The sequence below is a fragment of the Pseudidiomarina marina genome (assembly GCF_044807045.1).
In the GTDB taxonomy this organism is placed as follows: domain Bacteria; phylum Pseudomonadota; class Gammaproteobacteria; order Enterobacterales; family Alteromonadaceae; genus Pseudidiomarina; species Pseudidiomarina marina.
The window spans coordinates 2072646-2130316 of the sequence record NZ_CP085233.1 but is presented as its reverse complement, the minus strand read 5'-3'; the positions used below and the strand labels follow the sequence as shown (position 1 = coordinate 2130316).

The following is a 57671-nucleotide window of genomic DNA, read 5'->3' as shown; positions in this document are numbered from 1 at the left end:
GGTCTAAACGTTCATTTTTACGACCCGCCATTATTGCAAGCTGGCATGCACCCAACTGAAGCCGATGTACATGCTGATTGGCAGCGAGTGCTAGCGAGCAAAGTCATTAGCTGCCATGTACCGTTGACGAAAAACGGTGAGTATCCGACCTATCATTTATTTTCTGATAAAAGTATCGCTACACTTACTGATGATTGCATTTTAATTAATGCGAGTCGCGGTGCCGTTGTTGCTGAGCAGGCATTACGATCAGCAAAACAGCGTAACCAACGGTTGCATGTTGTGCTGGATGTGTGGGAAAACGAACCTCAAATAGCGGCTGATTTATTGCCTTGGCTTCGCTATGCCACTGCGCATATTGCAGGCCATAGTGTTGCTGGTAAAGTGGGTGGTACATTGCGCTTGTTTGCGGAGTTAGCGGGCTTTCTCAAACAGCCTGATTTAGCATTACAACTGCCATCATTGCGGCGTTTATTAAAGCCTTGGCCAGAAGCCGTTCGGGAATATCGCTGGCAGACAGACGCAAGGCCAACATGGCAAATGCTAGCATCTTGGGTGCGTGACATTTATGATATACGCATCGACGATAATTTATTGCGTCAGGCGACCCCAGAACCGGCCGCGTTTGATGCTCTACGGCGTCATTATTCGGCGCGAGCAGAGTTATCACAGGGCATCGTAGTTGGTGGGCGTTGGCTAGCGCAACGTGAGTGGCAGAATCGTTTACAGCAGCTCACATTTTCACACATACAAAAGCAGGAGCAGTAATGTCACGAGCATTTAACGTAGCTGTACTTGGCGCGACCGGATTGGTTGGCCAGCATATGATTGAAATTCTTGAAGCGCGGGATTTTCCGGTCGCCCAATTGTTTCCATTAGCAAGTAGCCGCTCTGCCGGCTCAACGGTTACGTTCCGTGGCGAAGAAATCACGGTAGAAGATGCCGATACGTTTGACTGGAGCCAAGTCGAGCTTGGGTTCTTCTCTGCCGGTGGCAATATTTCGCGTATCTACGCGCCAAAAGCGGCCGATGCAGGCTGTGTGGTTATCGATAATACCTCCGAGTTTCGTTACGAACCGGATATCCCGCTAGTTGTGCCAGAAGTCAACGCGCATGCGTTAGCGGATTTCCGCAATCGCAATATCATCGCTAATCCGAATTGTTCAACGATTCAAATGTTAGTTGCATTGAAGCCAATTCACGATGCGGTTGGTATTGATCGCATCAACGTTGCGACCTATCAGTCGACCTCAGGAGCAGGCAAAGAAGCGATGGATGAGTTGGCGCAACAAACCGCCGCGCTATTGAATGGACGCCCAGTTGAAGTTGAGCGATTTAGTCGTCAAATCGCCTTCAACTGTATTCCACAGATTGATGTGTTTTTAGATAATGACTACACCAAAGAAGAAATGAAAATGGTGTGGGAAACACAAAAGATCTTTGGCGATGAGAGCATTCGGGTGAATGCAACGGCTGTGCGTGTGCCAGTATTTTTTGGTCATGCAGAGGCGATACATATTGAAACGCTACAACCGATTGATGCAGTGCAGGCAAAGGAATTGCTGCGTCACGCACCAGGTGTTGTCTTGTTTGACAATAACGATGATTTTCCGACACAAATAGGTAACGCTGCCGGACACGATGAAGTTTTTGTAGGACGCGTGCGCAACGATATCTCTCATCCACAAGGATTAAACTTGTGGGTTGTAGCTGATAATGTGCGTAAAGGCGCCGCGACAAACAGTATTCAGATTGCAGAACACTTAATTCGCGACTATATGTAAAACTATCCATCTTTCAATGCGGTACCGATAATTACAACGATTACAAAAGAGGGAACCAGCTCAATGAAACGGAATAGCTTGGCACTGGCGGCCGGTATAGCACTGGCACTCGGCTCGTCGGCAGTGGTTACTGCTGACGCGAGCTTTGTGAATACAAGTGCAGCGGCGATGCTGCAAGGTCAGGCCACGTCTCGATGGCAGCCTGATCGGTTCGGTCCAATTGTTTCGTCTGACACGTTGTGGTCAATCGCCATGTATTATGGCGATAAGACTGATCTGTCAGTCTATGAAATGATGGATTTATTCATTGAACTCAACCCTGAAGCGTTTATCAACGGTCGTGCTGACCGAATGATGGATGGCTATTATCTGAAGATTCCCGAAATAGCACAGCGTGCTCGCGCAGCAGACATCGAAAGTAGCGCCGCAGCAGCGACAACGGAATCGCCGAAGGTCACGACAAGTGATATTCCTGAAACGGATCCGAACGATACAACAGATGTTGTTGACGCCGACAAATCTGAGGCAGATACGGATAGCCCAGTTGTAACGGAGACAGCATCTGGTAGCTCCGATCGCTCTCCTGGTCGAGATGCTGCAGACGGTTCGAGTGTCGAATTTGATGTTGCTGAGCTGACGCAGTTGCGTACTCAACTGGCTGAATCGATTTCATTGATTGAACAATTAAATGCTGAAAATAGTGCGTTACAACAACGTCTTGATTCGGTGAATGCAGAGTTAGAACAGCTTCGTCTCAGGGTTGATGCTGAGCAAGTTGCTGAAGATGAATTGCAAGAGCAAATTGCAGCAGAGATTGTTGCGACGAAAATTGAGGCCGGTGAAACAGCTGAGGTATCGCCACAAACGCAACAGCCAGAAGAACCTTCAGCCTCCGCCGAGCAATCAGCGGCAACTGAAGAAAGTTCATCTGAGCCTGAGGCGGCAAGCGCAGATCGTTCGACCGCGCAACAGCCAACGCAATCACAAGCAACAGAAACACAAGCCAGCGAACCGAACAAAGCCGAACCAAAAGCAGCTCAACCAAAGCCTGTTAAACGTAAACAGCAATCTGAGTACGAAGAGTTCTTGGATTGGTTGATGCAGCCGTTCCAATTAACACTGGCAATTCTCATTCCATTGCTACTCGCAGCCATCATTTGGTATGTGCTGTACGTGCGTCGCTTAAACCGCGAAACACTGGGCCCGTATAACGGCGCTATGCAAGCCGCTGAACAAGAACAGCAAGAGCAGGGTGGCAAGGAAGAAAAACTAAGTGCCTATGAAGAAGCTGAGCAGGCCGCTTTGGCTGAAGAAGCTGCTGATATGCCTGAGTTTGAGCGTATCGATGATGCAGAAGACGACGTTGTCGCTCAAGAAGCTGCAGCCGAGGATAGTCTTGAGGATGATTTATCAGCGCTTGATAGCAATGAAGATGAATTTGAACGCATAGACGAAACCGTTGATGATGAAGCTGATTTGGATACCTTATTGGCCTCTAGTTTCGATACGGAAGAAACAGCAACCACAACGGATGAGGATTTAGACACTGCAGACGTTGAGGTTGAACCAACCGCTGAAGTAGAGGTTGAGCGTGAAGTTGAGTCAGTAGAACAGTCGCAGCCGGAGTTAGACGAAGATGATTTGTCGCTAGAGTTTGATACAGAAATCGAACCAAAAGACGAGCCTAAAGTTGAAGCTAAACCGGTGGAATCAGAAAGTTCTGACGATGACGAAATGAGTTTAGATTTTCACATCGATGATGCAGAATCTGCAGCAGACGAACCAGTAGCTCCAGCTGTCGACGAAGCACCGGTGACTGACTTAGAGGTTGAGCTTGAGCAGTTTGAAGATGTTGATTTAAACGATATCGACCTCGAAGCTTTGACGACGGAAGAGGCCACCAAACCAGACGCTGAAGACGACGCTTCGGATGATACCGCATTCTTGGAGATTGATGCTCTGCTTGAAGAAGCAGAATCAGCAGATTCTGATTTTGATAGCCCACGGTTTGAGCGTGAATCGGGTCAAGTCGATGATAACGAGGAAACGCCATCGGGTATGATCGATCTTGCTCGCGCTTATTTAGAAATGGATGAGTATGAGTTGGCGCGAACAGAACTTGAAAAAGTGGCGCAGACTGATGACGAAGATGCAAAACGCGAAGCGGCAATGTTATTACAGAAAATTGAAGAACAGGGTCATTAATGAGTAGTACGCGCATTGCGCTTGGTATTGAATACGACGGGAGTCGGTATTTTGGGTGGCAACGACAGCGAGAAGTTGTCTGTGTTCAAGAAGTCTTAGAGCGCGCTTTAAGCAAAGTTGCCAACCATCCGGTAGAAGTTACCTGCGCAGGGCGCACCGATGCCGGTGTTCATGCAACGGGGCAGGTGGTGCACTTCGATTGTCAGTTTGAGCGGGCGATGCCTGCTTGGACCATGGGCGTGAATAGCAACCTCCCCGATTCTGTAGCGGTGCGTTGGGCGCGCGAGGTACCTGAATCGTTTAATGCGCGTTTCAGCGCGACCGGTCGACGCTACCGATACATTATTGCGAATCAAAAAATGCGTCCGGGTATCCTCGGTCGAGGCTTAAGTCATTATCATCAGCCACTTGACGCTGAACGTATGCACGAAGCGGCACAACACCTTATCGGTGAGCATGATTTTAGTGCGTTTCGAGCCGCTCAGTGCCAGTCGCACTCGCCAAATCGCTGCGTGACACGAATTGATGTGCGTCGCTATGGTGATTTCATTGTGGTTGATATTGCTGCCAATGCGTTCTTGCATCATATGGTACGCAACATTGTTGGTAGTTTGCTTGAGGTTGGCAAAGGCGAGCAGCCATCGTCTTGGCTTGCAACCTTATTGGCAGGGCGTGATAGAACACAAGCTGCAGCAACTGCGAAAGCCGAGGGATTATATTTGGTACAAGTGGACTATCCGCAAGAGTTTGATCTTCCGCAATTACCACCCGGTCCGCTTTGGTTACCTGACTTATAAGACCACTTTTTGCTAAACTGATTTCATAGAATATGCTTTAATAGAGCGTATTTACTGGCAATTACGCCACCTGACTGAACAAGTTAACAACGGAATATTATGAGCTGGATAGAGCGAATTCTTGCAAAACCGAAAAGCAACAAACGCCGCAACATTCCGGAAGGAGTGTGGGCGAAGTGTACGAGTTGCGATGCTATTCTCTATAGTGCTGATTTAGAGCGCAGCTTGAACGTCTGTCCAAAGTGTGACCATCACATGCGCGTATCTGCGCGAGTGCGTTTGGCGAACTTTTTAGATGACGGCAAGGGCGAAGAGATCGGTGCAGAACTCGAGCCAAAAGACGTGCTCAAATTCCGTGATTCGAAAAAATATAAAGATCGTATCGCGGCGGCTCAGAAAGCAACCGGTGAGAAAGATGCGCTAGTGGCACAAAAAGGCCGCTTAAAGGGTATGCCGGTTGTTGCCGTGGCTTTTGAATTTGAGTTTATGGGCGGTTCGATGGCATCCGTTGTTGGTGCGCGTTTTGTTAAAGCGGCAGAAGTTTGCCTGCGTGAGCGTATTCCACTGATTTGTTTTTCAGCATCAGGCGGTGCTCGCATGCAAGAGGCGTTGTTGTCTTTGATGCAAATGGCAAAGACATCGGCGGCATTAGCACGTATGAGCGAAGAAGGTCTCCCGTTCATCTCAGTTCTTACCGACCCAACAATGGGTGGTGTATCAGCAAGTTTGGCTATGTTGGGCGATATCAATATCGCTGAACCGAAAGCTTTGATTGGTTTTGCTGGCCCGCGAGTGATTGAGCAGACCGTACGTGAAACTCTTCCTGAAGGTTTCCAGCGCGCCGAATTCCTTGTTGATCATGGCGCTGTAGATATGATTGTGGATCGCCGTCAGATGCGTAATCGAATTGCTGCCTTATTGGCAAAATTTCAGCACCTACCGGCCGTTGCTGACGAATATTAAGCGATGACTACCCCAGTTAAACCTTCCTCTTCAGCCGGGCTTAATGCCTGGCTGAGTTATTTAGAGCAACTGCATCCAAGTGCTATTGATATGGGACTTGAGCGTGTCAAAGCGGTTGCTGAACGGCTTGATCTCACCTCAACGAATGCGCAGGTATTTACTGTTGCCGGTACAAACGGCAAGGGCTCAACAGTTCGTTATCTAGAAACTATTCTGCGTTGTGCTGGCTACAGTACAGGTGTCTATATTTCGCCGCACCTACACCACTATGCTGAACGTGTACGTATTAATGCCGAGCAACTTGCTGAAAACGAACATGTTGCAGCTTTCGCAGCAATCGACGAAGCGCGCGGAGACATATCACTCACCTATTTTGAATTCGGCACTTTAGCCGCACTGTGGTTAATGAAACAGCGCGAGTTAGATGCTTGGATTCTTGAGGTTGGGCTAGGCGGACGGTTAGATGCGGTTAACATTATCGACGCCGATGTTGCGCTGTTAACGAGTGTCGGTATTGATCACATTGGTTTTCTTGGTGATGACCGCACCGGCATTGCTCGCGAGAAGGCCGGTATATTTCGACCGCAACGTCCGGCAATTGTTGGCGAACCTGATTTTCCTGAAGTGGTCGCGAATGCAGCGTTAGCACAAGCGGTTGATCTTCGACGCGTCGGTAAAGATTTTCACTATCGCATGACTGGTGTTTCAACGTGGCAATTCCGCGATGACAATAATTTCTTGCAAGAGCTGCCATTGCCGCAATTACCGCTACCGAATGCCGCAACAACTATTGCTGCGCTCGCTGCCAGTAAATTACCGGTATCTGACAAAGCCATTCGTGAAGGTTTAAGCCAAGCTCGCGAGCCGGGGCGATTGCAGTTTTTAGCTGGTGATGGCAAAAGCAGAGTCGATACGCTACTCGATGTGGCACATAATCCACATGCCGCGAATTATTTAGTGCAAGCGTTACTGAGTCGATATCCGCAGCGTGAGGTTGTTGCTGTGGTGGGCATGCTTCATGATAAAGATATTGCTGGTACATTAGCCGCTTTGCAGCCGGCTGTATCACGCTGGTACTTTGCTAGTTTGTCGGAACCTCGCGGTGCAACCGCAGCGCAACTATTAGAGCAGGCACCAAGTGATGCGACCAACACCGAATGTTTTGATAGTGTTTTGGCGGCTTACGAAAAAGCGCATCACGATGCTTTATCCAAGCAATCGTCACAACCGCTGGTATTGGTATGCGGCTCGTTTTACACTGTAGGGAAAATTCCAACAACGGAGTAGTTCATGGCCTCGCAGTTGCAAAATAGAATTGTCGGAAGCGTTATTCTGATTGCCCTCGCGGTAATTATTTTACCAGAACTGTTTGATGGTAAACCGCAGCAACAACAAGAGTCATTTGAGGCGATTCCGCTGCAACCAGAGGTTGAGGTTGCCGAGGTACCAGCAAAATCGGTTCCGCAACAAGAAGAACTTCCAGACTCGCTTGAAAAAATTGAAACCCTCGAAATTGACGCCGATGATGCGCCTGCTATTAAAACGGCACAGAAGAGCACGCCAGATGCACCTAGTAACGCTGAACTACAGCAGCCGGGTTGGATTATTCAGTTAGGTGTATTTCGTAATCAGGCTTCTGTTGATCGCTTAGTAAAAGAGCTTCGCGCCGCCGGTTACCCAGCATACCGTGAAGTGGTTCAAACCGCCGATGGTCCGCGTAACAAACTATTGGTTGGCCCAGGCCTAGTAAAAGAAGAACTGGAAGCAGATCTACCAAAGTTAAGAGAATTAACTGATCTCAATGGTCGAGTTTTTCGCTACGAGCCATAATAATTTTGCGCAAAATGTCAGCCTTTCTGATACAATTCGCGCGAAATTTTAATCCGCTAGGGAATGCTAACAATGGTCTGGATTGATATCGCGATTTTAGTGGTAATAGGTCTTTCGACGTTAATCAGCTTAACCCGAGGCTTCGTCAAAGAAGCTCTATCATTAGCCATTTGGGTGGCTGCCTTTTTTATCGCAAAATTTTTCTATCTCGACCTCGCTACGCTGTTTACCGGTATTCAGGATGAAATGCTCCGTAACGCAGCTGCCGTCGCGGCATTATTTGTTGCAACGTTAATTGTTGGCTCCGTAGTGAATTATCTAATTGGCCGTCTTGTGGAGAGTACTGGTTTAACCGGCACCGATAGACTACTAGGCGGCTTATTTGGAGCGTTACGCGGTGTACTCATTGTCGCCGCGTTGCTATTTTTCATGGATTCTTTCACCGGTTTATCCGATGAACCATGGTGGCAGGCTTCAGAGTTAATTCCGCATTTCGGTGTGGTCATTCAGTGGTTTTTTGAATACTTGGAAAATACATCAAGTTTCTTACCCCAAAATGTTTAATGAGGTTGTTGTTGCATGTGTGGCATTGTTGGAATTGTAGGTAAAGACCCAGTCAATCAAGCGTTGTATGACGGTTTAACGATGCTACAGCATCGTGGCCAAGATGCCGCCGGTATCATGACCGTTGATAACGGCACACTGCGTTTACGTAAAGCCAATGGCTTGGTGCGCGATGTCTTTCATACGCGGCATATGCATCGTCTACAAGGTCGTATTGGTATTGGTCATGTTCGCTATCCTACTGCAGGTAGTTCGAGTTCCGCTGAAGCCCAACCATTTTATGTCAACTCGCCATTTGGTATCGCTATGGCGCATAACGGGAACCTGACGAACGCACATGAGTTGCAAGAGCAGTTGTTTGCGAAGGCTCGCCGTCACATCAACACCACTTCTGATTCTGAAATTCTTCTTAACGTATTCGCCCACGAACTGTATCAACAAGAAAGCTTGCGCTTAACACCGGAAGACGTGTTCGCAACCGTTGCTCGTGTGCATCGTCAAATTCGTGGCGCCTATGCCGTGGTTGCCATGATTATCGGTCACGGTATTGTCGCATTTCGCGACCCGTGGGGTATTCGCCCATTAGTATTGGGTATGCGCGAGACTGCGAATGGCAATGAATATATTGTTGCCTCTGAAAGCGTTGCCGTTGATGGTACGGGTTTTAAATATGTGCGCGATGTTGAGCCTGGCGAAGCGATTTATATTACTGAAGATGGTGAATTGTTCTCGCGCCAGTGTGCTGATAATCCGCAGCACTGCCCGTGTATTTTTGAGTATGTTTACTTTGCTCGCCCAGATTCATTTATCGATAAAGTGTCGGTGTATGCATCGCGCGTCAACATGGGCCGCAAGCTTGGCGAGAAGATTAAACGCGACTACGCCGATTTAGATATTGATGTGGTCATCCCAATTCCAGAAACGAGCTGTGATATCGCATTGGAAATGGCGAACATTTTAGATTTGCCGTATCGCCAAGGTTTTGTGAAAAACCGCTATATTGGCCGTACATTCATCATGCCTGGGCAAACTCAGCGCCGTAAATCGGTACGTCGTAAACTGAATGCGATTAGCGCCGAATTCCGTGGTAAGAATGTTTTGTTGGTGGATGACTCCATTGTGCGCGGTACAACCTCTGAGCAGATTATTGAGATGGCACGTGAAGCGGGCGCGAAGAAAGTCTATTTCGCTTCAGCAGCACCAGAAATCCGTTTCCCGAACGTTTATGGCATTGATATGCCAAGTGCCAATGAATTGATTGGTCACGGTCGTGAGGCCTCAGAAATAAATGACTTGATAAAAGCCGATGGCCTGATTTATCAAGAACTCGACGACTTAATTGCCGCGGTTCAACAAGAGAACAAAGATATCACTCGTTTTGAAACCTCGGTATTCAATGGCGAGTATATTACTGGTGATATCAATCAGAGCTATCTAGATCGCTTAGATGCAGCCCGTAATGACGTTGCCCGCCATGGTAACGATCAAAGTGAAGATGCTAATCTCGAGCTTCACAACGAAGACGAATAAAGCGAATCAGCAATAAAAAAACGGACGCCTTGGCGTCCGTTTTTTGTTTCCACATAAATTAGAGCTGGAACGGATAGACCGAGCCGATTTTGAGAATTTGAGTTAATTCATCTAGTGCCGTACGCGATTCCATTAACAACTGTGGGTCACGTAAATCGGCCACACTTAGCTCATCGCGGTAGTGTTTATCCACCCATTGGTTCAATCGAGCGAACAGCTCTTCGTTCATGATGACCGCTGGGTTCACTGCCGCTAACTCAGTGTCGTTAAGCGCAACACGTAAACGTAGACATGCAGGACCACCGCCGTTACGCATGCTTTGCTTCACATCAAAGTAGTGAACTTGGCGAATTGGTGTATTGCGGGTCACCAAGTCAGCTAAGTAAGCTGCAACACGAGTATTTTCCTGACACTCAGTTGGCGCAATGATAGCCATGGTGCCATCTTGCATGGTCAGAAGCTGTGTATTGAACAAGTAGGTTTGTACCGCATCTTCAACCGACACTTCTGAGGTTTTAACTTCAATGAAGTGAACCGGTTCGTCGCCAAACTTGCGCTGAATTTCGGCGAATTTCGCTTCCGTATCTAAAAACGCTTGCTCGTGATAGAACATGACGTTTTGGTTACCCACGGCAATCACGTCATTGTGAAATACGCCTTGATCAATCACGTCAGGATTTTGCTGAATATAGACGGTGTTCTCGTCGCTCAAACCGTGTAAACGTGCAATGGCTTGTGACGCTTCGTAGGTTTGGCGTGCAGGGAACTTACGTGGTGCCGGCTTGCTACTGTCAAAGGCATAACGTCCAAACGTAAAAATCTCGACACCGGCATGACCATAATTACTGCATAAACGGGTATGGTTTGCGGCACCTTCATCACCAAAGTGTTCGTTATCCGGTAAATGCGTATGGTGCGCAAAGTAACGGTTATTATTAAACATCGCCTGTAAAATACGACCACTGGTAGTTGGTTCAAGCGAGCGATGGAACTTATTGGTTAAGTTAGCTGGTGTAAAATGTACTTTACCGTCAGCCGTATCTGCGCCCGGCGATACCGTAGCGGCGTTTGCGGTCCACATGCTTGAGGCAGAGCACACCGCTTGGAAAATTTCTGGCGCTTGTTGTGCAGCTTTGCTGAGTACTTCGGCATCTGATCCGCTGAAGCCTAAGCGGCGTAACGTTGCAATATCAGGGCGTTCTTGTGGTGCGAGTACACCTTGAACCATGCCCATATCGTGCAGCGCCTTCATTTTCGCAAGACCTTGCTTAGCCGCAGATTTTGGACTAGAGGTAGATTTAGCATTGCTTAATGAAGCAACGTTTCCGAACGACAGCCCGGCATAATTGTGGGTTGGGCCAACGAGGCCATCGAAATTAACTTCATAGTGGTGCATGCTCAAACAAAACCTCCATTGCAGTTGCAAGCGTTGAATTGTTGGCTATTATACCCGCAAGTTGGTCTTGGCGTAAGGGCTGAACACCTTGATTTTATTGGTCTGATGCGCGTGTAAGTCAATTGGTGCATAGATATAAAGCAAAAACGTATTTTTATGATTTTTGTTCAGGGTGGTTGTGCATCAGCCGCAGAACAGATATATCTAAAAAAAGAATCCCACAAGCTTACGGATAAAAGAGAGTCGCATGGCAAAAGCGTTAGTTATTGTCGAGTCGCCAGCAAAAGCGAAGACAATTAATAAATATTTAGGGAATGATTTTGTGGTGAAGTCGAGCGTAGGTCACGTTCGCGACTTACCGACAAAATCAACCGCGACCGTCAAAACCAAGCCGCCGGCTGAAGTGCGTAAAATGACACCGGAGCAAAAAGAAGCGTATCGGCAAGAGCGTGAGTTCCAGAAATTAGTCGCTCGTATGGGCATTGACCCGCAGCATGGCTGGGAAGCGCACTATGAAGTGTTGCCCGGCAAAGAAAAGGTTGTGGCTGAACTGAAAAAGCTCGCAGCAAAAGCTGATGCTATTTACCTCGCAACGGATTTGGACCGCGAAGGGGAAGCCATTGCTTGGCACTTACGCGAACTGATTGGCGGCGATGACAGCCGGTTCCAGCGCGTGGTGTTTAACGAAATTACCAAAAAAGCCATTCAAGATGCGTTCTCTCATCCAGCTGCTCTGAATATTGACCGTGTGAATGCACAGCAAACGCGTCGATTCCTCGACCGTGTTGTTGGCTTCATGGTGTCGCCGCTGTTGTGGAAAAAAATTGCGCGTGGTCTCTCAGCGGGACGAGTGCAATCGGTGGCGGTGCGCTTAGTGGTTGAGCGCGAGCGCGAAATTAAAGCCTTTGTGCCAGAAGAATATTGGGATATTTACGCCGATTTAGCGACGCAAAACCGTGATGAATTGCGCATGCAGGTGCAAAAGCATCTCGGCAAGACCTTTAAAGCGAACGATAAGGCCGCTGCCGACGCCGCTGTGGCTGCATTGAAGGGTGCCCAATACAAAGTCATAGACCGCGAAGATAAACCGACTAGCAGCCGTCCCTCGGCGCCGTTCATTACGTCAACCCTGCAACAAGCCGCGAGTACGCGGTTAGGCTTTGGGGTGAAAAAGACCATGATGTTGGCACAGCGTTTGTACGAAGCGGGTCATATTACCTACATGCGTACCGACTCAACCAACTTAAGCCAAGAAGCGGTTGCCAACTGTCGTGATTACATTGGTAAAAACTTTGGTGGCGACTATTTACCCGCCAAACCAAACGTTTATGGCTCGAAACAAAATGCACAAGAAGCGCACGAAGCCATTCGTCCGTCAAGCGTTGGCGTAAAGTCAGAAAATTTGCGGGATATGGAGCGTGATGCGCAACGTTTGTATGAGCTCATTTGGCGCCAATTTGTGGCGTGCCAAATGACGCCAGCGCAATACGATGCAACCACCATTTCCGTGCAAGCCGGTGATTATGAGCTGCGTGCCCGTGGGCGAGTGTTGCGCTTCCCAGGTTGGACCAAAGTGCAGCCGCCAGCAGGCTCGAAAAATAATGAAGATGCGACGTTGCCAGATGTGAAGAAAGGCGAGGAGCTAGCACTGCAGCAACTTGACCCGCAGCAACACTTTACCAAGCCGCCAGCACGCTTTAGCGAAGCCTCGTTGGTGAAAGAGCTTGAGAAACGCGGTATCGGACGGCCATCAACCTATGCATCGATTATTTCTACCATTCAAGACCGCGGTTATGTACGGGTAGAAAACCGTCGTTTCTACGCGGAGAAAATGGGCGAGATAGTGAATGACCGTTTGGTTGATAACTTCCCGCGCCTATTGAACTACAGCTTTACTGCTGAAATGGAGCAGGCGCTGGATGAAATAGCCGAAGGAAAACGGAATTGGAAAGCAACGCTAGATAAATTCTACGAAGATTTCAGTGCGAAATTACAACAAGCTGAAATGACACCAGAAGAGGGCGGCATGCGCCCGAATCAGATGGTGCTAACCGACATTAAATGTCCGAAGTGCGGTCGCCCGATGGGCATTCGCACCGCGTCAACCGGCGTGTTCTTAGGATGTTCTGGCTATGAACTACCGCCGAAAGAGCGTTGCACCCAAACCATGAACCTGTTGCCAGGTGAAGAAGCTGTACGCGTGAAAGACGATGACGACGAAGCGGAAACCATGGCGCTACGGGCGAAAAAACGGTGCCCGAAATGTGGCACCGCCATGGACAGCTACCTAATTGACCAAGAACGCAAACTGCACGTGTGTGGTAACAACCCAGCGTGTGATGGCTATGTGGTTGAACAGGGCGAGTTCCGCATTAAAGGTTACGATGGCCCGGTGCTTGAATGTGACCGTTGTGGCAGTGACATGCAGTTGAAAACCGGCCGTTTCGGCAAGTATTTTGATTGTACCAACAGCGAGTGTAAGAATACCCGTAAGTTACTGAAAAACGGTCAACCAGCGCCACCAAAAGAAGATCCCGTGCCGTTCCCTGAACTACCATGTGAAGACTCGAACGCCTATTTCGTGTTGCGTGATGGTGCTTCGGGTGTGTTTTTGTCAGCGAATACCTTCCCGCGTTCACGTGAAACCCGAGCGGTGAAAGTGAGCGAGCTGAAGCGCTTTAAAGATCGCATTCCAAGCAAGTTCCATTACTTAGCGGAAGCGCCTGAAAAAGACGACGACGGCAACGAAGCCATTGTACGTTACAGCCGCAAGAACAAAGAACAGTACGTAATTACCGAAGTAAACGGCAAAGCCACCGGCTGGCAAGCGTTCTACCGTGACGGTGAATGGGAAGTTCAAGAAGGGAAAAAGCGTAAGTGATAATCGGCGCAGCAATGCGCCATCTCCACCTTGTTAGCCGCACATGGCTAGGCTAGATTAAAACCCTACTGCGAAGGAACGCAGTGCGTGGCTAACAAGGAGGTTTTATGGTTCATAAACCATGTCGGACGTCAGTCCATCAGTACGTCATCGCAAGCAGCTTAGCGCTGAGCTGCTTGTGGTCGGCGTCAGCATTCGCAACGTCTTGTCCGGTTTATAAGTTCTCCTCCACAACTAATAAAATTCCCTTTGACCAACGAAGAGGAAAGGATGGTTCTAATGTTCGTCAAAATAGATTGACGTTAAAGAAAGGACTTCTCCAACCGCAGCTCGAACAGTTTTTACGTGATCAATTCGATATTGAAACTATCGATTGGCGCGTCTCTTCTCATTATCAATGGCCATCTAATTTCACTTTAACAGCAGACAGTACCGAAGCGCTTTTGGAACAGTTGTTAGTGCCGTATACGTTTGTAGTGACGATGTTCTCAAATCATGCCGCAATTGTGAGTTATCGTTATGAAGCAACGGGAGCATTATGACTATGCGTAGTTTCGTTGTTTTACTATGTCTCGTTATCAACGGTTGCTCGATTGTTCAAGAGTCGGATTTGCAGCAACAGCACCAAAGTGCGAGTGAACGTTTCACCAATTTGCAAGAGCTCGATAAAAAGCCACACCGGGTGAACTTTAAGAAGCAACTTTATGTTCCTCCACTACAGAAGAACACAGCGGATTTACCTGCATGGAGTGCACAACCCATCACCATATCAGCACAAGGTCTTACGGTGGGTACTTTGCTAACACAAGCCCTAGAGCCACATGGTGTCGTACCGTATTTTGATAATGAAAAACTATCGCAACAGCAAATCCATATGCAATTTTCCGGCTCGCTTGCCGAGCTATTACAACGAGTAGCGAGTCGGTATCGATGGCACCTTGAATGGCGAGATGAATTGTTGCTCGTTCATGAATTTGAAGTTGCCGAATTTGACGTTGCATTTATTGCTGGAGATACCAGCTACTTTTTAGGTAGTCGCGATCAGCAGCAACAAGGACAAAGTGCAACGTCTGAATTTACCCAAGCCAACGTGGTTAGCAGTAAAAGTGAACAGTACCTAAACTTTAGTAGCGATAAATTATCGGTTTGGATGGACTTGGAACACGCCTTACGGATGTTGCTATCTGAGCAGGGGCGCTTGACCGTAAATCAAAGTTCGACATCTGTTTTGGTGCGAGATTATCCGCACCACGTTTCCCAAGTAAGAAATTACTTAAAACAGCAAAATGAGCGGCTTACCCGACAAGTCGCAATCGATGTGCAAATCATAGAAGTGACGTTTAACGATGCTCAGCAATTCGCAATTGACTGGGACGCTATTGTGAGAACAGCGGGAGGGGAAGGCGTACTCGGATTTGCGTCGGCTCAATTAAGCACTCTTAGCGGCGGCCAAGTTGTGTGGCAACAACAGCAGGGAAAGGCGGCAGGATCCCAATTATTGATTGATGCGCTACAACAGCAAGGACTTGTTCAAATCAGTAATCACCCGCGTGTTGTTAGTTTGAACAACCAGATAGCTAGAATTGTACTGGAAGATAATGCGACCTACCTAGCTGCCGCGGGTTCGGCGGCGACGGCAAATGTCGGTCGAGCCGATGTGTTGCAACCGGGGGTGGTTACGACGGGATTTGAGTTGTATTTATTGCCCAGTATTCGGGCTAATGAAGTTATTCTTCAATTATCTACAGAGCTCTCTGATCTTGAACGCATAGATGAGGTTCGTTCAGGTACACAGATGATCCAAACGCCGCACACCAATCGGAAGAAATTCTTCATGAAAGCATTGGTCGCTCACGACCAAACATTGTTAATGAGCGGCCTTAAAAATGAACGCCACTCAACGCTGCAGCAGAACAGTTGGTGGAGCACATTACTGGGCGGGCGTGATGAGCAGCAGCGTCGCCATAGTGAGACGTTAGTGTTGCTCACCCCGCATATTATCAGTCGCGAGGTACAGTAATGATCGACTGGTGTATAGCTGGGTGGCGACAGCAATCCTCGCAGAAAGCCCAAATTTTGAATTGGCTCGCTGAGGCAAGAAGACTAGGTTTTGAGCGCTATAGTTTAGTCAATCAAGGTCATCATTATTGGCTTTGTTGTTGCAACTATGCCGATGCTGACGTTGCTATTTATGTGCGTGAGCAGATTGAGTCGAATGCTGCGGTTTTTGTGCAACAGGAAAGTAATCAGTTGATATGCGTTGCATGGAATGGCGATACCTTACTAGGTGCAAGCCAATTTCCGGCAGATAGCCTGGGCGTTAAAAGTTTGTTCTTCATCACTCAGCACTGGGTCTCCAACAATGGAATGCGTTGTCCATTATTGATTGGCGGTCGTCGTACACGCGAACTCTTGGAGGCTCAGATAGGAAATGATATAGCGGTTTTAGAGGTAAGCGAAGTAAACCTCAATTCATATTCAAGAAGTTCAAAGTTACATTCAATTCGTCGCTCACCATTTTGGTTAAGGCGAAGAGTAGTCTTTGTCGCTATTAGCCTGGTTTTCGCAAGTGCAACGACAGTTAGTTGGGTCTATTGGCCTAAGCCCGTGGTTGCGTCAATTGCAGTAAGTTTACCTGAAAGCGAAGAAATTGAAGCTGTAGGCCCATCCTGGTCGGCAGGCCAATTAGCACACATAAATAAATTACTTGCAGAAGTAAGTTACCTAGCCGGCTGGGAAGTATTGCGTTGGCAACTCTCTGAGAATGGAGAACAACTTTGGTTGCAATCGAGCTATGGCTCAAAACAGGATTTACTCTCCCAACTTCCAAATCAATCTCAGTGGCGTTGGCATCAAAACGGCAATACGACCTACATCGAACGCGCGTTGCCGCAATCGGAGCCAACGTTACAAAATGACAATGTTACTGAGTTGAATTTAGAGCGGTTGGGGTTTGTTATTGAACGCGATGATTCCATTGTCACAATCAAGCACTCGGCTCTCGATACCACGCAAAGAAATGTCTGGCCGGCACTCATCAACTGGTTAATGCACCATCCTGACTCGATGCAGATTGTTACGGCAAAAGCGGAAGCGATTGGTTTTTATTGGTCGCTTTCAATAGAAGTTGATCATAAAAAGCAAGGATCGCAATGATGATATGGACACTTACTGTTGTTATTGGCATGGCTGAATTGCCGGATTCAAATCGTACTATTCAAAAACTTAGAACGAGTGAACTCGAAGAGCGCCTTGCGCAGACGGAAGCAAAACGATTGCAGTTGGAACTTCAAATTGCCAAGGCTAAACACGCAATAGAAGGATTAAAGCCACCGACCGATGAAACCTCGGAAATTGATCATGAACTCGCGACTTATCAGCTTGTTGGTATTGTTTCGATTGCAGATAGGACGCATGTTGTACTGCGAAAAGGAGATGAACTAATTCGGCTCCGAAACGGTGAGCAGGGCGCGATGGATCTTCGAGCTGAAGTGCAATCAGGAAAAGTACGAATTTCACGCTTTGGGCATTTCCGCGATTTACCGCTGACTGAACGGTGGTAGTCATGCAGATATTAAATGATGAAGCGTTAACACAAATGACAGTAAGCCAAGCTGGTTTGGACTTGTGCGTTACGTTTAGCGATCGATACATGCAAGACGACGTGGCTGTCTTGATTAGTGCAGAAGGAATGCTGATTGCAAGTTTACCGGCCTGGCAACATCATTTTATAGCGCTGTTGAATATCGTTGTTCAAACAACACTCAATGGATTTGTTATTACACAATGGTGTCTGGCCAATGCTCGCTCGATTCGAAACTTGCTTCATGACACGACAGCTCAGGATTTGCAGTCGACTAGCCGAGAATTAATTGAACTTGATCACACTCGTGCTCAGCAGGCGCTAGAAGATCTTGTGCAGCAGGCTCTCGTATTACAGGCATCCGATATTCATTTACTTTTTTCACCGTCCCATGCCGCATTGCAGTTTCGAGTACACGGTCGCTTGGTAGGTAAAGTAGAGCGTAATCGAGAGTCTATGGCGGGTGCGATAGCTGCAGCGTTGAACACGCGTTCGGAAGACTTTCATGAACTATTTGATGAGCAGCGTTTATCTAGTGCAAGTATTTCAATGTCGCTTTTACATAGCGAGTGTATTCAGCGCATCCGATTGCGAGTACAAAAGTCACCAACTCGTAACGGTTTCGCGGTGACTATGCGGTTGCAGCAAGAGCAAAGTAAGATATTGAGGTTGCATGAGCTTGGTTTGAGAACCGAGGTTATTAGCAAGATAAAAAAAATTCTGACAGAACCCTCCGGATTGTTAATTGTAGCGGGACCCACTGGGCAAGGTAAGACAACTACCTTGGCTGCATTGAATGCTGAAATACCATCAACAGCCAAGGTGATTTCGTTAGAGGACCCCATTGAGATTATCCAACCGAATATTGAACAGAAGCCTGTCATTGCGGAACACCATGAATTGAACTTTGCCAATATGGTAAAGGTGGCGCTACGAGAAGATCCCGATGTTATCTCGATTAGCGAAATCCGAGATGAAGCCACTGCCAAAGCGGCTTTTACCGCAGCCTTAACAGGTCACTTGGTAACGGCAACGGTACATGCACACGATACTTTTGGCGTATTGAGTAGACTGCTCGATTTAGGTTTAACCGCCGAATCATTGGCTCAATTCGGTGTAATTCGAGGTATTTTGGCACAGCGACTGGTTTCTAAGATGTGCTTAGATTGCGAGGGCACTGATCGAGGATGTCCGCGCTGTCATGGCTCGGGAGTGGTAGGGCGACAGCTTGTCTGTGAGTTTTTGCTGGTTAATGAAAAAATTCGCCAGGCGTTGCAATCAAAACAATTTGAATGTTGCCGACGAGAACTAATTGAGCAAGGTTGGTTGTCGCTTGATGAACAATTATCGAGAGATTTCTCATGCGCCTAAGCCGACAGCGACAGCTGGCGTTTCTTGAGGATTTTGCCCTAGCGCTTGGCGATGGACTCAGCCCGCTGCAGTGTTGTCAGGATTTACTCGTAAACGCAAGACGATTGCACCTGCGTCAAGAAGAGTTAATTGCTTCACATTTAATTCGTCAGCTAAGTCACGGACGAGCCCTTGGGCCTTCATTACAGCAATGGTTTGCAGAAGATCTCGTGATGCTCGTTGCAGTTGGAGAGCATAGCGGAATTTTAGAGAAATTATTGCAACAACATCGACGTTTTGAAGTCGAGCGGCAAATAGCATGGCGTGAATTTTGGAAGCCATTACTTTATCCAATAGCGATGATGGCATTAGCTTTTATTGCCAGCCTCTTTATCGGTCGCGGCGTGATGCCCAAACTGGCTAAATCGATACCGGAATCCGAATGGCCGGAGTTAAGTTATTGGCTATTAATCCTGACTCACAGTGTGTGGTTACCATTATTAATTCTTTTGGTGATTATGGTGTTTGTTCTGGTTTGGGGGCCGCCAGGTGTGATCAATTTTAATTGGCGCTGGAGTCGTTGGTTAGCTGACTATGGAGCTTTTATGATTCAGCGCTATTTTCATGCTGTGCTCTTACTGCAGACCGTCACAGTCCTCCTTCAATCAGGAACTAATCTTGATAGGTCTTTAGCCGCTATGCAACGCTATGGCAGCAATGAATTAGGTAGTCATTTCAGTTTTATGCGACAACGATTAGCCGAAGGCGAACGCCGATTAGAGCAAATATTTGCCAGTGGATTGCTATCTTCGCGCATGTTATTTCGGTTGGGGAATGGTAGTCGTAATGCTACAGAACACGGGACTTTGCTGCGCGTAGCTGGTTATGCTTCGCAGGATGCACTGCAAGCGTTAGCACGGTTACGGACAGCCTTACAGACATTTTGCTATGGCCTTATTTTCGCGTTATTAGTCATCGTACTTGGAGGGATGGGAAGTATGTTGATGGCAATCACGCAACAAAGCATCGTTTAACTTATCGATGAATAGGTAAGTTAGTCGGTAATACTTAATCAATATGACAACAATGGAGTGTTAATTATGCGATCTCAACAGGGATTTACCTTTATTGAAATACTTACTGTTCTTTCAATTATTGCACTGGCTACAATTGGCTCATTAGCCTTACGTGACTGGGCAGTGGGGAATTCACGGGTTAGCGAGGCGAAAAGCCAAATTGTCACGATTCAATCGGGAGCGCAGTTATGGCGTCCGCGCACCGGTGACCTTACCGGCATTAGTATGACGGCTATGTCGAGTATTGCCGCCGTTCCTGAAACTTGGGGGGCTGGCACGAGCATTAATCCTTGGGGTGGTGATATTGCTATAGCCGTAGATGGTACCGATACTTCCGTCTATGTCATCACTGTGACTGGTATTGAGCAAGCGGCCGAGGGTGCACGTTTGGCCTATGATTTTACCGATTATGCAATCTCCAGTAACTTTTCTGGCGACACTTTAACCCTGCGTTTTCAGGGGTGATGAGTCATGTATAAGGCTTATCGGAGAGGGTTTGTTCTCTTAGAGTCGACATTTGGTATTGCAATGTTAGGGGTCGTTATAGCGAGTATTGCACTCGCTATACCTCGTATCAGCTCTGCGCTTGAGTCAGTTGAGAATGAAAATATTTCGGCTCAACAGATGGCAAAACAGCGTTTAGATTCTCAACTTTTTGCATATTTAAAGTTCGCAAACACTATTTGATGTGTGCACGGAGGCATTATGAAGCGGCTAGGATTCGTTATGCTTGAGGTGATTACGGCGATCGTCATTGTTAGCTCATTGTTGCTGATGATCAATCAAGCATGGGTCTTCAAGTCGTCACAACAACAACGATATGACTGGATTGTTGATGCGGAACAGTTACGACTTGTAGCGACCGATTTTTGGGCGAAAAACGGTGCTCCACCCTCAACAATGGCTGATCTCTTCACTGAGCGAGAAATTGAACAATTTCGATTGCCATGGCTGCAACAGTGGCAGTTTGCTTACAATGCTGAGTGGCTTGAATTAAGTGTTGTCGCGCCGTCTTCAGCTCAAGCTGGGTGGTTGGCTCAGCAAATTGCAGGGGCTTTTTCACGGGAGAATGAGTTCGTGATGCCCGTTTGGCAACCTCACGCACAGAGTGCGACCAGTGAAATCTATCTTCATCGAGTGGAACAAACTGAGAAACCTTATTTAAATGCAATGGCAACGGAGTTGGATATGGGGCTGTTTGATATAATCAACGTCAATAACCTCGATATGCAGCGCTTGACGGCAGATAATGTAAGAACAGATGAATTAGAGGCAACGTCACTCAAAACAACGGAATTGTTTGTAACAACCTTGTATGCGCACGATGTCATTACGCCAACTACTAGCTTGCAGGAAGTTACTAACCGGCTAGCTGAATATGTTGAGTTATGGAAAGAATGTCAGTTGCAAGGAAAATGCAGTTAGTGCCTGCGACAACCACTCGCTATGAGTGCGGCACTGCGTTAGTTGAAACGCTTTTGATCTTGCCATTAATTACGTGGCTGATTCTCGCAAGTATTCAGTTGCTTTGGTTATTTTGGGCACAGCACACGTTGTACAATACAAGTCATTATGTTTTGCGTGCTGGCCAGTTACAGCACGGCGATAACACCAAAATGACTAATGTGTTGGCTTCCGGTATGGCTAGCACCCACCTGCAATGGCACACTGAACATTCTGAACCTAACGACGATGAGTTGCGTGAGCACACGTGGGTAGCGACTTTAAAGTCGATGACACACGCGAGACTTGCTGCAAAGATTGATGTTCATAGCCCGAATGCGGCAGCTATTAAAACGTTTTTGAAACCTCGATATGATTTGCGGCTTCAACAGTGGGTAAACGAATTGGCCATTGATCACGCAGCTGAAAGAATGAATCAGAATGACGATAAGCAGGCTTGGCTAGCTGCACGTCAACTCGAAATTGAGATTTGGTGGTGTTTCCCGCTTGAAGTACCGTTTGTTGCAGGTGCATTACTAAGTTGGCGGCAGTTATTCGAAAGTGAATCTCATCGGTTTTGCCGACTCCGTGAGAGCATTATTGGAAAACCGCTTTGGCCGCTTATAACGCGGCGCAAAGGGCCAATGCTATCCGGATTTAGAGTTTCAGATTGACTTTATTTGAGCGGCGCATGCCAAGTATCACAGGCCTGCAAGGTGTTCTGCATCAGCGTTGCCACGGTCATCGGACCGACGCCGCCTGGTACTGGCGTAATGTAAGATGCGCGCTGTTCAGCTGCGGCAAATTCAATGTCACCAACCAACTGGCCAGAAGGCAAACGGTTAATACCCACATCAATCACTACGGCGCCCGGTTTTACCCATTCGCCCGGAATGAAGTTTGGCTTGCCAACAGCAACGACAAGAACATCAGCACGTTGCACGTGCTCTTTTAAGTCATTGGTGAAGCGATGACAAACGGTGGTGGTGGCGCCAGCTAGCAATAACTCTAGGCTCATTGGGCGGCCAACAATGTTAGACGCGCCAACTACCACGGCGTTTTTGCCATGTAAGTCTAAGCCAATGGAATCGAGTAGGGTGATCACGCCGCGCGGGGTGCATGGGCGTAATGCCGGATTACGTTGGGCTAAACGGCCCATGTTGAACGGGTGAAAACCGTCAACGTCTTTGAATGGGTTAATGCGCTCGAGAATGGCTTGTGCATCTAAACCTTTTGGTAATGGCAACTGCACCAAAATACCGTCCACTTCAGCATCGATATTGAGTTGATCAATTAGCGCTTCCAGTTCTGCTTGTGTGGTTGTGGCTGGCAAATCGAATGCTTTAGAAACAATGCCTACTTCTTTGCAGGCGTTGCGTTTACTACCAACATAAACGGCAGAGGCTGGGTCTTCACCCACCATGACGACGGCAAGGCCGGGTGCTCGAGCTCCCGCAGCAAGACGTTTGGCAACGCCTCGTTTTACTTCATCACGAACTTGTTGAGCTACTTGTTTACCATCAATACGTTGCGCAGTCATTGCTGTGAACACCTTATTCGGTTGAATGCTGATATGTCGAGTTCATGGGCTGCTATTTTCGCATGTTTTTTGCTAAGGTTGTAGCGTCGATTGAGCGGGTACTGAAATGCGAAATGAATAAATTTCAGTCAGCCTGTTGGTATTTTCAGCAGTCAGACATTTTGGGCAAAAAAATGTTTGACGCGTTACGGCCCAACAGGTAATATTCGCCCCCGTTGTCAGGCCGCGTCCTGCACGGGATTTTAAAGACTTACAAGAAGTATGTCGGCGAGTAGCGCAGCTTGGTAGCGCACTTGTTTTGGGTACAAGGGGTCGCTGGTTCGAATCCAGTCTCGCCGACCATTTCTTCAAGTACGAATTGCGCCCGTAGCTCAGCTGGATAGAGCAACGGCCTTCTAAGCCGTCGGTCGCAGGTTCGAATCCTGCCGGGTGCGCCATTAAAGCCCTGGCACAATGTATGAAGTGGTGGCTGTAGCTCAGTTGGTAGAGCCCCGGATTGTGATTCCGGTTGTCGTGGGTTCAAGTCCCATCAGCCACCCCATTTCTCTGCTTCTCAGCAACATCTCAAAATTCTGAAGTCGGCGAGTAGCGCAGCTTGGTAGCGCACTTGTTTTGGGTACAAGGGGTCGCTGGTTCGAATCCAGTCTCGCCGACCATTCTTTCGATTCATCTTTACTTTGCATAGATTTTTCTCGATAGTTGCGTATAATTTGGGCATCTGTTTAAAATTTGCTACAAGCTATAACAACTATAAGAGCTTATTTCATGCTAGAGAACATGCCAAAACAGCATGCTAACCATGCATCTTCAACAGAGGAAGGGTTTGGCTTGATGATTTCGGTCATCAGCATGCAACTCATCAATTCCACTCCTGATCAAAGTCAAACTCATATTGAGCATGCTCTGGCGTTATTGGGCCGTGGCGGTAGCAAAGACCGTTGTTATGTATTTGAATTCGCCGCTGACCATACCAGCATGTCAAATACGTACGAGTGGACGAACGACGGTATTCAGGCGCATAAACCTGATTTACAAAATATTCCCGCTGAAACCATGCCGTATTTTTTTGAGCGAATGCTAAAAGACGGTCAAATTTTGGTTGACGACGCCAAGCTACTGCCGACAGAAGCTGGTGGTTTTCGTGATGAGTTAGTGCGTGAAAATATTCGCTCGATGATGGCCGTTGGCATGTATATGGAAGGTAAGTTGGTTGGCTTTGTCGGTTGCGATTTGGTGAATCGCCAGACCCAATGGGTGGAACGCGATATACGACAGATGCGTCTGGTCGCCGATATGATCGCCAATACCATTGCCCGTCACAAAACCGAAGAGCAGTTACGTGCGACTGAAGCTCAGTTGCTCGAAGCGAACGCAAAACTGGCTCAATTGGCGCGCCAAGATAGTTTAACTGGTCTCGTCAATCGACGTGGTTTGGATGAGTGCCTTGAGCACGAGTTGCGGCGCGCTATTCGTGCAAAATATCCGTTAACATTATTGATGGTCGACGTTGACTTCTTTAAGCGCCTCAACGATGAGCATGGTCACCTGCATGGCGACGAAGTATTAAAAGCTGTGGCTGATATTTTGCAAAGTCATTTTAAACGCACGGGTGAATACGTTGCGCGTTTTGGTGGTGACGAATTTATGGTGGTTTGCCCACAATCTGAACCCGATGAACTAATTACTCAAGCGAAAAAAGTTCTCGCTCGCGTGCGCTTGCTGGAAACTCGTTTGGGTAGCCCTGTTACCGTGAGTATTGGTGTTCATTCGGATGTTCCGAAAGCCACCACGACCACGGACGACTTAATGCGAGAGGTTGATGTTGCGGTGTATTTTGCCAAGCAATGTGGCCGTAATCGCATCGAGGTAAATCCAAAGGCGCAGAGTCAATTAGCAACAAGCTAATACTGCGCTATCACCGCGCTAAGCGCAGAATCACAGCGCAATCGCCGCAAAAATGTCCGTTCCTACTCGACGTAGGCCCATGGCTTCGCTATAATGCGGCGTCATTTTGAAGGGCCCCGCTGGTAGTGGGCTCAGGCCAATAGTGAAGCCGAGGTAACAAAGCAATGCAGGTTTCTGTAGAGACAACCCAAGGATTAGAGCGTCGCGCCACGATCACCGTGCCAGCTGACGTTATCGAAAACGAAGTCAAGCGTCTGTTAAAAGACGAGTACCGTAACCGTCGTATCAACGGTTTCCGTAAAGGCAAAGTTCCACCAAATGTTTTGCAGAAGTTGTTTGGTAAAGAAGCGCGTGCGCGTGCTGCTTCAAACCTTATGCAGAGCAAATACTTCGAAGCGATGATGCAGGAAAAAATTAACCCAGTGGGTATGCCTGCCATTGAGCCAAAAGTAAACGAAGAAGGTAAAGATCTTCAATTCGTTGCTACTTTCGAAGTTTATCCAGAAGTTAAAGTTGCTGCTTTAGATAAATTAGCTGTTGAGAAACCAGACGTTGAAGTAACTGATAAAGACGTCGACAACATGTTAGAAACGTTACGTAAGCAGCACGCTAGCTGGAAAGAAATTAAGCGTAAGTCGAAAAAAGGTGAGCGTATCACGATCGACTTCACTGGCTCGGTAGATGGTGAAGAGTTCGAAGGTGGTAAAGCAACTGATTTCGCACTTGAGCTTGGCGAAGGCCGTATGATTCCTGGTTTTGAAGACCAAATTATTGGTATGAAAACTGGCGAAGAAAAAACCATTACGGTGACTTTCCCAGAAGATTACCACGCTGAAAACCTCAAAGGTAAAGAAGCGCAGTTCGTGATTGTGGCGAAGAAAGTTGAAGAACGCGACTTGCCAGAATTAACCGACGAATTCGTTGCTTTATTCGGTATTAAAGAAGGCGGCGTTGACGCATTGAAAGCTGAAGTTCGTAAGAATATGGAACGTGAGCTGAAAAATGCCGTGCAAAGCAAAGTGAAAGAGCAAGTTTTAAAAGGCTTGGTTGAGCACAACGACGTTGATTTGCCAAAAGCGATGGTTGACCAAGAAATTGATGTATTGCGTCGTCAAGCAATGCAACGTTTCGGTGGAAACCAGGCGCAATTGCCACAACTTCCAGCTGATTTGTTCGAAGAACAAGCAAAAGAGCGTGTGAAAGTTGGTTTGTTACTGGGTGAAGTGATTCGTGGTAACGAGTTGAAAGTTGACGATAAGAAAGTTGACGAGATCATCGAAAACAACGCATCTGCGTACGAAGATCCAACTGAAGTTATCGCTTACTACAAAGGTAACGAAGAAATGATGCAGCAAATTCGTAATGTTGCATTAGAAGAACAAGCAATTGAGTTCATTCTTTCTCAAGCAAAAGTTAAAGCAAAGAAAACCAGCTTTGACGAGTTGATGAACCCGAAAAAATAAAAGAGTTGCGAATACCGTCACAACAACGTTGACGGCATCGACTACAACTTGGTTTAATGGCTCGTATAAACTTATACGAGCCATTTTTATTTCAGGAGTCGTAAATTATGTCGGATATGGCGCTAGACCCAATGGCACAATTGGTGCCGATGGTAGTGGAACAGACAGCAAAAGGAGAGCGCTCGTACGATATCTACTCGCGCTTGTTGAAAGAGCGCGTAATTTTTTGTTGTGGTCAAGTTGAAGATCACATGGCCAACTTAATTGTGGCGCAATTGCTATTCTTAGAATCAGATAACCCAGATAAAGATATCTATTTGTATATCAACTCACCAGGTGGTGCTGTTACCGCGGGTATGGCGATTTACGATACCATGCGTTTCATTAAGCCTGACGTGAGTACCGTGTGTATGGGGCAGGCGGCAAGTATGGGGGCGTTCTTGTTGGCCGGCGGCGCCAAAGGTAAGCGTTTTTGTTTACCCAACTCACGTGTGATGATTCACCAGCCACTGGGTGGCTTCCAAGGTCAGGCATCTGACTTCGAAATTCACGCGCGTCAGATTTTAGATATTAAAGATAAATTGAATCGTATGTTGGCCGAAAACACCGGCAAAGATTTAGAGCAAGTCGCAAAAGACACTGATCGTGATTACTTTATGTCTGCTGAAGAAGCAGTGAACTATGGTTTGGTAGATAAAGTATTGACGCAACGAGGCGGAGAATAGAATGACCGATAAAACTGAAGGTAATGGCGAAAAGCCGTTGTTTTGTACCTTCTGCGGAAAAAGTCAGCACGAGGTTCGCAAGCTAATTGCAGGGCCCTCGGTATTTATTTGTGATGAATGTGTCGACTTGTGTAACGATATTTTAGAAGAAGAAATTCAGAATATTGCGCCGCAAGAAGAGCAAAAGAAATTACCAACGCCACACGAAATCCGTGCGCATCTTGATGAATATGTCATTGGTCAAGAAATGGCGAAGAAAGTGTTGGCGGTTGCTGTATACAACCACTACAAACGCTTGGCAAATAACGAAACCAAGAGCAAAGACGACGAGTTGGTTGAGCTGGGTAAAAGTAATATTTTGCTGATTGGCCCAACCGGTAGTGGTAAGACTTATTTAGCAGAAACCCTGGCGCGGTTCTTGGATGTACCGTTCACGATGGCGGATGCCACAACATTAACCGAAGCGGGTTATGTGGGCGAAGACGTCGAAAATATTATCCAGAAGCTCCTGCAGAAGTGTGACTACGACGTTGAGAAAGCACAGCGTGGTATTGTTTACATTGACGAAATTGACAAAATTTCACGTAAATCGGATAACCCATCGATCACGCGTGACGTTTCAGGCGAAGGCGTTCAACAGGCTTTACTGAAGCTGATTGAAGGAACTGTCGCGGCGGTACCACCGCAAGGCGGGCGCAAGCACCCACAGCAAGAATTTTTGCAGGTAGATACCTCTAAGATTCTCTTTATTGCAGGTGGTGCGTTCGCTGGTCTCGACAAAGTTATTGAACAACGGATTAGTGTTGGCAGTGGTATTGGTTTTGGTGCTGAAGTGAAAAGCAAACAGCCTAAAGCGGAAGGCGTGACGTTAACGCAAGTTGAGCCAGAAGATTTGGTGAAATACGGTTTAATTCCAGAATTTATTGGCCGTTTACCAGTTCTCGCAACGTTGACCGAGTTGGATGAAGATGCTTTGGTGCAAATCTTGCGGGAACCGAAGAACGCACTCACCAAGCAATATGGCGCGTTGTTTAAGATGGAAGATGTTGAGCTGGAATTCCGCGACGATGCGTTGCGAGCTATTGCGCGCAAAGCAATGGCACGCAAAACAGGTGCTCGAGGGCTACGCTCAATTGTCGAAGCTGTGTTGCTGGATACCATGTATGACCTACCGACATTGGAAAATGTCAGCAAGGTTGTCATTGATGAATCTGTTATTAAAGGTGAGTCATCGCCGATTTTAATTTATGCGAATCAGCAAGATGAGAAGCACGCTTCAGGTGAATAACTTGCTTGTTTAGCATGAATTTTGTGCAAAAAGGGCCAATTAGGCCCTTTTTTTGTGCAAAACATTGAACTTTCGCTGGAGCGCCACATATTAAGAGGTAAGATAGAGTGACAATTGTCACGAACCGGTTACTTGGAGAAGTTTATGAGTGAAGAACGGATTGAGCGCTTAAGCATACCTGTGCTGCCCTTGCGCGACGTCGTCGTGTATCCGCATATGGTAATCCCTTTATTTGTCGGGCGTGAAAAGTCTATTCGTTGTTTAGAAGCAGCGATGGAACAGAACAAACAAATATTTTTGTCGGCACAAAAAGATGCGTCAGTTGATGAACCTGAGCAAGTCGATATTCATACGATTGGTACCGTCGCGACGATTTTGCAGTTATTAAAGTTGCCAGACGGTACCGTTAAAGTGTTGGTGGAAGGCAGCCAGCGCGCTGAGATAGAGCAGTTTGAACCTGAAGCCGATTTCTTCCGTGCGCAAGTGCATTATCTTGATTCGGAAGTCATGGACGAAAAAGAAGAAGAAGTGATGATTCGCTCGGCGATCAATCAGTTCGAAGGCTATGTGAAACTCAATAAGAAAATACCGCCAGAGGTATTAACCAGCTTGTCGGGTATCGAAGAGGCCGATCGTTTGGCTGATACGATGGCAGCGCACATGCCGTTAAAACTCAATGATAAACAGAAAGTTCTCGAAATTACTGATGTGCGTGAGCGTCTCGAATTTTTGATGGCTCTGATGGAAGGCGAGATCGATCTGCTACAGGTTGAGAAACGCATTCGTTCGCGTGTTAAAAAGCAGATGGAAAAGAGTCAGCGCGAGTACTATTTGAATGAGCAAATGAAAGCCATTCAAAAAGAACTGGGCGAAATGGAAGATGGTCCTGACGAATTCGAAGCACTGCAAAAGAAAATTGAAGACGCCAATATGCCTGAAGAGGCGGAAAAGAAAACTCGCGCCGAATTGCAGAAGTTGAAGATGATGTCACCGATGTCGGCTGAAGCTACGGTGGTGCGCGGCTATATCGATTGGATGGTTTCGGTGCCGTGGAAAAAACGCTCGCGTATCAAGAAGGATTTAGCGAACGCTGAGAAAATTCTTGATGCCGATCATTACGGTTTAGAGAAAGTAAAAGAACGGATTCTGGAATATTTGGCGGTTCAACAACGTACCAGTAAGGTTCGTGGCGCAATTTTGTGCTTGGTAGGGCCTCCGGGTGTCGGTAAAACCTCTTTGGGACAGTCGATTGCGAAGGCTACCGGGCGTAAATATATTCGCATGGCCTTAGGCGGCGTGCGTGATGAAGCGGAAATTCGCGGTCACCGTCGTACTTATATCGGTTCTATGCCGGGTAAGCTCATTCAAAAAATGGCGAAGGTTGGTGTTCGCAACCCGTTATTCTTGTTGGATGAAATCGACAAGATGGCCTCCGATATGCGTGGTGACCCAGCATCGGCTTTGCTAGAGGTGCTAGACCCTGAACAAAACGTGAACTTCAACGATCATTATCTTGAGGTGGATTACGATTTGTCAGACGTGATGTTCGTGGCGACTTCGAACAGCATGAATATTCCAGGTCCACTACTAGACCGTATGGAAGTGATTCGTTTGTCGGGCTATACCGAGGATGAAAAGCTGAATATTGCCAAACGTCACTTGTTACCAAAACAAATTGAACGTAATGGATTGAAAAACAAAGAAATTAATGTCACCGATGATGCAATTATTGGCATTATACGTTATTACACTCGCGAAGCTGGCGTGCGTAACCTCGAGCGTGAAATTTCGCGTTTGTGTCGTAAGGCGGTGAAAAAGATTGTTCTGGATAAGCGTATCAAGCACGTTGAAATTACCGGCGATAATCTATCCGATTTCCTTGGTGTGCAGCGTTTTGACTACGGTAAAGCAGAGGAAAATAACCAAGTTGGTCAGGTGACTGGGTTGGCCTGGACTGAAGTTGGTGGTGATTTATTGACGATTGAAGCCACTAACGTTGCGGGCAAAGGCAAGATCACCTCAACAGGGTCATTGGGTGATGTGATGCAAGAGTCCATTCAAACGGCGCTTACGGTGGTGCGTAGCCGTGCGAATAAACTTGGCATTCCAGAAGACTTCCACGAAAAACGTGATATTCACGTGCATGTGCCGGAAGGGGCAACACCGAAAGATGGGCCCAGTGCCGGTATTGCGATGGTGACTGCATTAGTCAGTTCGTTAACTGGCATTCCAGTGCGTGCAGATGTCGCGATGACGGGGGAAATTACCCTGCGCGGCGAAGTATTAGCTATCGGTGGATTGAAAGAAAAACTGTTAGCCGCACATCGCGGTGGCATCAAACATGTTCTCATTCCGAAGGATAATGAGCGCGATTTGAAGGAAATTAGTGACGCTGTGAAGGGAGATTTGAAGATTCAGCCAGTGCAATGGATTGATGAAGTGTTGGCTGTTGCGCTCGAATCTGCGCCGAAAACCGGCGAAAAAACGGCTTAAAAACGTAAAAATGCGGTCTGCAAGGGTAAAATGTGCCTGTAGCCCGCATTCTTTCGTTAAAAAAATTGCTAAAAAGGGTTCTCAATCGGAAATCTTGTGGTAGCCTAGAGTCAAAGTGATTGGTCAGACTCAAACAAACAATGACTCTGGCATGCCACTTGAGTGATAGATTAATAAGGAAGATGTCTGCTAATCTGTCACTATCGCTTGAACAGTTAGTTTAAGCTTGTTATAACCTTCGCTGGCCCATTGAAAAACAGAACGCAATGGAACCATGCAAATCTGATAATAACAATCTAAGGGGATGATACTGTGAATAAGTCTCAGTTAGTTGATAAAATTGCAGACGGAGCAGAAATTTCTAAAGCTGCGGCTGGACGTGCTCTAGATTCTTTCATCGAAGCAGTAACTGACGCTTTGAAGAAAGGTGATCAAGTAGCATTAGTTGGTTTTGGTACTTTCAGTGTTCGTGAGCGTTCAGCTCGTACTGGTCGTAACCCACAAACTGGCCAAACTATCCAAATCGCAGCTGCTAAAGTACCTTCTTTCAAAGCCGGTAAAGCACTGAAAGATTCAGTAAACTAATAAAAGCGGAGCGGTAGTTCAGCTGGTTAGAATACCGGCCTGTCACGCCGGGGGTCGCGGGTTCGAATCCCGTCCGTTCCGCCAGCACATGCTGAAAATAACCCGAAGCTTGTCTTCGGGTTATTTTTTTTCTGCAATAGCAGATATAATACCCGCCCAACAACGGGAATAATTGAGGTTTAGTGAGATATGTTGGACAGGATTCGTGAAGGGTCGCAAAGCTTTATAGTGAAAGCGATTCTAGTATTGATTGCCCTTACTTTTGCCTTAGCTGGAATTGGTGGTTACATCACTAATCAGCCAGAGCCATCGGTAGCCGTGGTTAACGGTGAGGAAATTACTCGGGTTGAATTTGATCGTGCTGTTGAAAATGAGCGCGCGCGTCAACAAGAACAGTTTGGTGATTTTTATGCCACACTGGCTGCTGACCCAGGCTTCAATCGGCAATTACGCCAACAAGTGTTGGATGATTTGATTAACCAGAAGCTTGTCGAAATATACTCGCGTGATGCGGGTTTACGTGTTTCTGATGAGCAGGTGAAAGCAGCGATTCGCGAAATCAGCGCTTTCCAAGTCGCTGGTCAATTTGATAATACAACCTATCAAATGACGCTGAGCGGTTTGGGCTACACACCAGATGGTTTCGCTGAGCTAATGCGTCGCGATTTAGCTCGCACGCAACTGCTTCAGGCGATGGTGGAGTCTGAATTTACGCTTCCGAGCGAAGCTGCAGCGGTGCAACGATTAGTAAACCAGAAGCGCAGCGGTGCCTATACGACGCTTGAGCTCGATAAATATATTGATGCTGTTGAAGTTGCGGACGCCGAACTTGAACAATGGTATCAAGAGAATCAACAGCGTTTTAATGTTGCTGAACAAGTCAAAGTTGAATTTGTTCAACTCGACGCTGATGTTGTTGCTGAGTCAGTTGAGATAGACGAGCGTGTCGTTCGCGAGTGGTACGACAATAATCAATCGCGTTATCAAACGGACGACCGTTATCGTTTCGCACACATCCTTATTGAAGGGGAAGGCGAAGCTGCAGAGAAAGAAGCTCAAGAAGTTTTAACGAAGTTAACTGAAGGTGCAGACTTTGCCGAACTTGCTGCTGAATATTCGGATGACATATTTACTGCTGAAGCCGGTGGTGATTTAGACTTTATTGAGGAAGGCACCATGGATCCGGCGTTTGATGAAGCAGCGTTTGCGCTCGAAAATATTGGTGACATTACTGGCGTGGTGAGTACTTCATTTGGTTATCACATCATTAAGCTGACCGATATCGAAGAGGGTTCTTCAACCTCGTTCGAAGAAGTGCGCGACGAGATTGTCGCTGAGATGCGAGATAGTCGTGTGAAACAAGCGTACTACGAGCTTCAACAGAAAGTTTCAGCACTTGCATTTGATATTCCAGATACGTTGCAACCGGTTGCTGAAGAAACCGCGTTAACCGTTCGTCAGAGCGATTGGTTTAACCGTGATTCTGCGCCAACAGCATTAAATCATCCTGCGGTGATGGAACAGCTGTTTAATCGTGATTTTATTGATGAAGGCCTAAACAGTGACCTTATCGAAGTTAATGATAAGCAAGCAGTGGTTGCACGTGTTGTTGACTACAAACCAGCATCGACTAAATCGCTTGATGAGGTTCGTGCGCAGGTATTAGATAATGTACGTACCGAAAAAGCGCAAGCGGCAGCTCGTGAAGATGCCGAGGCCATGGCTACGCAGTTACGCAATGGCGAGTCACTTGATGTTGAATTAATTGCTTTAGAAGCTATCGATCGTCGTAACTCGGAAGTACCGCGTGCTGTGGTGCAGAGTTTGTTTGAGCAAGCCGTGCCGGCCGCCGATTCAGTGCAAGTGGCGGTAACTGAGTTAAACAGCGGTGCGTTGGCAGTTGTTCAACTAACTGATGTTATGGCCGGTGAAGTTGATGATGCGATGCAGGCACAAATGGCCGAGCAATTAACGAATAGTTTCACACAGCAAAGCTATGGTGCATTTATTGAAGCACTACGTGAAGAGGCTGATATCGAGATTCGCCTTGATGCACGAGGCAATACGACCGAATAATCGGAGATTGTCAGAGATAAAAACCCGGACTGAGTCCGGGTTTTTTTATGCACTTTTAAGATTGATTAGGATAAAGCGGAGCCAGGGTATTCTCTTTGGTCTTTAATGTCTTACGTTGCTTCTGTGCGGCTTTGACAGCTCTTATTAAAGCCTTACCTTCAAGCCATGTTGCACCGTTACCTGAAAAACGACAACGTTGTAGGTGATCTAACTGGCTGGATAGAGGTTGATGATTAAAGTAGTTTGCCAATTCGAATAGATCGTGCATTGGTAGCTTAAGTTTTTCCTGAGCCCACAGCCGAAGCGCTCGATCTGTTGCATTCGCATCGTTCTCGAGAGCAACCTTTTGTAAGTGATCCCAAGATGCCGAAGTGGTGTGATGTTTATTGCTTACACTGACGGACTCGGCGGTGACGCTTGAACGACGGAACCACCACCATGCCCATAGGCTCAAAGTGGTAATCCAGAGCACCGCAAATACCACAGCTAAGTAGAAATAAATTGTATATTCCGACTTCGCTGATGATGAATTTTGCTGTGTTGGTTTATCGGTTACGACGTTTTCATCGCGAGTCGGTTCATTCACCACTGGTGTTGGGTCAACTTGCTGAGAACTGGGGCTTACTGTCAGTTTAATTGCTTCTGAAGAGGCGACTTGAGCTTCTCCAAGGCGCGTATTAAACCAATCCACCTCAACTTCCGGAATTGTAAATTCACCAGCTTGACGCGGAATAACAGCGATCGTTTGGCTGCGCTGGGCAATGACGCGACCATTGCGTGTTGTGCTAGCAAATTCTGGTGATTCTGGGTATACCGAAGCACCATCAATATTATCAAACGATAACGTCGGTAATTGCTCAGTACTGACGCCAATAGCGGTGATGCGATAGGTTAGGGTAATCGGTTGTCCTACTTCTATCGGCTGCTCTGAGTTTGCTCGTTCGACACTGACGCTAACGAGCTCAGAAGGAAGCCAGTGGCCACGCCAATCGGCTGGGCGCGGTAGAACTGTAATTGAAGTCGGTACAGCTACGGCACTAACTGGCTGAGTGGTTGCGATGGCTGAAAATACCGAGCGGCTTGAATCGCGCGTAATTTGTCCCTCAAACGCAGGGCCTTCTAAAGTCAGGTCACCTGAACGCTGTGGCGTGATTAAGTAGGTACGTTGAAATACTTGGTAGCGTTTCCCATTAATGATTTCGTAAGATTCCTCATCCTTGCCGAACTGGACCACTTCAGCATCTTTGAGGCTTGGGGCAATGAGATTACCGCTGTGCAAATTGGCGCTCAAGTACAACCGCGAAACCAATTTGAATTGCTGTTGTACATAAACACGTTTTGATTCTAACGATGTGCGAATAAAGGCTGGACGTTGCTCTAGTTCATCAACTGACGCTGCAGCATCTAAAATGGTTAATTCAATTGCATTGCTACGCGCGGCACCGATTTGAATGGGCGGGATTCTTACGATTCCAGGGCTTGATGGTGCTTGCAGGTTAACAATGAACGAGGTTGTGCGCGTCGTTTCTCCATTGATCACGCTCGTTCTGCGTGACGACCGGACATTCAAAATACGAAAATCGCGCAGTTGTTGCTCTGCATCCCAAGCTGATTCGCTGACATCATCATTGATTGTAATCGTCAGAGTAAATGGCTCGCTTTGAATAATTGGATTCTTATCCACACTAGCAACGATCTCGGTTTCTTGCGCATCAATAGCTACAGAAAACCAGAACATCATTGATAGCAATATTAATTTCAACGCTTTGTTTACCACGACTTTTCAACTCCTGGAGGCGGGCCCTGGCGACGTCGTTGCTGGGCTTCATACTGCATTTTATTACGTAATAACACAGCGGGATCATCGTCAATTCGATTTAACCACTGTTGCATTTGTTGCTGTAACTCTTCTTCTGATGGATCACCAAGCTGACTTTTTAATGGTTGCTCTTCACCTGTACGTGCTTGCTGTTCGGTCTCTGTTTGTTCTTGTGCTTCAGCCTCTTGAGTTTGCTCATCAGACTCCTGTGGATTCTGCTGTGATTGTTGCGTTTCAGATTGATTTTGCTCGTCTTCTTGTTCGTTGTTTTGCTCTGATTGCTGATCCGATTGCTGCTCCGATTGTTGCTCAGATTGCTGCGATTGCCCTTGCTGATTCTGATGTCCTTGCTGGTTCTGCTGTTGTTGCTGTTGTTGCTTTTGTTCAGCAAGCTCCTCGGCTAAATCTAAATTTTGCTTCGCTTCAGACCAATCAGGTCGCCGCTCCAAAGCCGCCGCATAGGCATTCTTTGCTTCATCGTAACGCTGCAGTTGCATCAAACTATTGCCTTGATTGTAGAAGCCTTCAGCACTATCAAGTTGGGAGAAGTCAACCAGCGCTTGGTCATAATTCCCAGCCCGATAGTTGGCCGTACCTCGCTGCCAAGCATCGTCTGTGATGGTAGCAGCTCGTTCGAAGTTACCATCGTTTAAGGCTTGATCAGCTTGCTGATATGGGGTTTGCCACAGCTTTTCATGCCATGACAAAGGCTCTTGTTGTGCCGCATATACTGGTTGACCGAGTAAAAATACCAAGACAAATGGCGCAAGGCTTAGTACGCGACCGCGACGAGCTAATGGAAGTAGCAGTAGTAAAATAAGAGGAATCAACCATGGCCCTTGATCGGCCCATTGATCACCTGCTTGCAGGTTACTCTCATTACCTTCGCGAGTACTAGGCGCTTGCGACGTGAGATAAACGATATCTTGTTGATCGGTTCGAATCTGAATAAAGCGACCGTTGCTACGTTCAGCAAGCGATGGTAACCCGCCTACACTTAATTTGGGAATCACAACATTGTCATTACTATCGCGCAGTAAGCGACCATCGGGTAATTGAATAGGGGCGCCGTCTTCAGTACCAACGGCGAGAATATTGAGCCGATGCGAGGTGCGATTGATGAAGTCGCCAATATCGATTTGATCACGACCATCAATACCGTCAGTAAGCCAGTAAATGTCACCTTCAGGGTAACCCGCTTCCTTTAGAAGTTGATCAGCTAACTCTAATGCGCGCACTGGATAACTGCCAGGAGTTGGCATGATATCAGGGCTCAGAGCTCGAATGAGGTTGGTTAAGTTGCCACCATCAGCAGTCAACGGACTGATGGTAAAAGCATCGCCAGCATAGGCAATGAGGCCGATGTCGCCATCGATATGTTCAGTAACCAAATCCGTTGCCTTGAAGCGCATTTGACTCAGTCTGTTTGGCGATAAGTCGGTGCTATATACTGACAATGACATGTCCATAACCACAACTGAGCCCGCCTTCAGCTGATAAACCGGTTGTGGTAATTTTTCCCAAGCAGGTCCAGCCAAAGCAACGGCGCCGAAACTAAGCGCCATACTCACGAGTAGTAACGGAAGACGAGTTCCTCGCTGTGCTTGCTGGCGTAGCAGTATGGCTTGTAGATGAGACGGGATGATCTTAGCCCACCCTTGTTTTTGTTGGGCATGGCGCCACGCCCACAAAGTAACAAGGATAATTGGCACCAAGGTCAGCAACCACAGTGGTCGGAGAAAATGGAAATCAGCCATGCTGCCTCCAAGTCCGCACGGTGGCATGGATAAATGCTAGGGCTAAAAACAGCCAAGCCAGTGCTAACGGCCAATGATAGAGTGCTGTTTGCGGTCGGCGTAGCTGGTTATCACCTTGTACCGGCTCGTAGGTATCAAGTTCAGTATAAATGCGTTCAAGTTCTTCTGTGCTACGAGCTCGAAAATATTCACCACCCGTTTCTTCGGCTAATTGTCTTAACATGTTTTCATCTAAATCGCGGCTTGGGTTAACTCGTCGCTGCCCGAAAAATCCATCAACAACAATTTCTTCTGCGCCCACGCCAATCGTATAGATTTTCACGCCGTAGTATTTTGCAAGTTCGAGTGCTTGGGCAGGAGAGACGTTGCCGGCGGTATTCTGCCCATCGGTGACTAGAATTAAAATTTTATTGGTTTGCGGACGCTCAGCAAAACGTTTGGCCGTGAGTGCTATCGCATCACCGATTGCTGTACGCTCACCAATCAAACGTAAAACCGTTTCATCAAGCATCTTTTGTACGGTCGCTCGGTCAAAAGTCATGGGAGCTTGCACGTAGGCAGTATCCGCAAACAGTATCAATCCGAGGCGGTCGCCGACGCGACGTTCAATAAAATCATTCATGACATGCTTGAGCATTGTTAATCGGTCAACTTGTTGTCCGTCAATGGCCATATCCGCAATTTCCATGCTGCCGGATAAATCAACGGCAATCATCATTTCACGAGCATCATTCTGGGCTGGGATCGGTTCACCAAGCCACTGCGGTCGCATTAATGCAATCACTAGAAGCGTCCACACTAAAACGCCAATGGCGTTTGCCCATCGACTATTACTTGGCTTAATTGTAGCCGATGCGACCGCTGGCAAATGAGTCATATTGAGTGGTTGCGATGGCTGTGTGTGTGCACGTCGAAGCCATCGGTAAAGCAAGGGTACAGGCCAAACAAGCCCCGCCCAAAGCCAAGCGAAATCAATCATCGCCTTGCTCCTTCGTCTGCTTGGTGGAAAGCGGAAGTGCTTGTTTTAACCAGACCACTGCGAAGTCACGATATGGCTCAACCCATTGCTGTTGTGCCACGTGAGGTTGATAGCTCGCCTCACTTAATGACGCGAGCAATGGTTGGTATCGACGACGCTGACGCGAACTCAATTGCTCACTTAAAAAATCCCACCAGTTCAACGTATTATGGTGCGGTACATAGGCTAATGACGCCTGTTTTAATAGTAAGGTGATGGCACTGAGTGTTTCTGGTGGTTGTTGCCGTAGTTGACGCAACGCTAATCGACGGGGACGGCGTTTGCGATAGGCTCGTACACTCAAGACCATGGCGCTGATAACGGTAACCAAGGTTACTGCTGCAAGAATATACCAGCCAATGGCTAGCGGCCACCACGATGCCGCAGGGGCTGCCACAATGTCATTCATTTCAATAGGCTTGTCGAGTAATATCATAATAACTCTCCGGGCCATTGGTTTTCGAGCGCATCGGCCGAACTGATCATACGCAATGGACAACCAAGCTGTTGCCATTGCTTCACAACAGATTGTAAGCGTTGTTGTTGCGCATGTGCATAGGCGTGACGCTGATGTTTGTTAACCGGATCGACCACGACACTTAGTTCACCGTCGGTCATCGACAACGGTGTATGATCGGACACATTTGGCAACTGTAACTCAAGTGGGTCGATAATCGTAAACGGTACCAATTGGCAATGACGTTGCAGTGCCAAGCAATGACGCCATAGCGCTGGGTCGTCACTCAACCAATCACTGATTAAATAAATAATACTGCCGGGGCGCGCCAATTGTTGCATCCGCTCAAGCGCCTGCGGAAAGACATTTTGATGACGATGCTGCTGTTGCCAGCTGTCTACAGCCAGCTGTTGTTGTTCGACTAAGTGATGGATTACTTGCATGACGCCATGGTGGCGTGCTTGAGGCTTAATTTCTGCATGACCATACTGACTGGTCATGACCGCACCAATTCGATCGCCTCTTGCTACTGCGAGCCAGGCTAAAGACGCTGCTAAGTGACAAGCTTGCGCGGATTTAAACAAGAGCTGACTACCAAACTGCATACTGTCACTAAAATCAACAACCACAAACACTGGCCGCTCACGCTCTTCGCGAAACAATTTCGTATGCGGAGTGCCCGTGCGCGCGGTGACGCGCCAGTCTATAGCGCGGATATCATCACCTGCTTGATAGTGACGGAATTCATCAAACTCCATGCCACGACCTTTAAACTTGCTTAGCAATGCACCGCTAGCGCCGGGCGGCGGATGCAGCCGGCGGAAACGCTGAAATGCGTTAACTTTACTGCGGTAATACATCAGTTCGTGACTATTGACGTGAACACCATCACTGCGCCATGTATTTAGCCATTGCGTGACAAGTTCAGGTGACATTAAGTGACGACGTGCGCTCATTTATGGTGCTGGAACTAACTGAATGATTTGCGCTAAAACTTGGTCAGCATCAATGCCATCGGCTTCTGCTTGGTAACTAAGAATTATTCGGTGACGCAATACTTTGGCATAAACTGCATGGATATCATCTGGGGTGACAAAGTTGCGTTGCTGTAACCAAGCACGAGCGCGCGCACAACGATCAAGAGCAATGGTTGCGCGTGGGCTGGCACCGTAATTTAACCAGCGCGCCAAGTCGCTGCTATAAAAGCTTGGCTCGCGTGTCGCGATGACCAATTGTACTAAATAGTTTTCAACCGCTTCATCCATGTAGATTCCAAGAACTTCTTTGCGTGCATTGAAGATATCTTGCTGTTTCAATGGCTTCGGAATGTCCGCTTGGCCTTGTAACTCTTCACCGCGAGTCAAGCGTAAAATGTCGCGTTCAGTGTCGGCATTTGGATAACCCAAATTGAGATGCATTAAGAAGCGATCAAGTTGTGCTTCAGGAAGTGGGTAGGTACCTTCTTGCTCAAGCGGGTTCTGGGTTGCCAACACCATAAATAGTTCTGGTAACGGATAGGTCTTTTGGCCGACCGTAATTTGGCGCTCGGCCATCGCTTCTAATAATGCAGACTGTACTTTCGCTGGCGCACGGTTTATCTCGTCTGCCAAAATAATGTTGTGAAACAGAGGCCCCTGTTGAAACACAAACTCGCCAGTTTCAGGTCGATAAATATCGGTACCGGTTAAATCGGCGGGCAGCAAGTCTGGGGTAAATTGCACGCGATGAAAACTGCCTTCAACCCCTTTTGCCAAGGCATTGACGGCTCGGGTTTTCGCAAGCCCTGGTGGTCCTTCTACCAACAAATGGCCATCGGCTAGTATGGCAACTAGCAGGCTTTCAGTGAAATCAGGTTGCCCTAATACTTGACTGTCGAGGTAGTTGCGTAATGCTTGAAACTGTTCAGCTGCCATCAGATTCCTCTGCTTTGTGTATATTACTTCTATACTATCGCTATACTCTATGTTCGCACTTTACCGAAAACAACGGTTTAATTCTCGCCAAAGACCCGTTAAAATTTGTAACTATCTATGAGGTCAGACCAGATTAAGGAATGACCATAACAAAACAACAGAGGACAAATCTATGGCCGCACGTCAGAATCTGACCACTGCTTCAGGCGACCGCATTGCGATTGTTGCCGGCTTGCGTACCCCGTTTGCGAAGCAGGCGACCTATTTCCATGGCGTTCCTGCATTGGATATGGGCAAAATGGTGGTGCAAGAGCTACTTAATCGCTACAGCTTAGACCCAAATGAAGTTGAGCAGTTGGTTTACGGACAAGTTGTCCAAATGCCAAAAGCACCAAACATTGCGCGCGAAATTGTTTTGGGCACAAGTCTTCCTGTATCGACTGATGCGTACAGTGTATCACGAGCCTGCGCGACCAGTTTTCAAACTACGGTCAACGTACTAGAAAGCATGTTGGTTGGAAACATTTCAGTCGGTATCGCCGGCGGCGCCGACTCGTCCTCAGTATTACCGATTGGCGTTTCGCGCTCGCTTGCGCACGCGCTTGTCGATTTAAATAAAGCGAAAACGCTAGGCCAGCGCTGGAATATTCTGAAGCGTTTGCGGTTTAAAGATTTAATGCCCGTGCCGCCAGCAATTGCTGAATACAGTACCGGTTTAACCATGGGTGACACAGCCGAACAGATGGCGAAAACGCACAATATAAGCCGAGCCGATCAGGATGCCTTGGCGCATCGTTCACATACATTGGCCCACGAAGCATGGGAGGCAGGTAAGTTAGATGCCGAAGTCATGACCGCTTATGCTGAGCCGTATAGCGATTTCTTGAAACGTGACAATACGGTTCGTAGTGATTCCAAATTGGATGGTTATGCGAAATTACGCCCGGTATTTGATCGTAAACATGGCACAGTGACTGCAGCGAATAGCACGGCGTTAACCGATGGTGCTAGCGCCATTTTATTGATGACTGAGAGCAAAGCGAAAGCGCTAGGCTATGAAGTTCTTGGTTATATCCGTAGCTACGCATTTAGTGCCATTGACGTTTGGGAAGATATGCTGATGGGCCCTTCGTATGCGACGCCGCTGGCACTTGATCGTGCCGGCATGAAGTTAAGCGATTTAACCTTAATTGAAATGCATGAAGCGTTTGCGGCACAGACGCTTGCTAACATGAAAATGTTTGCCAGCAAAAAATTTGCCGAAGAGAAGCTTGGTCGCAGCGAAGCGATTGGTGAAATCGACATGGAAAAATTCAACGTCATGGGTGGCTCGTTAGCCTATGGGCACCCATTTGCGGCAACTGGTGCACGTCTAATTACCCAAACCCTCAATGAATTAAAACGCCGTGGTGGCGGTATCGGGTTAACCACAGCCTGTGCGGCTGGTGGTTTAGGTGCAGCAATGATTGTGGAGACGGAATAATGAGCCAGCAGAAAGCCTTTACGCTAGAATTACGCGATGATCAGGTAGCGGTCATCCACATTGATGTGCCGGGCGAATCAATGAATACCTTGAAAGCTTCGTTTGCTGAAGAGGTGGCACACGTATTGAACCAGTTAGAGCAGCAACACGATCTGAAAGGTGTTGTGGTGATCAGCGATAAACCGGGCTCATTTGTAGCTGGTGCTGATATTAGCATGATTGACGCTTGTGAAAATGCTGCCGATACGGAAAGCTTGGCACGCCAAGGTCAAGCGATGTTTGATCGCATTGAAAGTTTAAAAGTGCCGGTTGTGGCGGCGATTGATGGGGCTTGCTTGGGTGGTGGCTTAGAACTCGCCTTGGCGTGTCATTATCGTATTGCGACGGACAGCGAGAAAACCATTATCGGTTTGCCAGAAGTGCAGCTTGGTTTATTACCTGGCTCGGGTGGTACGCAGCGTTTACCGCGTCTTATCGGAATCCAAAAAGCCTTGCCGTTAATTTTAACCGGCAAACAGTTGCGGGCGAAACAAGCGAAGAAACTGGGTATTGTTGACGACGTTGTTCCCGCAACTATTTTGCTTGAGGCGGCAGTGAAGCTCGCACTAAGTAGCAAAGCAAAGGTGAAGCGTGTTCGCCATTCTTTATTCAACAAGTTACTTGAAGGCAGTGGTGTAGGTCGCGGCATAATTTTCTCAAAAGCTCGCGAGCAAGCGCAAGCAAAAGCGAAAGGCAATTATCCGGCACTTGATAAAATTATCGATACCATTGCCTATGGCGCTGATAAGGGTTTTGAGGCGGGGCTTGAGTTTGAAGCACGTTCGTTCGGTGAACTCGCGATGACGCCAGAATCAAAACAGCTACGCCATATCTTTTTTGCGACGACCGCAATGAAAAAAGAAACCGGAGCCGGCGATACCAAGCCGCGTAAAATTGAGCGCGTGGGTGTACTTGGTGGTGGGTTAATGGGTGGCGGTATTGCGTATGTGACAGCAGCAAAAGCAGGACTGCCAGCACGCATCAAAGATATTTCAGAGCAAGGTATTGTGCATGCTCTGAAGTATAGCTACGACTTATTACATAAAAAAGTGAAGCGGAAACATCTATCGCGCACCGAGCTTGAAGCAACCATGCTGCGATTGAGCGGTACGCTCGACTACAGTGGTTTTGATCAAGTTGATGTCGTGATAGAAGCGGTATTTGAAGACCTAAAACTGAAGCAACAAATGGTTGCTGATATTGAGGCCGTTGCCGGTGAAAACACGATTTTTGCCACCAACACTTCGAGTTTACCGATTACCAAAATTGCCGCTGAGGCACAGCGCCCGGAAAACGTGATCGGATTACATTATTTTTCACCGGTTGATAAAATGCCATTGGCTGAGATTATTACTCATGCGGGAACCTCGGATGAAACTATTGCAACAACGGTTGCACTGGCCAAGAAGCAGGGTAAAACCCCAATTGTGGTAAAAGACGGCGCGGGCTTTTATGTCAACCGAATCTTGGCACCGTACATGAATGAGTCGGCGCGATTAGTTCTCGAAGGAGAGCCAATTGAAGCGGTGGATGGTGCATTGGTTAAGTTTGGCTTCCCAGTTGGGCCAATGAAATTGATGGACGAAGTGGGTATTGATGTGGCGGCGAAAGTCGCGCCAATCATGGCTGATGAATTAGGCGACCGATTCCGTGCGCCAGATGCGTTTGGCAAGTTATTGGATGATGAGCGCAAAGGTAAGAAGAACAAGAAGGGCTTTTATGCCTACTCGGGTAAGAAACCGGGTAAATCGGTTGATGAATCGGTATATGGTTTGTTAGGTATTAGTCCTTCAGCTAAGTTAGGTGGTGATGAAATCGCTCAGCGTACAGTGCTGTTGATGTTGAATGAAGCCGCCTACTGCTTGGACGAAGGCATTATCCGTAGTGCTCGCGATGGCGATATTGGTGCCATTTTCGGTATCGGGTTTCCACCTTTCCGCGGTGGTCCGTTCCGTTACATGGATGCCGTTGGTGTGGCTGAAATTGTTCGCCGCTTGCAGAATTATCGGCAGCAACATGGTGAACGTTATACCCCGGCACAATTGCTGGTTAAAATGGCAGAGAATAACGAGCGCTTTTATTAAGCGCTCGATGCTTTAAGTTGAATTTGTTGTAAAAACTGGAGTTGAGATGTTTATTGCGCTGTGTTGTTTGTTGTCTGCGCTGACGTTATACATTCAAGCTTTAACCCATGCGATGGGGGCTAAACGTTGGGGAGCGATGGGTTTGTTATTTGGGCCGCTCGTATTACCAATGTTTTTCACCCATAAGCGGATGACATTATTGAAGGCGCAGGGGCGCGCTAATGTATCGATGCTGGTACGCTAATGTGTGCCAAGAAAGCATCACTGGTTAGCGGTTCTGCGAACAAGTAGCCTTGCGCAAATTCGCAGCTCAAGCGGCTTAGTGTGGCTGCTTGAGCTGTATTGACGACCCCTTCTGCAACAACGTCTAATCCCATGTTATGTGCCATGGCGACAATGGATGCAACCATGTTTCGATCGCGCTCAGCACCATTGATATCATCGACAAAGGCTTTGTCGATTTTTAATGTTTGAATCGGGAAGCGCTTCAAGTAAGCGAGGGACGAGTAACCTGTACCAAAATCATCCAGTGCCAAGTGAATACCGCAGTTGTGCAGTTCGGTCATAATTTCAATGGCACGTTCTGGATCTTCCATGACGACGCCTTCGGTTATCTCTAGCTCAAGATGTTCTGGTGCGAGCTGTTCTTCTTTTAAAATAGTCATGATGCGTTGCGTCAAGTCCGGTTGAATGAACTGCTTCGCTGACAAGTTGACGGCGACACGGCCTTGCACTGTTCCTTGTTTTACCCACTCGCGCATATCGCGACAGGTTTGACGTAAAACTTGCTCGCCCATTTCAATAATCAAACCAGTTTCTTCAGCGAGAGGAATAAATTCACTTGGACTAACCAGCCCGATACCCGGAATATTAAGACGTACCAAAGCTTCGAGACCAACAAACTCATAATTGCGAAGCGAAACTTTTGGCTGATACATCACTTGAATATGATTGTTGCGAAGAGCTTGCCGGAGTTGGTTCTCGACTTGCAAACGGCGTACGGCATTCTTATTCATCGATTCATTGAAGAATTGATAATTGTGGCCGCCGCGATTCTTCGCGTGATACATGGCAGTGTCTGCATTTTGCAGCAGTTCTTGCGACGAGGTGCCATCGTTGGGATAAACCACGATGCCGATGGAGCTTCCAATAACAATATCTTGTTGATTGACATGGAATGCTTCGCCAACTTGAGCGAGGATTTTCGTCGCGACGTCAGTAATGACACTGAGGTCGCTTGTATCTTCGAGCATCAATACGAATTCATCGCCGCCTAGTCGGAAGAAAGTATCTTGCGGTCGACCTACCTCGGCAACACGTTCGGCCACTTGTAATAATAATTGATCGCCAATGTCATGACCCAGTGAGTCGTTAATTTTCTTAAAATCATCCAAATCAAATAACAACAGTGCATGCTGAATTCGTTTACGCACCAAATTGGCATGGCTGACTTGGAAATAGGAACGATTGGGCAAGCCAGTAAGCGTATCGGTGTTCGATAAACGGCGTAATTCGCGTTCCGTCGATTTACGTTCGGTGATATCGGCAAAGGTAGCAACGTAATGTGAAATACGGTCACTATCGTCGCGTATGGCATCTAACGTTAACTCCATTTGATACAAGCTACCGTCTTTGCGTAAATCTTCGACTTCGCCATGCCAACTGCCGTGTTGTTTTAACAAGCGCTTGATTTGTTCAATATATTCAGGGCTATAAAGCTGCAGTTGGAGCGGCCGATCAAGCATATCATCGCGAGAATAGCCGGTTATTTTGGCTACTGATGCGTTGGTCTCGATGACTTTAAAGTTGGCATCGTAAATACACACGCCATCGGAAATATTAGTGATGGATGTTGCGAGCATTTTCAAGCGTTCTTCAGCGGCAACCAGTGGTGTAATATCCTTCAGAGTACCGGTCATGCGCAACGGGTGTTGGTTTTCGTCGCGTTCAACCACTTTGCCGCGGTCGAGTACCGAAATCCAACCTTTGTCCGTTTTGACACGATAAGTCATCTCAAAATAGTTCGATGCGCCATCTAAGTGCTTGCGCAATTGCTGTTGCAACTTAGGTAGATCAAGAGGATGAATATTACTTGGGCTGCCTCGTTTACCTGATCGAATGTGATCAATCGGGAACTCGTTGAGGTACCGCCAACTATTGTGGCGGTGAATGGTGCCTTCAGGTACGTGCCAATCCCAAAGTTGATCACCACTTCCCCATAAGCTGAGCTTCAGGCGCTCTTCACTACTACGAAGTTGTTTAATTGCGAGATGACGAGCGCGAACAATAAAAAATACCGCCGCTAAAATGCCGAGCAAAAGTAATGCGTAGGCGCTAATAGCCCAAGGCGATAACCAACTAGGAGCTGCAACATCGAGCAAAATTTGGCGACGACCAGACCAACTGGTACCGTCATAGGAAGCTTCAACTTTAAATACGTATTGTCCGTAGCTTAAATTTGTATAAGTGGCGCGTCGATAATCATTATCGGTATAGACCCAGTCTCGATCAAAACCTTCGAGCTGATAGCGATAATAAAGTAATCGCGCATTCGGCGCATAAGGTGCACCAAATTCGATACTAAATGGGTCTTGGATGTCTGGGATATAAAGCGTTTCGGTGTTGTAGAGCTGCGGGCGGTTGCGTTGATCGAGTTGTTGCGCACTAACGGGCTGATTTGCGAGACGAAGGTTTATGAGTTCAACTTGCCAGTCTTGCGCTTGCAACGGGAATGACAGCGAAAACACCGAAACAATAACAATTGTCAGTGCTCTTAAGCGTAAACTGTAATAAAGCTGTTGCAGGCGTCGCACGCTTTTCCCCGAAATTGACTGTTTTATGTACAGCTCTTCTATTTGTTATGTTGTTCATCAAATTAAACAATTTAGCGGGATCTGTCAAAGTTCGCGGGGCATGCAGACAGAAACATTTGTCCTGAAGCATTGTTAAAAATTTGTTTTGATTCGGTTTTGAATGCGTCGATAGTTAGTGTTTCAATCGCATCGGCTATTCTAGTTAGTCTTGAAAAATCATGATCTTGTTGTGTTATAGCACTCCACAATCGTTGACTACGTGAGCGTAAACTCGTGTCTTTTTCAGTCAACTGTTGCGTTAAACTCTGCCGTGCTTTGTCGAATTCTTCGGCAGAGATATCCGCTAATATCGTCGGAATCCCCTCAAAAAAGATTTTGATCGCCTGTTCTAGTTCCTGATTGTTCACGCGAGACGATTGCACATAAAACAACAGATGAGGGTATTGTTGCATTGGTAAATAAGTTGTACCTACCAAATAGCCAAGTTGCTGTTCGGTGCGTAATTGTGCAAAAAAGCGTGGCTGTAACATTTGATTGAGCAACATAAACATGCCCTGTTGTTGCACAGTGTTTTGCATGGATTGTAAAACCGCTATTACTGCGTGATCAGGATGTTGTGTCTCAACGGCGATTGTTGCCGGTAGCTTGTTAAGTGCTGCTGGCGTCAAATCAATGGGTTCCAGAGGCCGAGTTAAATCCAGCCATTGCGCGAGAGCCTTATGGACAGAGGTTAATTGCTCAGCTTTTACGTCTCCATGGGCAAACATTTGTACTTGTGCCTGCGTAAACAAACGCGGGCTACTTTCGCAGAAGCTTGTAAAATCTAATTGTTCCAACTCTACGGCTAAATCAATGACTGAATAGGTATGCGGCTGCAACTGTACGTTTAAATGTGAAAATAAAAAATTCAGCGGTTTGTGCAACAACGCTTGACGCCAGTTTGTCATCAAGCGTTGTCGTAAATCGAGCCAGCGCTGTTGACAAAAGGACGGTGAATGCATGGCTTGAATGAGTGTGTCAGTTAACTGGGGAACATAGTGTGCAGGGCCAGTCACGTGAAGCGTCATGCCTTGTTGTTGCGGATAGAGATTAAAATGCAATCCGGCAATTTCGGCATCGTAACACTGCTCATTTAACGTATCGAGCATCAATTCACACCATAGACGTGTTTGAGCAAAGTTTGCTGGATTTGCAACGACATTCGGAAGTTGAAAACCAAGATACAAATGAGCCTTCGGTTGTCGAAAATCAATATCGTGAAGATGCCAACAGGTCAATGCTGGAGCTGTTTGTTTCGCACGCGGTAAGCCGGTTGGCTCATCCGAGGTAATGGATTGTAATTGCCATGGCTCGGCGAGATAGGGGTTTGGATCCGGTAGCTTTACGTCTATTGGCGTAAACCCGCTGAATGCCTCAAGTTGTTGTTGAGAAAGCGCTCGCATTGCATAGTGACAACCGTAAATCGGCTCAACATTGTCCGTGGGCAAATCTTTATGGATGACCGTGACTCGCATGTTGTCTGGTCGCATACAATCCAAAAACTGGTGAGCTTTTGGTTGGAATAGACCATCCATTCGATAATCACCAAAAATAATGTCTTCAGCAATGTAGTGCTGCAAGTTAATAGCGAGTTGTGGCGCTAAATCGCTTGCCCGTGGCTGTTCCTGGAAATTAAAGGCATTCATGACACTTACGCGACGTTCGTTATAGCGCCATGAATTCAATCCCTGCTCACGAATCAGCTGAATGTAATGGAATAGGGCGCCAATGATTTCATCACGGTGCGCCATGCCCTGTTCAGTCAGCTGCATATTGATATTAAAATCTTTGAAGTTGCTACCACTGATGCCGCCACCGGCAGCGAGGGTATTAATCCAATGCTTATCGCGTAGATAACCAAACAAACTACCGGGACCTTCATAACCCAAAAGGTGCGCAATATAACTTGTGGTCTTGTTTGCGTAATCGTCATTAATACCTGGCAAGGCAAATGTGATGATTAGCCGGCGGGCGTCTTTTAGTGGTTTAACGTGTAACTCAACACCGAGTTGCTCTGGTAAATACAGTGGCTCGTCAATATCCCAAACATCCGCACAGCCACTTTTTACCGCTTGTGCATGCGTACAGGCTAGCTTACTTAACTGCTCAAGTGGTTGCGGACCAAGTAACACTAAGGTCATGCGGCGTGCACAGTACCAACGTTTGAAAAAATCGCGCAACTGCTGCTGCAGTGAATTGTTCGGTTGGTCTTTTAAGGTGCTGAGATTACCCACCGAAAACTTACTGAAGGGGTGTTTCGGATTCGAAGTCGCTTTGTGAACTTGATATAACCGGCGCAACTCATCTTGGCGCTTTAGCTGGAACTCTGACTCAATTGACTGTAACTCTTTATCGATCCACTGTTGTGCAAACAACGGTTCGTGAAAAAATCGCATGAATCGATCGAGTGCTTGATCAAAATAGTTCGCATCAACAGTAAAATAGTAATTACTGAATTCAGTACCCGTCCAGGCATTATGATTGCCGCCATGGGCACTAATAAAACTTTGGTAACTATTCGCATCTGGGTACTTTTCAGTGCCCAAAAACAACATGTGCTCAAGGAAGTGCGCCAAACCTTGCGCATGATGTGGATCGTGAAAATGCCCAGCAGCAACGGCGAGAGCCGCACTAGCTTGTCGCGCTTCAGCTTCGTGCACCAGAACGCAGCGCATGCCATTATCGAGCTCGATAATGCGATACCTGCGTTGATCGGTCGGGCTTTTGGTAATGTCTTGATCATCAATTATTACCCGAGCCGACACTGTGACTCCTGAGCTATCAGTCGCCATCGTGCTCCCTAAACTTGAACCTTCCGTGAATGCTTATCAAGCAAACATGGTCTGGAAGAAAGCTGGCGCGCAAAGTTTGTACGGACTGCGAGTACTTACTGCTCCAGCGGAGTATCGAAGTTCTCTGGCCGGTCGAAAGTGCCGTCGTAGGCAATCAATTGATCATTTTCGAAGGTTAACGTGACTTTATGTTGGTAGTCTTCGCTTCGACTGCGACCAGAATTTAATTTAAATACGTAATACCAAACATCTTGATCAAAAACATTTTCAGCGACAGGCTCACCAATAACGTAAGCAACTTGTTCTTTGGTCATACCGACCCGAAGTTGATCAACGTCACGTTGCTCAAGATAGTTACCTTGCGGTATATCGATCCGGTACACCCAACTGTCAAAAACGGAACATCCGCTAAGAATTAAAACACTACCTGCAATTACGAGAGCTTTCATAACACCTGCTGTTAATTTGTGATTCTGTTGGTGATGATAAACAAAGCACCTAACCGACCGCAAGTAATTCAGCAGCATTTGCTTTGGTTGCCGCAGTAATTTGATCGCCGCCTAGGAGGCGAGCGAGTTCGATAACTCGGTCATCTTGGTCGAGTCGAACCATGGTCGTTTCGGTACTTGCACCATCTGTGACTTTGTCTACACGAAGTTGCTGATGAGCTTTTGCAGCAACTTGCGGTAAGTGTGTGACACATATAACCTGATTTGATTCCCCAAGCTGACGTAATAATTTACCCACGGTTGCTGCCGTCGCACCACTCACGCCGACATCGACTTCGTCGAACATTAGTGTTGGCGTGATTAATTGGCTTGCGGTTATCACTTGAATCGCCAAACTAATACGCGATAGTTCGCCACCTGATGCGATTTTTGCGAGTGATTGTAAAGGTTGCCCTGGGTTGGTGGTGACGGTAAAGCAAACTTCATCGGTACCGAGACGCGTTGCCGGAGCTTGTGCCTGATGATTAACTTCAATCACAAATCGACCATGTGGCATGTTGAGCTGCTGCATACTTTTCGCTATGCGATCACTAAGTTCATGGGCTGCTTTTTCTCGGCTAGCCGATAATTTCGCTGCTGCTTTTCGATATGATTGTGCTGCGTGTTCAACACGCTCATCGATGTCAGCAGATTCCGCTTGATTTGTTTCAAGTTGCTCAAGTTCGGCAAGTAACTGTTGATGATGTTCGTACAATTGACTTGGCTCGAGTTGATGTTTGCGCGCCAGCTGAATGGCTTGCGAAACTCGTCGTTCAGCTAGTACGAGTTGTTCATCGTCAAGCTCGATATTATCTTGATAGTGGCGTAGTTCGCGTGCCGCTTCCTCAACTTGGACGCTCGCTTCATTCAATATACGCACCGTTTCGGCCAGGTTAGGGTCGGTTTCTAACTGCTGTTCTAGGCGTGATAACGCGCTTTGCAGCAAGCTGTAAGCATTATTGTGCTCACCTTCATAAATAGCATTTAATGCAAAGGCTGAATCTTCCACCAAAGCGGCACTATTGGCGAGGCGCTTATGCTGCTGCTCGAGTTCTTCGAATTCGCCTTCAGCGAGAGCAAACTCGTTTAATTCAGAAACTTGATAACTGAGCAACTGTAGTCGCGACTCCATGTCTGCTTGCTGCTGGTGCAGTTGTTTTTGTTGTTTGCGTAAGCCGTACCAATTCTGGTACGCGGTTTGAACCTCATCGAGTAATGCTTGATGACGTGCGTAGGCATCGAGCAGATTCAACTGATGCTCAGGTCGCGTTAACAACTGGTGCTCGTGTTGACCATGAATATTAACTAACAGTGGGGCTAATAGCTTAAGCTGCGATGCGGTGACTGGATAGCCGTTGATCCACGCTTTTGAACGCCCTTCGCGGGTAATAATACGACGTAATACACAAGTACAAGCATCGTCGTCTTGCAGTTCTTGTTCGCGCAACCACTGTACGGCTGGGCTTTTGGTTGTAGCCAATTGAAAGGTAGCACTCACTTCAGCCTTTTCGGCATCGGCACGTATTAAATCAACGTCAGCACGATCACCTAAACATAAACCCAACGCATCGAGTGCGATAGACTTACCTGCACCGGTTTCGCCAGTAATGGCCGTCATGCCCGCGTTAAAATCGACATCAAGTTGACGAACAACCGCAAGGTTGCGAATTTGCATATGAAGCAGCATAGGACACCTCAAACACTGTGTATGTGTACAGTAGTTATACAGTATTTATACAGTAATGCAAGAGGGGGCCAAAAATTTTAAAACAGACGACTACCCCAACCTAGTTTGTTTCTTAATACGCGATAGTAGCTGTGATCCTGTGGATGAACTAAGCGCAAACGATGCGGATGCTGTTGAATCACCACATCATCGCCGGGCTGTACGGTCATACGTACATGACCATCACAACTCAGTTGAAGACTATCGTTATCGGCCGCGGCACGCAGGCGAATAACACTATGGCCATCGACTACAATCGGGCGACTGCTTAGCGTGTGGGGAAACATGGGAACCATGGTAATAGCATCAAGACCTGGTGTAAGAATTGGTCCGCCGCCAGATAACGAGTAAGCGGTGGAACCGGTTGGGGTGCTGATAATCAGGCCGTCGGAGCGCTGTGAATAAACGAATTCATCATTGACATACACTTCAAATTCGATCATGTGCGCCACTTTATCAGAGTGCAACACGACTTCGTTAATGGCGCGTCCAACACTTTTGGATTTCCCGCAATGAAATACTTCGGCTTGCAGCAGAAACCGACGTTCAGTTTGATAGTTGCCCTCGAGTACAGCTTTCAACTGCTCAATGACGTGGTCAGGATCAAGATCGGTCAAAAAACCGAGGTTGCCACGATTTACCCCAATCACTGCAATGTCGGCTTCACAAAGCACCCGCGCTGCGCCCAGCATGTTGCCGTCACCACCAACAACAACCGCTATATCGGCAGACTCTCCGATTCGATGTAGTGGTAATATCTGCGCTTGCGTTGACTTTAATTGCTCGGCTGTTCGCGCCTCAACGATCACCTCATAACCCATATTCAATAGGGTTTGTTCGAGTTTCAGCAAGGTCGCTCGCGTGGCTTCATGATTCACTTTGCCAAGCAGTGCAATGCGTCGAAATGCTGGATGCGTTGTAGTCGTCATGTTTTTTCCCTTTTTTTGCTGTGATGACTTGAATCATCACCAGCTGACCCCATAACTGCCTGCAGATAGTTATATCACAACAAATTATTGTTCATTTGTGAATTTCAACAAAGAGTACGCAGTTATGACCAAGAATGATTCAACCAAAGCCGCGCAAGCTGAACAGCAGCAAACGACGGAAACCCAAGCTGAGCAAATGGTTCAGGATGAGCAGGCCGAATCTCAAGCAACCGCAACTGAAACGGTAGATGAGAGCCAGCAACGCATTGAGGCGCTTGAGTTGGCGTTAAGCCAAGCTGAACAGCGTGCCGATGATGCCAATGATCGTGCAGTGCGTGCCGTAGCGGAAATGGAAAACGTTCGCCGTCGCTCAGCTCAAGATGTTGAGAAAGCGCATAAATTCGCGCTGGAAAAGTTTGCAGGTGAACTGTTGGATACGGTTGATAACCTTGAGCGTGCGATGGACATTGCGAAGCAAGCCGATGATGTAAATCAGAACTTCTTTGAAGGCATTGAACTAACGCATAAAAACTTGCTGAGCACGCTAACAAAGTTCGGTGTTGAGGCCGTTGGTGCGGTTGGTGACACGTTCAACCCAGAATTACATCAAGCGATGGCAATGCAGCCATCAGAAGAGCATGAAAACAACACCGTGTTGGCGGTGATGCAGAAAGGTTACACCTTGAGCGGACGCTTGTTGCGCCCAGCCATGGTGATGGTGGTGAAAAATTCTTAATAACCCTACTTGGGGTGTTGAAAAGCGAAAAAACCACCCCATATTTGAGTTATCAAACCTGTTTTAGATTATGAAGTTGGAGACGAATCATGGGTAAAATTATCGGAATCGACTTAGGTACTACTAACTCGTGTGTAGCAGTACTTGATGGTGACAAACCGCGTGTTATTGAAAACGCAGAAGGCGATCGTACAACCCCGTCAGTGGTTGCATTCACTGATGATGGCGAAGTATTGGTGGGTTCACCTGCTAAGCGTCAAGCGGTAACGAACGCGAACAAAACTTTATTTGCGATTAAGCGCTTAATCGGTCGTCGTTTTAAAGACGAAGAAGTACAGCGCGATATCGGCATCATGCCTTTCAAAATTGTTGAAGCCGACAATGGCGATGCATGGGTGCAAATCAATGACGAGAAGAAAGCGCCACCGCAAATTTCTGCTGAAGTTTTGAAGAAAATGAAGAAAACTGCAGAAGACTTCTTGGGCGAAAAAGTGACTGAAGCTGTTATTACAGTTCCAGCTTACTTTAACGATGCGCAGCGCCAAGCAACCAAAGATGCAGGTCGTATTGCTGGCCTTGAAGTGAAGCGTATTATCAACGAGCCGACAGCAGCAGCTTTAGCATATGGCCTTGATAAGAAAAAAGGCGACAATATCATCGCAGTATACGACTTAGGTGGTGGTACGTTCGATATCTCAATTATTGAAATTGATGAAGTTGATGGCGACCATACCTTCGAAGTACTTGCCACTAACGGTGATACCCACTTAGGTGGTGAAGACTTCGATAACCGTTTGATCAACTACTTGGTTGAGCAGTTCAACAAAGATCAAGGCATTGACCTACGTAAAGATCCGCTCGCAATGCAACGTTTGAAAGAAGCAGCAGAGAAAGCAAAAATTGAGCTTTCTTCAGCGCAACAAACGGAAGTGAACTTACCGTACATCACTGCGGATGCGACTGGTCCGAAGCACTTAGCGATTAAAGTAACGCGTGCGAAGCTTGAGTCGTTGGTAGAAGACATGATTGCGAAAACCTTAGAGCCAGTGAAACAAGCGTTGAAAGATGCTGATTTGTCAGTGAGCGAAATTCACGACATTATTTTGGTGGGCGGTCAAACCCGTATGCCAAAAGTTCAGCAAGCTGTAACTGATTTCTTCGGTAAAGAGCCACGTCGTGACGTTAACCCAGATGAAGCGGTTGCCGTAGGTGCAGCAGTACAAGCGGGTGTATTACAAGGTGACGTGAAAGACGTGTTGTTGCTTGACGTTACACCATTATCACTTGGTATTGAGACCATGGGTGGTGTCATGACCAAGTTGATTGAGAAGAACACGACGATTCCTACGAAGCAGTCGCAAACTTTCTCAACCGCAGAAGATAATCAAGCAGCGGTCACGGTGCATGTTATTCAAGGTGAGCGTAAGCGCGCCGCAGATAACAAGTCACTAGGTCAATTTAATTTAGAAGGTATTCGCCCAGCATCACGTGGCGTGCCGCAAATTGAAGTGACGTTTGATATTGATGCAGATGGTATCTTGCATGTATCAGCGAAAGACAAAGATACAGGTAAAGAGCAGAAAATTACCATTAAGGCTTCATCTGGCTTGAGCGATGATGAAGTAGAAAAAATGGTTCGCGATGCCGAAGCGCATGCGGAAGAAGACCGTAAATTCGAGGAGATGGTGCAGGTGCGTAACCAAGCGGATGCCTTGGTTCATGGTACCCGTAAGCAACTTGAAGAAGCGGGTGATGCGCTTGAAGCGAGCGATAAAGAAGCTATCGAGTCAGCCATTAGCGACTTAGAAGCAGCGATAAAAGGCTCTGACAAAGCTGAAATTGAAGCGAAACAGCAAGCATTGATTGAAGCGTCAGGCAAGTTGATGGAAGCAGCTCAAGCGAAAGCTCAACAGGCGGGCGACGCTGGCGACAGTGGCAAGCAAGATGCTGACGATGTTGTTGATGCTGAGTTTGAAGAAGTCAAAGACGACAAGAAATAAGAGCACGCCCACCGGGTGTCTGTAGTTCAACACACGGGGGTTGCCGAGGGGTAGCCTCCGTGTGCTTGTATCAGGCAGGAAGTAAAGGAACGTGGAAACCACATAATTATGTCGAAACCAGATTTTTATGAAGTGCTGGGTGTCAGCAAAGATGCCAGTGAACGCGACATCAAAAAAGCCTACAAAAAGTTGGCGATGAAGTACCATCCTGACCGTACCAAAGGCGATAAAGACCTCGAGATGAAATTCAAAGAGGTGCGTGCGGCGTACGAAGTATTATCAGATCCGCAAAAACGTGCGGCTTACGATCAATATGGTCATGCTGCATTTGAGCAAGGACAAGGTGGTTTTGGTGGTGGTGCAGGCGCCGCTGATTTTGCAGATATTTTTGGTGATGTGTTCGGTGATATTTTTGGTGGTGGCGGCCGTCGGGGGCGAGCGCAAGCGCAACGTGGCGCCGATTTACGCTACAACCTCGAACTTAGCTTAGAAGAAGCGGTTCGTGGCAAAGAAGTTGAGTTGAAAATACCGAAATTAAGCACTTGTGAAGACTGTGATGGTAGTGGTGCTAAAGCGGGTAGCGGAGCTGAAACTTGTAGCCATTGTCATGGTTCAGGTCAGATTCAAATGCGTCAGGGCTTTTTTGCGGTACAACAGCCATGTCCACACTGTCGAGGTCGCGGCAAAGTAATCAAAGACCCTTGCCGCACGTGTCACGGTGAAGGGCGGGTTGAGCGCACCAAAACCCTATCAGTTAAGATTCCAGCAGGCGTTGATACAGGCGACAGAATTCGCTTAAGTGGCGAAGGTGAAGCAGGTGAGATGGGCGCGCCGGCTGGCGATTTGTATGTGCAAGTGCATGTGCGTGAGCACCCAATCTTTGCACGTGATGGAAATAATCTATACTGTGAAGTACCACTTAGTTTCACTCGCGCCGCTTTGGGTGGAGACATCGAAGTACCAACCCTTGAAGGTAAAGTGAAACTGAAAGTTCCTGCCGAGACACAAACTGGTAAGTTGTTCCGTTTGCGTGGCAAAGGTGTGAAATCAGTTCGCACAGGCGCGGTAGGCGATTTGATTTGCAAAGTAGTGATTGAAACGCCGGTAAATTTATCGGAGCAACAACGCGACTTATTGCGTGAACTTGAAGAATCGATGGGCACAGGCGAAGAGGCGGGCAAGTATCGGCCGAAAGAAAAGGGCTTCTTTGATGGTGTCCGCAAATTCTTCGACGACCTTCGCGGATAACACAACAAAAGCGATATTGGCTATTTGATATTTGATATTAGAACTGATGTTCGAAACTCTTGCTAATATCCAATATCTATTAGCTAATATCGCAGTTGCATTTAGGAGGGGTTATGGGTCATTGGATGAAAATCGGTATTGCCGCCTTAGCGAGCAGCCTAATACTAAGCGGATGCACTGAGTCGCCGACTGGGCGTAGTCAGTTGATGCTATTTTCCAGTGGTCAATTAGCCTCTTTGGGTGACGATAGCTACGCCCAATTAAAAGCGAAAGAAAAAATTAGTACCGATGCACGCACGAATGCTTACGTGCGTTGTATCACTGATGATTTGATTGCAGTTTTGCCAAGTCCTTGGCGAGATAGACAGTGGGACGTTACTGTATTCGATAGTGAGCAGGTAAACGCGTTTGCGCTACCCGGCGAAAATATCGGGGTGTATTCAGGGCTTTTAAAAATAGCTGAAAATCGGCATCAGTTGGCGGCGGTTATTGGTCATGAAATTGCCCACGTCATCGCTGACCACGGGAATGAGCGGATGTCGAATCAGTTTGCCGTTGGCATAGGTTTACAGGTCGGTTCCGTCTTGGTTTCTGAAAATCTTGATAGCGAAACCGCGGCATTGGCAATGGCTGCGCTCGGTATTGGTGCGCAAGTTGGCGTTTTGTTGCCGTACTCACGTGTTCACGAAAGTGAATCAGATCAGTTAGGTATGGATTATATGGCAGCGGCCGGTTACAACCCAGCCGAAGCTGCTAATTTGTGGCGGAATATGGCCAAAATTGGCGGTGCTAATACGCCTGAATTTCTCTCAACGCATCCTTCACCACAGTCTCGTATTCAGGCATTAGAGGC

46 protein-coding genes and 5 tRNA genes (2 of these 51 cut by a window edge) are annotated in these 57671 nt (G+C 47.2%); 38 read left to right on the top strand and 13 right to left on the bottom strand.

Annotation, left to right across the window (positions count from 1 at the left end; genetic code table 11):
• The 9 genes from LG272_RS10225 to purF all read left to right on the top strand — a co-directional run.
• A protein-coding gene (locus LG272_RS10225; RefSeq protein WP_404408338.1) for a 4-phosphoerythronate dehydrogenase crosses the window boundary here: on the top strand, positions 1–768 show its 3' portion. The gene continues 444 nt to the left of window position 1, outside the view; 768 of the gene's 1212 nt are visible here — the last part of the coding sequence; the start codon falls outside the window, past its left edge; its stop codon occupies positions 766–768.
• The gene (locus tag LG272_RS10220; RefSeq protein ID WP_126759212.1) at positions 768–1784 is read left to right on the top strand and encodes an aspartate-semialdehyde dehydrogenase; all 1017 of its coding nucleotides are present in this window, start codon (positions 768–770) and stop codon (positions 1782–1784) included. The genes LG272_RS10225 and LG272_RS10220 overlap by 1 nt, the downstream gene beginning before the upstream one ends.
• Positions 1785–1847: 63 nt before the next feature.
• Positions 1848–3989, top strand: coding sequence for a FimV/HubP family polar landmark protein (locus LG272_RS10215; protein ID WP_404408336.1), 2142 nt, complete (start codon positions 1848–1850; stop codon positions 3987–3989).
• A complete protein-coding gene (gene truA / locus LG272_RS10210) occupies positions 3989–4786 on the top strand; it encodes a tRNA pseudouridine(38-40) synthase TruA (RefSeq protein WP_126759210.1) in 798 nt (265 codons plus the stop codon). The genes LG272_RS10215 and truA overlap by 1 nt, the downstream gene beginning before the upstream one ends.
• A 99-nt stretch (positions 4787–4885) precedes the next feature.
• Positions 4886–5749, top strand: coding sequence for an acetyl-CoA carboxylase, carboxyltransferase subunit beta (gene accD, locus LG272_RS10205; RefSeq protein ID WP_126759209.1), 864 nt, complete (start codon positions 4886–4888; stop codon positions 5747–5749).
• A 3-nt stretch (positions 5750–5752) separates the two neighbouring features.
• Entirely contained in the window at positions 5753–7036 is a 1284-nt protein-coding gene (gene folC, locus LG272_RS10200; protein WP_404408333.1) for a bifunctional tetrahydrofolate synthase/dihydrofolate synthase, read from the top strand.
• A gap of 3 nt (positions 7037–7039) precedes the next feature.
• Positions 7040–7579, top strand: coding sequence for an SPOR domain-containing protein (locus tag LG272_RS10195; RefSeq protein WP_126759207.1), 540 nt, complete (start codon positions 7040–7042; stop codon positions 7577–7579).
• A 72-nt stretch (positions 7580–7651) separates the two neighbouring features.
• Positions 7652–8143: a CvpA family protein gene (locus LG272_RS10190; protein WP_126759206.1), complete on the top strand. Its 492-nt coding sequence runs from the start codon at positions 7652–7654 to the stop codon at positions 8141–8143.
• Positions 8144–8158: 15 nt separating this feature from the next.
• Positions 8159–9673, top strand: coding sequence for an amidophosphoribosyltransferase (purF, locus tag LG272_RS10185; RefSeq protein ID WP_126759205.1), 1515 nt, complete (start codon positions 8159–8161; stop codon positions 9671–9673).
• A 58-nt stretch (positions 9674–9731) separates the two neighbouring features.
• On the opposite strand, the gene astB is transcribed toward purF, so the two are convergent.
• Positions 9732–11069 (bottom strand): N-succinylarginine dihydrolase, encoded by a 1338-nt coding sequence (astB, locus tag LG272_RS10180; RefSeq protein ID WP_404408331.1) that lies wholly within the window; start codon positions 11067–11069, stop codon positions 9732–9734.
• A gap of 247 nt (positions 11070–11316) precedes the next feature.
• Between astB and topA the strand changes: the two genes are divergently transcribed.
• The 10 genes from topA (at position 11317) to LG272_RS10130 (ending at position 22076) form a co-directional block, all read left to right on the top strand.
• Positions 11317–13950, top strand: coding sequence for a type I DNA topoisomerase (gene topA, locus LG272_RS10175; protein WP_404408329.1), 2634 nt, complete (start codon positions 11317–11319; stop codon positions 13948–13950).
• Positions 13951–14246: 296 nt separating this feature from the next.
• The gene (locus tag LG272_RS10170; protein ID WP_404408327.1) at positions 14247–14492 is read left to right on the top strand and encodes a hypothetical protein; all 246 of its coding nucleotides are present in this window, start codon (positions 14247–14249) and stop codon (positions 14490–14492) included.
• The gene (locus LG272_RS10165) at positions 14489–15970 is read left to right on the top strand and encodes a hypothetical protein (protein WP_404408325.1); all 1482 of its coding nucleotides are present in this window, start codon (positions 14489–14491) and stop codon (positions 15968–15970) included. Before LG272_RS10170 ends, LG272_RS10165 begins: the two co-directional genes overlap by 4 nt.
• Positions 15970–17106 carry a hypothetical protein gene (locus LG272_RS10160; RefSeq protein ID WP_404408323.1) on the top strand — a complete coding sequence of 379 codons (1137 nt, stop codon included), beginning with the start codon at positions 15970–15972 and terminating at the stop codon, positions 17104–17106. The genes LG272_RS10165 and LG272_RS10160 overlap by 1 nt, the downstream gene beginning before the upstream one ends.
• Positions 17103–17513, top strand: a complete 411-nt coding sequence (locus tag LG272_RS10155; protein WP_126759198.1) for a hypothetical protein — start codon at positions 17103–17105, stop codon at positions 17511–17513. Before LG272_RS10160 ends, LG272_RS10155 begins: the two co-directional genes overlap by 4 nt.
• Positions 17514–17515: 2 nt before the next feature.
• Positions 17516–18904: a GspE/PulE family protein gene (locus LG272_RS10150; RefSeq protein WP_404408321.1), complete on the top strand. Its 1389-nt coding sequence runs from the start codon at positions 17516–17518 to the stop codon at positions 18902–18904.
• On the top strand, positions 18895–19917 hold the full coding sequence (locus LG272_RS10145; protein WP_126759196.1) for a type II secretion system F family protein: 1023 nt from the start codon (positions 18895–18897) through the stop codon (positions 19915–19917). Before LG272_RS10150 ends, LG272_RS10145 begins: the two co-directional genes overlap by 10 nt.
• Positions 19918–19983: 66 nt before the next feature.
• The gene (locus LG272_RS10140) at positions 19984–20424 is read left to right on the top strand and encodes a type II secretion system protein (protein ID WP_126759195.1); all 441 of its coding nucleotides are present in this window, start codon (positions 19984–19986) and stop codon (positions 20422–20424) included.
• Positions 20425–20664: 240 nt separating this feature from the next.
• Positions 20665–21384: a type II secretion system protein gene (locus LG272_RS10135; protein WP_404408318.1), complete on the top strand. Its 720-nt coding sequence runs from the start codon at positions 20665–20667 to the stop codon at positions 21382–21384.
• Positions 21357–22076, top strand: coding sequence for a TadE/TadG family type IV pilus assembly protein (locus LG272_RS10130; RefSeq protein WP_404408316.1), 720 nt, complete (start codon positions 21357–21359; stop codon positions 22074–22076). The genes LG272_RS10135 and LG272_RS10130 overlap by 28 nt, the downstream gene beginning before the upstream one ends.
• A gap of 2 nt (positions 22077–22078) precedes the next feature.
• On the opposite strand, the gene folD is transcribed toward LG272_RS10130, so the two are convergent.
• Positions 22079–22942, bottom strand: a complete 864-nt coding sequence (gene folD / locus LG272_RS10125) for a bifunctional methylenetetrahydrofolate dehydrogenase/methenyltetrahydrofolate cyclohydrolase FolD (protein WP_126759192.1) — start codon at positions 22940–22942, stop codon at positions 22079–22081.
• 265 nt (positions 22943–23207) lie between these two features.
• Here folD and LG272_RS10120 point away from each other — a divergent pair.
• The 12 genes from LG272_RS10120 (at position 23208) to ppiD (ending at position 33477) form a co-directional block, all read left to right on the top strand.
• Positions 23208–23284, top strand: a tRNA-Pro gene (locus LG272_RS10120).
• Positions 23285–23302: 18 nt separating this feature from the next.
• Positions 23303–23379, top strand: a tRNA-Arg gene (locus LG272_RS10115).
• Between the two features lie 28 nt (positions 23380–23407).
• A tRNA-His gene (locus LG272_RS10110) sits at positions 23408–23483 on the top strand.
• Between the two features lie 38 nt (positions 23484–23521).
• Positions 23522–23598, top strand: a tRNA-Pro gene (locus LG272_RS10105).
• A gap of 109 nt (positions 23599–23707) precedes the next feature.
• Positions 23708–24847 carry a GGDEF domain-containing protein gene (locus LG272_RS10100; RefSeq protein WP_404408314.1) on the top strand — a complete coding sequence of 380 codons (1140 nt, stop codon included), beginning with the start codon at positions 23708–23710 and terminating at the stop codon, positions 24845–24847.
• 164 nt (positions 24848–25011) lie between these two features.
• The gene (tig, locus tag LG272_RS10095) at positions 25012–26310 is read left to right on the top strand and encodes a trigger factor (RefSeq protein WP_126759190.1); all 1299 of its coding nucleotides are present in this window, start codon (positions 25012–25014) and stop codon (positions 26308–26310) included.
• A gap of 107 nt (positions 26311–26417) precedes the next feature.
• On the top strand, positions 26418–27035 hold the full coding sequence (gene clpP / locus LG272_RS10090; RefSeq protein ID WP_092855810.1) for an ATP-dependent Clp endopeptidase proteolytic subunit ClpP: 618 nt from the start codon (positions 26418–26420) through the stop codon (positions 27033–27035).
• A 1-nt stretch (position 27036) separates the two neighbouring features.
• Positions 27037–28323 carry an ATP-dependent protease ATP-binding subunit ClpX gene (gene clpX / locus LG272_RS10085; RefSeq protein ID WP_126759188.1) on the top strand — a complete coding sequence of 429 codons (1287 nt, stop codon included), beginning with the start codon at positions 27037–27039 and terminating at the stop codon, positions 28321–28323.
• Positions 28324–28467: 144 nt separating this feature from the next.
• Positions 28468–30816, top strand: coding sequence for an endopeptidase La (gene lon / locus LG272_RS10080; RefSeq protein ID WP_126759187.1), 2349 nt, complete (start codon positions 28468–28470; stop codon positions 30814–30816).
• A 312-nt stretch (positions 30817–31128) separates the two neighbouring features.
• Positions 31129–31401 carry a nucleoid-associated protein HU-beta gene (gene hupB / locus LG272_RS10075; RefSeq protein WP_055438316.1) on the top strand — a complete coding sequence of 91 codons (273 nt, stop codon included), beginning with the start codon at positions 31129–31131 and terminating at the stop codon, positions 31399–31401.
• A 7-nt stretch (positions 31402–31408) separates the two neighbouring features.
• A tRNA-Asp gene (locus LG272_RS10070) sits at positions 31409–31485 on the top strand.
• Between the two features lie 105 nt (positions 31486–31590).
• Positions 31591–33477, top strand: a complete 1887-nt coding sequence (gene ppiD, locus LG272_RS10065) for a peptidylprolyl isomerase (protein ID WP_404408310.1) — start codon at positions 31591–31593, stop codon at positions 33475–33477.
• Positions 33478–33532: 55 nt separating this feature from the next.
• On the opposite strand, the gene LG272_RS10060 is transcribed toward ppiD, so the two are convergent.
• The 6 genes from LG272_RS10060 to LG272_RS10035 are packed head-to-tail and all read right to left on the bottom strand — an operon-like array spanning position 33533 to position 40441.
• Complete coding sequence (locus tag LG272_RS10060) at positions 33533–35254, bottom strand: BatD family protein (protein WP_404408308.1); 1722 nt, start codon at positions 35252–35254, stop codon at positions 33533–33535.
• Positions 35248–37053 carry a VWA domain-containing protein gene (locus LG272_RS10055; RefSeq protein WP_404408306.1) on the bottom strand — a complete coding sequence of 602 codons (1806 nt, stop codon included), beginning with the start codon at positions 37051–37053 and terminating at the stop codon, positions 35248–35250. Before LG272_RS10055 ends, LG272_RS10060 begins: the two co-directional genes overlap by 7 nt.
• Complete coding sequence (locus LG272_RS10050) at positions 37046–38032, bottom strand: vWA domain-containing protein (protein ID WP_404408304.1); 987 nt, start codon at positions 38030–38032, stop codon at positions 37046–37048. The genes LG272_RS10055 and LG272_RS10050 overlap by 8 nt, the downstream gene beginning before the upstream one ends.
• A complete protein-coding gene (locus LG272_RS10045; protein WP_404408302.1) occupies positions 38025–38507 on the bottom strand; it encodes a DUF4381 domain-containing protein in 483 nt (160 codons plus the stop codon). Before LG272_RS10045 ends, LG272_RS10050 begins: the two co-directional genes overlap by 8 nt.
• On the bottom strand, positions 38504–39484 hold the full coding sequence (locus LG272_RS10040) for a DUF58 domain-containing protein (RefSeq protein WP_126759181.1): 981 nt from the start codon (positions 39482–39484) through the stop codon (positions 38504–38506). Before LG272_RS10040 ends, LG272_RS10045 begins: the two co-directional genes overlap by 4 nt.
• On the bottom strand, positions 39485–40441 hold the full coding sequence (locus tag LG272_RS10035; RefSeq protein ID WP_404408300.1) for an AAA family ATPase: 957 nt from the start codon (positions 40439–40441) through the stop codon (positions 39485–39487).
• A gap of 172 nt (positions 40442–40613) precedes the next feature.
• Between LG272_RS10035 and fadI the strand changes: the two genes are divergently transcribed.
• From fadI to LG272_RS10020, 3 genes are read left to right on the top strand one after another with little or no spacing between them, the layout of a single operon-like run.
• Complete coding sequence (gene fadI / locus LG272_RS10030) at positions 40614–41924, top strand: acetyl-CoA C-acyltransferase FadI (protein ID WP_404408298.1); 1311 nt, start codon at positions 40614–40616, stop codon at positions 41922–41924.
• Positions 41924–44047 carry a fatty acid oxidation complex subunit alpha FadJ gene (gene fadJ, locus LG272_RS10025; RefSeq protein WP_404408296.1) on the top strand — a complete coding sequence of 708 codons (2124 nt, stop codon included), beginning with the start codon at positions 41924–41926 and terminating at the stop codon, positions 44045–44047. The genes fadI and fadJ overlap by 1 nt, the downstream gene beginning before the upstream one ends.
• Before the next feature lie 46 nt (positions 44048–44093).
• A complete protein-coding gene (locus LG272_RS10020) occupies positions 44094–44291 on the top strand; it encodes a hypothetical protein (protein WP_126759177.1) in 198 nt (65 codons plus the stop codon).
• Here LG272_RS10020 and LG272_RS10015 read toward each other — a convergent pair.
• The 5 genes from LG272_RS10015 to nadK form a co-directional block, all read right to left on the bottom strand.
• Positions 44266–46860, bottom strand: coding sequence for an EAL domain-containing protein (locus LG272_RS10015; protein WP_404408294.1), 2595 nt, complete (start codon positions 46858–46860; stop codon positions 44266–44268). The two genes, LG272_RS10020 and LG272_RS10015, sit on opposite strands and share 26 nt — an antisense overlap.
• Positions 46861–46931: 71 nt before the next feature.
• Entirely contained in the window at positions 46932–49691 is a 2760-nt protein-coding gene (locus tag LG272_RS10010; protein WP_404408292.1) for an insulinase family protein, read from the bottom strand.
• Positions 49692–49786: 95 nt separating this feature from the next.
• Entirely contained in the window at positions 49787–50140 is a 354-nt protein-coding gene (locus tag LG272_RS10005) for an outer membrane protein assembly factor BamE (RefSeq protein ID WP_126759174.1), read from the bottom strand.
• A 49-nt stretch (positions 50141–50189) separates the two neighbouring features.
• Positions 50190–51866 (bottom strand): DNA repair protein RecN, encoded by a 1677-nt coding sequence (recN, locus tag LG272_RS10000; RefSeq protein ID WP_404408290.1) that lies wholly within the window; start codon positions 51864–51866, stop codon positions 50190–50192.
• 77 nt (positions 51867–51943) lie between these two features.
• On the bottom strand, positions 51944–52834 hold the full coding sequence (gene nadK / locus LG272_RS09995) for an NAD(+) kinase (RefSeq protein ID WP_126759172.1): 891 nt from the start codon (positions 52832–52834) through the stop codon (positions 51944–51946).
• 124 nt (positions 52835–52958) lie between these two features.
• Here nadK and grpE point away from each other — a divergent pair, with 124 nt between their 5' ends.
• The 4 genes from grpE to LG272_RS09975 all read left to right on the top strand — a co-directional run.
• Positions 52959–53570, top strand: a complete 612-nt coding sequence (gene grpE, locus LG272_RS09990) for a nucleotide exchange factor GrpE (protein WP_126759171.1) — start codon at positions 52959–52961, stop codon at positions 53568–53570.
• An 89-nt stretch (positions 53571–53659) separates the two neighbouring features.
• Positions 53660–55570: a molecular chaperone DnaK gene (gene dnaK / locus LG272_RS09985; protein WP_126759170.1), complete on the top strand. Its 1911-nt coding sequence runs from the start codon at positions 53660–53662 to the stop codon at positions 55568–55570.
• A gap of 108 nt (positions 55571–55678) precedes the next feature.
• On the top strand, positions 55679–56818 hold the full coding sequence (gene dnaJ, locus LG272_RS09980; RefSeq protein WP_126759169.1) for a molecular chaperone DnaJ: 1140 nt from the start codon (positions 55679–55681) through the stop codon (positions 56816–56818).
• A gap of 113 nt (positions 56819–56931) precedes the next feature.
• Positions 56932–57671 carry the 5' portion of a M48 family metallopeptidase gene (locus tag LG272_RS09975; RefSeq protein WP_404408287.1) on the top strand. It continues 73 nt past the right edge of the window, so only the first 740 of its 813 coding nucleotides appear in the window; its start codon is at positions 56932–56934; its stop codon lies off the right edge, out of view.

What these genes read in the sequence shown, in the direction of transcription:
- LG272_RS10220 (WP_126759212.1), top strand. Translation starts at nt 768, where the DNA reads ATGTCACGAGCATTTAACGTAGCTGTACTTGGCGCGACCGGATTGGTT.
- LG272_RS10215 (WP_404408336.1), top strand. Translation starts at nt 1,848, where the DNA reads ATGAAACGGAATAGCTTGGCACTGGCGGCCGGTATAGCACTGGCACTC.
- truA (WP_126759210.1), top strand. Translation starts at nt 3,989, where the DNA reads ATGAGTAGTACGCGCATTGCGCTTGGTATTGAATACGACGGGAGTCGG.
- accD (WP_126759209.1), top strand. Translation starts at nt 4,886, where the DNA reads ATGAGCTGGATAGAGCGAATTCTTGCAAAACCGAAAAGCAACAAACGC.
- folC (WP_404408333.1), top strand. Translation starts at nt 5,753, where the DNA reads ATGACTACCCCAGTTAAACCTTCCTCTTCAGCCGGGCTTAATGCCTGG.
- LG272_RS10195 (WP_126759207.1), top strand. Translation starts at nt 7,040, where the DNA reads ATGGCCTCGCAGTTGCAAAATAGAATTGTCGGAAGCGTTATTCTGATT.
- LG272_RS10190 (WP_126759206.1), top strand. Translation starts at nt 7,652, where the DNA reads ATGGTCTGGATTGATATCGCGATTTTAGTGGTAATAGGTCTTTCGACG.
- purF (WP_126759205.1), top strand. Translation starts at nt 8,159, where the DNA reads ATGTGTGGCATTGTTGGAATTGTAGGTAAAGACCCAGTCAATCAAGCG.
- astB (WP_404408331.1), bottom strand. Translation starts at nt 11,069, where the DNA reads ATGCACCACTATGAAGTTAATTTCGATGGCCTCGTTGGCCCAACCCAC.
- topA (WP_404408329.1), top strand. Translation starts at nt 11,317, where the DNA reads ATGGCAAAAGCGTTAGTTATTGTCGAGTCGCCAGCAAAAGCGAAGACA.
- LG272_RS10165 (WP_404408325.1), top strand. Translation starts at nt 14,489, where the DNA reads ATGACTATGCGTAGTTTCGTTGTTTTACTATGTCTCGTTATCAACGGT.
- LG272_RS10160 (WP_404408323.1), top strand. Translation starts at nt 15,970, where the DNA reads ATGATCGACTGGTGTATAGCTGGGTGGCGACAGCAATCCTCGCAGAAA.
- LG272_RS10155 (WP_126759198.1), top strand. Translation starts at nt 17,103, where the DNA reads ATGATGATATGGACACTTACTGTTGTTATTGGCATGGCTGAATTGCCG.
- LG272_RS10150 (WP_404408321.1), top strand. Translation starts at nt 17,516, where the DNA reads ATGCAGATATTAAATGATGAAGCGTTAACACAAATGACAGTAAGCCAA.
- LG272_RS10145 (WP_126759196.1), top strand. Translation starts at nt 18,895, where the DNA reads ATGCGCCTAAGCCGACAGCGACAGCTGGCGTTTCTTGAGGATTTTGCC.
- LG272_RS10140 (WP_126759195.1), top strand. Translation starts at nt 19,984, where the DNA reads ATGCGATCTCAACAGGGATTTACCTTTATTGAAATACTTACTGTTCTT.
- LG272_RS10135 (WP_404408318.1), top strand. Translation starts at nt 20,665, where the DNA reads ATGAAGCGGCTAGGATTCGTTATGCTTGAGGTGATTACGGCGATCGTC.
- LG272_RS10130 (WP_404408316.1), top strand. Translation starts at nt 21,357, where the DNA reads ATGTCAGTTGCAAGGAAAATGCAGTTAGTGCCTGCGACAACCACTCGC.
- folD (WP_126759192.1), bottom strand. Translation starts at nt 22,942, where the DNA reads ATGACTGCGCAACGTATTGATGGTAAACAAGTAGCTCAACAAGTTCGT.
- LG272_RS10100 (WP_404408314.1), top strand. Translation starts at nt 23,708, where the DNA reads ATGCTAGAGAACATGCCAAAACAGCATGCTAACCATGCATCTTCAACA.
- tig (WP_126759190.1), top strand. Translation starts at nt 25,012, where the DNA reads ATGCAGGTTTCTGTAGAGACAACCCAAGGATTAGAGCGTCGCGCCACG.
- clpP (WP_092855810.1), top strand. Translation starts at nt 26,418, where the DNA reads ATGTCGGATATGGCGCTAGACCCAATGGCACAATTGGTGCCGATGGTA.
- clpX (WP_126759188.1), top strand. Translation starts at nt 27,037, where the DNA reads ATGACCGATAAAACTGAAGGTAATGGCGAAAAGCCGTTGTTTTGTACC.
- lon (WP_126759187.1), top strand. Translation starts at nt 28,468, where the DNA reads ATGAGTGAAGAACGGATTGAGCGCTTAAGCATACCTGTGCTGCCCTTG.
- ppiD (WP_404408310.1), top strand. Translation starts at nt 31,591, where the DNA reads ATGTTGGACAGGATTCGTGAAGGGTCGCAAAGCTTTATAGTGAAAGCG.
- LG272_RS10055 (WP_404408306.1), bottom strand. Translation starts at nt 37,053, where the DNA reads ATGGCTGATTTCCATTTTCTCCGACCACTGTGGTTGCTGACCTTGGTG.
- LG272_RS10050 (WP_404408304.1), bottom strand. Translation starts at nt 38,032, where the DNA reads ATGATTGATTTCGCTTGGCTTTGGGCGGGGCTTGTTTGGCCTGTACCC.
- LG272_RS10045 (WP_404408302.1), bottom strand. Translation starts at nt 38,507, where the DNA reads ATGATATTACTCGACAAGCCTATTGAAATGAATGACATTGTGGCAGCC.
- LG272_RS10040 (WP_126759181.1), bottom strand. Translation starts at nt 39,484, where the DNA reads ATGAGCGCACGTCGTCACTTAATGTCACCTGAACTTGTCACGCAATGG.
- LG272_RS10035 (WP_404408300.1), bottom strand. Translation starts at nt 40,441, where the DNA reads ATGGCAGCTGAACAGTTTCAAGCATTACGCAACTACCTCGACAGTCAA.
- fadI (WP_404408298.1), top strand. Translation starts at nt 40,614, where the DNA reads ATGGCCGCACGTCAGAATCTGACCACTGCTTCAGGCGACCGCATTGCG.
- fadJ (WP_404408296.1), top strand. Translation starts at nt 41,924, where the DNA reads ATGAGCCAGCAGAAAGCCTTTACGCTAGAATTACGCGATGATCAGGTA.
- LG272_RS10020 (WP_126759177.1), top strand. Translation starts at nt 44,094, where the DNA reads ATGTTTATTGCGCTGTGTTGTTTGTTGTCTGCGCTGACGTTATACATT.
- LG272_RS10010 (WP_404408292.1), bottom strand. Translation starts at nt 49,691, where the DNA reads ATGGCGACTGATAGCTCAGGAGTCACAGTGTCGGCTCGGGTAATAATT.
- LG272_RS10005 (WP_126759174.1), bottom strand. Translation starts at nt 50,140, where the DNA reads ATGAAAGCTCTCGTAATTGCAGGTAGTGTTTTAATTCTTAGCGGATGT.
- recN (WP_404408290.1), bottom strand. Translation starts at nt 51,866, where the DNA reads ATGCTGCTTCATATGCAAATTCGCAACCTTGCGGTTGTTCGTCAACTT.
- nadK (WP_126759172.1), bottom strand. Translation starts at nt 52,834, where the DNA reads ATGACGACTACAACGCATCCAGCATTTCGACGCATTGCACTGCTTGGC.
- grpE (WP_126759171.1), top strand. Translation starts at nt 52,959, where the DNA reads ATGACCAAGAATGATTCAACCAAAGCCGCGCAAGCTGAACAGCAGCAA.
- dnaK (WP_126759170.1), top strand. Translation starts at nt 53,660, where the DNA reads ATGGGTAAAATTATCGGAATCGACTTAGGTACTACTAACTCGTGTGTA.
- dnaJ (WP_126759169.1), top strand. Translation starts at nt 55,679, where the DNA reads ATGTCGAAACCAGATTTTTATGAAGTGCTGGGTGTCAGCAAAGATGCC.